Below are 55202 nucleotides of genomic sequence, written 5' to 3'. Positions count from 1 at the left end.
GTCGGAGACCACAGGCTCGGCGGCTTGAAGTCCGGTCCCACCGAACAGCCTGCCAGCAGCAGCGAGGCCATCAGGACCACCGACCGCTCGCTCAAACTGCGCGCCAGCCTTGCGCTCGCCCTGCTCCGCACCCGGACACCCCCCACCCATCGAAACCGCTCGCCGGCCTTCCAGTCCACCGCCTGCCGGTCACCGCCTGGCGAAGAGACTGACCGACCGGTTCGGTCAGCGTTGACAACCTATCGGCTTTGCCCGGATCGTCAAAGCGGGCGGATGTGTCGGATCAGCTTGAGCCCGGACGGCGTCGATCGCCAGGAGAACCAACCCGTGCACGCCCATCCCTTGCCGAAGTGCGAGCAACCCGCCGCCAAGCGACAGCAGATCATCGTGGGCGCCGAGACCGTGTTCACCGAGTCCGGCTACGAGGGAGCCAGCATGTCACGGATCGCCATGGAGGCGGGCGTCTCGAAGGGCACGCTATACAACTACTTCGCCAGCAAGTCCGCGCTGTTCGCGGCGTTCGTCGAGCATAAGGCTGCGATCTCGCTGGCCACGATCTTCCAGATCGCCCAGGACGAAAACGATCTCGCCATCACGCTGCATGGCATCGGCCTGCGCATGATGGAGATGATCCTCTCGGCGGGGAACCTGGTGCTGTATCGCATCATCATTTCCGAAGCCGGGAAATTCCCGCATCTGGCGGAGGTGTTCTATGACGCAGGTCCACGCCGCGCGATCCGTTTCATGGAGGCATGGTTGACCCGGCGCATCGAGGACGGCCTGCTCGTGGTTCCCGATCCGACGATCGCGGCCGAACAGTTCTTCGCGCTCTGCCAGACCCGCGTGACGATGCAGCGACGGCTGCAGCTCACCCACAGCACGTCGCCGGAAGAAATCGACCAGGTGGTCCGGGCGGCGGTGCACATGTTCCTCACTGCGTTCGCCACCGATCCTCTTGTGTCAGCGCCGTCGAAAAACTAGCGCCGCCGTTCCTGGCGAGGGGCGGCAGCGTCCAGATCGCTGGCGGACGTCCGCTTTCCCTGGCCGGCCTCAGATCCTGGCGATCACGCCCCCTGGCGCACAGGAAGTCTGCTATGCCTCCCTGCCGGCTGACCATGATTGGACGTGCCGGTCGTGCTCGCGCCTCGCGTCGCTGCCTGCTGGCCGTACGGGTTGTCTTTCCGGACGAAGGCCGTTAAACGGCGGCTCCAAGCCGGTTAAGCTGCTGTAGCTCAGTGGTAGAGCACTCCCTTGGTAAGGGAGAGGTCCAGGGTTCGAGTCCCTGCAGCAGCACCAGACGCCTGGCACCAGTCGGCGACCGCCTTCCCGCAGCGATCCCCACTACCCGGGGCCCGCCTCGCCAGTCTGCCCGCCGGTTGCCGTTTCCGGGAACGGATCCTTGATGTGGGTCGTCGCGTGAACCGCGGCGACCGCCACGCGGCGGATCCGAAGCAACGCCGCCTCGCTCGCCTCGCTGGTCAGGCAGTCATCGGCGATGAGGCGCAGAGCCTCGTGCAACGTGGCAACCCGGTCCTTGTCGGTCAGGGCATAGCCGCCGAGCATCCGAACCATCTCCCGGTGCATGTCCATCACGTTCGGCATGCCGTGCTCCTCCGTCACCGCACTATGACACGCAACCGCCTCGCCGTCAGGCACCGGCCGCGCCCGCCGGCCAGGAGGAGCGGATGCGTCCGGAGCGGACCGTCGTGCGTCAGGACTGCCTCGCCTCCATGATTGCCCGGCGGAGCCTTCCGGCCAGCACCCCGTAGGCTCGCCGCAGGCCGACGCTGCTGCGTGGCGAGCCGACGTCGCGTGCCAGCCGATCGACATGGCACAACATGGTTTCGGCCACCTCCAGCGGAACATCATGCGGTCCTATCGTGCCGGGTAAGACGTCGAACTCCTGGCAGGAGCCACCCAGGCGCCGCAACCGCAGGTCGGTGGTAATCGTCGGCGACAGGAAGAGCCTGACGGTCCGGATCTCGCTGCGCAGCTTCTGCCCGCCGCCCCCGATCTCACCCGCCATCAGCGCGGCCCCCCGCATTCGCGGCGCTGCGGAACGTCTGCCACCAAGGGCCGATGCGTTGCGCCAGGCGTCGCACCGGCAGCGCGGCGAGGCTTGGCCCCGGCGCCCGACGACGACCGGCATGGGCAGGCGTGATCGTTGCCAGCATGCCGGCGTAGCGCGCCGCGACCACCGGCCATGCATAAGCGGAGGCGGTTGCGCGGGCGCCGGCCTTCAGGCGCGCCATAGGTTCCCGGTTTGGCGAATGCCCCCTGCAGGCGGGCGGCGATGTCGTCGCCATTGCGCTCGATGGCAAATCCGGCCTCGCCATCCACCAGGTAATCCTCGATGCCGCCGACCCGGGTGGCAAAGATCGGGGTCCCGCAGGCCAGTGCCTCCATGCAGACCAGCGAGAAGGATTCGTAGCCGGTCGGGAACACGAAGGCGTCGGCAGCACGATAGAGCGCGGGCAGATCGCCGCGCGGTCCCAGGAAATACACCCGACCCGCCACCCCATGCGACGCGGCACTCGCGGCGAAACGCGCCGGATCGTCGGTGCCGACGACCAGCAGATGGAAATCCGGACCGAGCCGCGGCAGCGCATCGATGACGTGGGAGAGGCCCTTGCGGGTGAATTCATGCCCGACGAACAGCAGCAACCTGGCGACAGCCGGGATTGCAAGATCTGCGCGCAGATCGGCATCGGCGCCGGCGTCGCTGCAGAACCTGTCCAGATCGATGCCGTTCGGAATGACGACGATACGATCGCGCGGCACCGCGTGATGCCGGACGAGTTCCTCCTCGATCCGACGCGAGACCGCGACGTAACGCTGGAACCGGCGTTGACCGAGGACCCACCAGTCGCGCGCCTCGACCCAGGCATGCAGCGGATTGGCAAGCCAGCGATAGCTACCCTCCGCGCACTTCCGGTGCAGGCTTTCTCGATTGACCGCATGCACGACCAGCACGTCACCGGACAGCGTGTCTCCGTGGCTGACCACGACTGCGCCGGCCTCCCGGGCCCGCAGAAGCGCCGGCGCGATCATCAACGTGAAAGCGGGTACCGCCAGCAGCCGTCCCAGATGGCGCCAGCGTCCACGCGTCGGCAGCCTGCCCAGCATCGGCAGGACGGTCTGCACGTTCATCCCGTGCGCGGCACCGGCGCAGCACAGCGACGTGGCATCCACACCTGCCTGCTGCCGCGCCCGCTGCAATTCGTAAGCAACGGTCTCGACACCTCCGGCGGCGCTGAATTTCCGCAGGACCTGCACAATCTTTGGAGACGCCATCCGCACATCCGCTTTATTCGAACCCGGGCGTATGTCCATCGACGTGAATTGCCGGAACCGCACTGGTGGGTTCAGGGAGTGCCTCAACTTCTCCGCGACAACCAGAACTAAGAAGGATTGCCGCCTGCCAACCGAAAGAGGGTGGTGACCGCGGCAATCCTGGGGCAGCAACCAACGGGCCGGCGGTATGCTTGCCCCGGGGCGTGGAGGTCGCCTATGGCTGGCGCATGAGCACCAGTCGGATCGCGTTCGGCCAGCCGCTCCCGGCGCCCCGTCCAGGCCGGCCGGCCGGGACCCACGCCGCGCGCGCGCCGGCCGCATGACCGGACGCAGCGAGCCGCCTGGCCAGGGCGGCCATGCCCAGGTTGAGCGGGCCCGCCGCGAAGCACGGGAAGCGGCGGCGTTGCGCGAGAATCTGCGGCGCCGCAAGCAGCAGGCCCGCGCCCGGACCGCGAACGACGGCAGGGCGCCTGATCCCGAGGCTTCGAGGCCTCCGCCTGTTGCGGACGAGGCGGGGTGACCGGAGCCGGAGGTTGCGTGCCCGGCTGCGGCCCGTCTAGGCATGCGCGATCAGGGGCGGCACATGCGCCTCGCCGTGATGGAGAGGCAAGCAGATGCCGGTGATGCCCGATAGCTGGATCCGGCAGATGGCTACCGGGCACGCGATGATCGAGCCGTTCGTCGAGACCCAGCGCCGCGAGGGCGTCATCAGCTACGGCCTGTCCTCGTACGGCTACGATGCCCGCGTCGCCGACGAGTTCAAGATCTTCACCAACGTCGACAGCGCCATCATCGACCCGAAGGACTTCAGGCCGGAAAGCTTCGTGGACCGCACCACGCCCGTCTGCATCATCCCGCCGAACAGCTTTGCCCTCGCCCGCACGGTCGAATATTTCCGGGTCCCGCGCGACGTACTGGTGGTCTGCCTCGGCAAGTCCACCTATGCGCGCTGCGGCATCATCGTCAACGTGACCCCGCTGGAGCCGGAGTGGGAGGGCCAGGTCACCATCGAGATCAGCAACACCACCCCGCTGCCGGCGCGCATCTATGCCGGCGAAGGCATCTGCCAGTTTCTCTTCCTGCAGGGTGCCGGTCCGTGCGAGGTCAGCTATGCCGACCGGAACGGCAAGTACATGCGCCAGCGCGGCGTGGCGATTCCCCGACTCTGACACCTGACTACAGAGAGAGCCCGATGGACCGTTTCCTCATTCGCGGCGGCCGCCCGCTGCATGGCACGATCCGCATCGGGGGCGCCAAGAACGCCGCCCTGCCACTGATGGCTGCCGGCCTGCTGACCAGCGAGCGGCTGGTGCTCACCAACGTGCCGCGGATCGCCGACATCGCCACCATGGCCGAGCTGTTGCGCCAGCATGGCCTGGCGGTCGCCGATGCCGGGGGCGACAGCTTCAGCCTCTCGATCGGCGGCGAGATCACCTCGACCGAGGCGCCCTACGAGATCGTCTCCAAGATGCGCGCCTCGATCCTGGTGCTCGGCCCGGTGCTGGCACGCTGCGGCGAGGCGCGGGTGTCGCTGCCCGGCGGTTGCGCCATCGGCACCCGTCCTGTCGACCTGCATCTCAAGGGCCTGGAAGCGCTCGGCGCCGAGATCCGGCTCGAGGCCGGCTACGTCGACGCCCGCGCCCCGAACGGCCTCACCGGCGCCCGCATCGTGCTGCCGTTCGCTTCCGTGGGCGCGACCGAGAACCTGCTGATGGCGGCCAGCATCGCGAGCGGCCGCACCGAGATCGTCAACGCCGCCCGCGAGCCGGAGATCGGCGACCTGGTGGCCTGCCTGGTGGCAATGGGCGCGCGGATCGAGGGTGCCGGCACCGACAGGCTGACCATCGACGGCGTCCGCCAGCTGCACGGCGCGACCCACCCGATCCTGCCGGACCGCATCGAGTGCGGCACCTATGCCTGCGCGGTCGGCATCACCGGCGGCGACGTACGCCTGCAGGGCGGCCAGAGCGAGCATCTCGGCGCAGTCGTGCGTGTCCTCGAGGAGGCTGGCGTCGAGGTGACCCAGGAAGCCGGCGCGCTGCACATCCGACGCGGCGGCGGCCTGCGCGGCGTCGACGTCATGACCGAGCCCTATCCCGGCTTCCCGACCGACATGCAGGCGCAGTTCATGGCGCTGCTCTCGGTCGCCGAGGGCGCCTCGATGGTGACCGAGACGATCTTCGAGAACCGCTTCATGCATGTCCCGGAGCTCAACCGGATGGGCGCGCGCATCAACGTGCACGGAGCATCGGCGATCATCCGCGGGGTGCCGTCGCTTTCGGGCGCACCGGTGATGGCGACCGACCTGCGGGCCTCGTTCTCGCTCATCCTGGCTGCGCTGGCGGCGAAGGGGGAGACCGTGCTGAGCCGCATCTATCATCTGGATCGCGGCTACGAGGCGGTCGACCGCAAGCTCGGCGGCTGCGGCGCGCTGATCGAGCGCGTCGCCGAGTAGCGACCCGCCGGGCACGCCGGATCTGCGCCGGGCACCCTTCCGGTGCCGGGCCGGCGATGCTAGTGGCAGCCGCAGCGTCATCCATGCCGGCCCCGGCAGCAGCTCCGGAACCCTCATGACAGCCCTTACCACCGCCGCTGCCCTGGCGCCGACCGCCGCAGGCCCGGCGAACGCCACCTTCGACGAGGGCAAGCCGCTGGTGCTGGCGCTGCCGAAGGGTCGCATCCTCAAGGAGGCGGCGGTCCTGCTGGCCGCCGCCGGCATCGTCCCCGCCGCCGACTGCCTCGACGAGGACAGCCGCCGGCTTCGCTTCGAGACCGACGATGCGAAGCTCGACGTGATCCGGGTGCGTCCGTTCGACGTCGCCACCTTCGTCGCGTTCGGTGCCGCGCAGATCGGGATCTGCGGCGCCGACGTGCTGATGGAGTTCGACTATTCGGAGATCTACGCTCCGCTCGACCTGTGCATCGGCGGCTGCCGGGTCAGCGTCGCCGAGCCCGAGCAGCTGGCCACCGACGATCCGCAGCGCTGGTCCCAGGTCAGGGTCGCAACCAAGTATCCCAACATCGCCCGCAGGCACTTCGCCCGGCGCGGCATCCACGCCGACATCGTGCACCTGAACGGCGCGATGGAGCTGGCCCCCGGCCTCGGCATCTCCAGGCTGATCGTCGACCTGGTGCAGACCGGCTCCACCCTGAAGGCCAACGGGCTGCGCGAGACCGAGGTGATCGCCGACGTCACCAGCCGGCTGATCGTCAACCGCACTGCCCTGAAGACGCAGCCCGAGGCGATCGGCGCCCTGATCGCGCGGTTCCGCGCCGCGGTCGCCGGTTGCCAGAGCACCCGGCACCGCGAATGAGGCGCTACGACGCGGCCGATCCCGATTTCGAGGGCGCCTTCACGGCCCTGCTCGCCACGCGCCATGGCGGCGGCGAGCGGGTCGATGCCAAGGTCGCCGACATCATCGACGCCGTGCGCCACCAGGGCGACACCGCCCTCTGCGACTACACCGCGCGCTTCGACCGCCTCACGCTGGACGCGGACCGGCTGCGCGTCACCGAGGCGGAGATCGCGCAGGCCTGCGGCAGCGTCGAGCCAGCCCTGCTCGCGGCGCTCGACCTGGCGGCGACCCGGATAGAGGCCTTCCACCGGCTTCAGCTCCCGAGCGATCTGCGCCACCAGGACGCGGCGGGCCTCACGCTCGGCCTGCGCTGGACGCCGCTCGACCGGGTCGGGATCTACGTCCCGGGCGGCAAGGCGGCCTACCCCTCATCGGTGCTGATGAACGCGATCCCGGCCCGGGTGGCCGGGGTCACCGGCATCGCCATGTGCGTGCCGACCCCGGACGGCATCCTAAACCCGCTGGTGCTGGCCGCCGCCCGTCGCGCCGGGGTGTCCGAGATCTACCGGGTCGGCGGCGCACAGGCGATCGCCGCCCTCGCCTACGGCACTGCCACGATCGCCCCGGTCGACCGCATCGTCGGCCCGGGCAACGCCTATGTCGCCGAGGCCAAGCGCCAGGTGTTCGGCCATGTCGGCATCGACAGCGTCGCCGGCCCGTCCGAGGTGGTCATCGTCGCCGACGGCGCGAACACTCCGGACCACGTGGCGCTCGATCTGCTGGCCCAGGCCGAGCATGACGAGATGGCGCAGTCGATCCTGATCACCGACAGCACCGCCTTCGCCGATGCGGTGGCCGCCGCCGTGCAGCGCCTGCTGCCGAGCCTGCCGCGCGCCGCCATTGCCGGGGCGAGCTGGCGCGACTTCGGCGCCATCATCCTGGTCGGCGCTCTCCCCGAGGCGGCCGGGTTGGTCAACCGCTTGGCGCCCGAGCATCTGCAGCTCATGGTGGACGATCCTGCGCCGCTGTTCCGGTCGATCCGCCATGCCGGAGCGATCTTCGTCGGTCGCGACTGTCCGGAGGCGATCGGCGACTATGTCGGCGGTCCGAACCATGTGCTGCCGACCAGTGGCGCCGCCCGCTACGCCTCGGGCCTGTCGGTGCACGACTTCCTCAAGCGCACCACCTGGATCAAGGCCGGCGCCGCAGCGTTGAGGGTCGTCGGTCCGGCGGCGGTAACGCTGGCCACCGCCGAGGGCCTGCACGCTCATGCGCGCAGCGTGAGCGTGCGGCTGCCGCCCCCGGAGGCGTGAGCGGCAGCCCAGGAAGCTTGCGGGAAGCAGCCGACTTGATACCCGGGGGCGGCTGCGGCTTGACCGAACGTGCTGCAATCATCATGTTCCCGCCCCACACGAGCGCCGGGCTGACCGGGCGCGAACCCATGGCAAGCCGTCTGCATGTTCCAGTCCGGAACAAGCCCGGCCTGCCCGGACAGGAGGTCGTATTGATCGATGGACCGATAGAAGGACGCGATGTCTAAAGAAGACATGATCGAATTCAGCGGCACCGTCCTGGAGCTGCTGCCGAACGCGATGTTCAAGGTCAAGCTCGACAACGAGCATCAGATCCTGGCGCATACCAGCGGCAAGATGCGCAAGAACCGCATCCGGGTTCTGGCCGGCGACCGCGTCAACGTCGAGATGACCCCCTACGACCTCTCGAAGGGTCGCATCACCTTCCGCTTCAAGTAGGATCGTCCGATCCAGCCCGGACCCGTACGCGGGGAGCCGACAGAGGCGGTTGGCCATTTAGGCCGGACGCTGACCCTGGCCTCCTCGTCGCCGCGCCGACTCGCCCTGCTGGCACAGATCGGCATCGTGCCGGCCCGCGTCGTGGCACCCGAGGTGGACGAGACACCGCACCGCGACGAACTGCCGCGCCAGTATGCCGAGCGCATCGCCGCCGCCAAGGCGGCGGCGGCCTGGCCGTCCGCACACGACATCGATCCCCTAACGCTGGTCCTGACCGCCGATACCGTGGTGGCGGCCGGGCGGCGCGTCCTGCCGAAGGCGGCGACCGAGGCCGAGGCCCGGTCCTGCCTGGCGCTGCTGTCGGGCCGCCGCCACCGCGTCATCACCGCGGTGATGCTGCGCCATGCCGCCGGCACGTCCGAGCGCGTGGTGGAAAGCGTCGTCGCCTTCTCCCGTCTGACCAGCCAGCAGATCGACCATCTGATCGAGGCCGGCGACTGGCACGGCAAGGCGGGCGGCTATGCCGTGCAGGGTCACGCCGCCGCCAGTATCCGCTACCTCTCGGGCAGCTACTCCAACGTCGTCGGCCTGCCGCTGTTCGAGACCGCGCAGTTGCTGCGCGCCCACCGGGTGCTGCCCTGAAGCCCTGCCCGCCGGACGCGGCGCGTTGAAGGCGCGCATCCTGGCATCCTGCAGCCCGGGAGAGGTGCGTATCGCGGTGGTCGAGGAAACCGGCGCCGGCCACGCCGGGCTGCTCGACTACGACCTGCACCGGCCGGGCGCCCCGGACGGTGTCGGCGACCTGTACCAGGGCCACATCGAGGCGGTGGTGCCGGCGCTCGCCGGTGCGTTCGTCCGGATCGGTGACCTGTCGGGCTTCCTCCCGGATCGGGACGGCGCGAACGGTCCGGGTGATGGCGAAGGCGCGCGCATCGCCGTGCGCATCACCCGTGCCGCGCAAGGCGGCAAGGGTCCGCGGCTGTCTGGCCGGCTCGAGCCACCGGAGCGGGCCCTGGTCGCCCGGCATGGCGACGCCCCCGGCCTCGTCGCGCGTGGCCCTGGCGCCCTGCAGCGCCTGGCAATGCGCTATCCGGAAGCGCCGATTCTGGCCGACGCGGCCGGCATGGCGGCCGCCCTGCCGGCCGCGTTGCGCGAGCGGGTACGCCTCGTGCCGCGCGCCTTCGATGATGACGTCGAGGATCGCGCCGAGCAGCTTGCCCGGCCGGAGGTCGATCTGCCCGGCGGCATGCGCGCCAGCATCCAGCCCACCGCGGCGCTGGTGGCGATCGACATGGATCTGGCCGCCGGCACCGCCGAGCGACGCCCGAAGCAGACCGTGCAATTTGCCGCCAACCGCGCGGCGATCGCCCCGCTGCTGCATCAGCTCAGGCTGCGCAACCTGTCCGGCGCCATCCTGATCGACCTGGCCGGCCTTGCCGCGCGCAAGCGGTCCGCCCTGGCGCCGGAGATCACCGCGGCGCTGCAGCGCGATCCGCTGCAGCCCCGCCTGCTCGGCTTCACGGCCCTGGGCTTCGCGGAGCTCCTGCGACCGCGCGTGCACCCGCCGCTGCACGAATTGCTGCAAAGCCCGCATGGCGCCGGCCTCGCGGCATTGCGCCGCGTGGCGGGCCAGGTGCATCACCGGCCGGGACGCGCCATAAACCTGCGCGGCGGCATTCCCCTCATCGAGGCCCTGCATGCCGATCCGGTCGCGCTGCCGGCATTTGAACAGGCAACCGCCGTTACCATCTCGCTGCAGATGGATCCCGCCCTCCCCGCCACTGCCTGGATGCTTGCCGATGGCTGACCCGCTGCCCCCGGCTGGCGACGCCGCATGTCCCATCTGCGGGCGCCCAACGTCCGCCTCGACGCGCCCGTTCTGCTCCCGGCGCTGCGCCGAGGTGGATCTCGGCCGCTGGTTTTCCGGCACCTATCGCGTGCCGTCGACCCGGCTCGAGCCGGAGGATGAAGACGAGGACCGGCTGCCGGCGGAAGACCGCGACCCGGCTTGATCAAGCGCCGCGGCTGGGTTAAAGCCTCCGCCACCAAGCGGCGAGCCCCTCGCCCCACCCGTCCGTCGGGTCTGCCCAGGTAGCTCAGTTGGTAGAGCATGCGACTGAAAATCGCAGTGTCGGTGGTTCGAATCCGCCCCTGGGCACCATCCCCATCGATCCTGGCCGACCAGACGTCCCCACTCTGCCTCCGCCAAGGTTGTATGCCGGGGCAGGCTGCTCTATCGCCATCCTCACCATGATGACAGGCACGCCTTTGACGGCCTCCCCGACCCTAGGCGCGGCCGAGCCGATCCTCGACCTGCTGCCCGATGCGCCGGCCCGGCGCGCCGGCCAGGCGCTGAATGACCTGAACGCCAGCCTGCATCTCTGGCGCCTGTGCTGGAAGCTCGGCTGGCTCGACCTCAAGCTGCGCTATCGCGGCTCCATCCTCGGCCCATTCTGGCTGACCGCCTCCACCGGCGTGATGGTGGGGTCGATGGGGGTGATCTACGCCACCCTGTTCAAGATGAACGTGCGCGACTACCTGCCCTTCCTGACGCTGTCCCTGGTGATCTGGGGCTTCATCGGCGGGCTCGTCGGCGACGCCACCACCTGCTTCACACAGGCAGCCGGCATGATCCGCTCCATGCGCATGCCGTTCATCGTGCACGCCATCCGCGTGGTGCTGCGCAACCTGCTGGTGCTGGCGCATAACGTGGTGGTGATCCTGGCAGTGTTCGCCTTCTTCCGGGTCTGGCCCGGCATCAACGCGGTGGAAAGCCTTCCCGCCCTGCTGCTCTGGCTGGTCGACGGCATCGCCGCCTGCCTGCTGCTCGGCGCGCTGGGCGCGCGCTACCGCGATATCGGGCCGGTGGTCGCCAGCGTCATGCAGATCATCTTCTTCATCACGCCGATCATCTGGAAGCCCGACCTGATCACGCACGGGCGGCAATACCTGATGTTCAACCCGTTCTACGACCTGATCGAGATCGTGCGCCGTCCGTTGCTCGGGGGCACGCCGACGGTGATGCTCTGGAGCGCCGCCCTCGGGTTCAGCCTGCTGTTCTGCACCGCGGCATCGCTGCTGTTCATGCGCGTGCGAGCCCGCCTCGCCTACTGGGTCTGAGCATCATGGCCGGCGTCACCGTGCAGGACCTGCACATCGCATTCCCGCTCTACCATGCCTCCGCGCGCTCGCTGAAGCGGGCCGTCGCCGCCGCCACCTCGAACCGGTTGCGCGAGGATGCGCAGCACCGCGTCGTGGTCAACGCGCTGCGCGGCGTGAGCTTCACCCTGCAGCCTGGCGACCGGCTTGGCCTGGTCGGCGGCAACGGTGCCGGCAAGACTACGCTGCTGCGGGCGCTGGCCGGCATCTACGAGCCGATCGCAGGCCACGTCGTCATCAGGGGCGCGCTGCACACCCTGCTCGACACCGGCCTCGGCATGAACATGGACCTGACCGGGCGAGAGAATATCGGCCTGCGCGGCCTCTATGCCGGCCTGGAGCGTGCCGCCATCGCGCTGCTGGAGGATGACGTGCAGGCCTTCGCCGAACTCGGAGGCTTCCTGGACATGCCGGTCCGCACCTACAGCTCCGGCATGCTGGTGCGCCTCGGCTTCGCGCTTGCCACCGCCATCGACCCGCAGGTCCTGCTGATGGATGAGTGGTTCCTGGCCGGCGACAGCGGCTTCATGGCAAAGGCACGGCAACGTCTCGAAGCCCTGGTACGAAAGGCCGAGATCCTGGTGCTGTCGACGCATAATCCGGAGGTCATCGCCTCCTGGTGCAACCGGGTGTTGTGGCTCGAGCAGGGCACCGTCAGGATGGACGGTGCGCCGATCGAGGTCCTCGAGGCGTATCTCGGCCACCCGGTGGAAGCCACCGAGGATCTGCTGCTGAGCGCCTGACCAAGGCGAAGCAGCCCGATGGGCGGGGTCGAGGCGCCAGAAAGATGGTGAGCCGGGTGGGATTCGAACCCACGGCCATTCGATTAAAAGTCGAATGCTCTACCACTGAGCTACCGGCTCACACGCAACCCCCCGCTTCCCGAGGAAGCGGGGGCGTATCGAAGCTTCAGTCAGCCGGGCTCAGGCCGCGGCCGCCGGACGCATGCGGGCGATTTTGTCGGGGCCGGATACCATGCCGCTCGACCCGGCGCCACGCTTGATCTGGTCGACATGCTCCATGCCCTCGATCACGTCGCCGACAATGGTGTACTGGCCGTCCAGGCTCGGCGCCGGCGCGAACATGATGAAGAACTGGCTGTTGGCGCTGTGCGGATGCGCGGTGCGGGCCATGCCGACTGCGCCGCGCACGAACTTCGCCTTGTTGGTGAATTCCGACTTCAGGTCGGGCAGCTTGCTGCCGCCGCTTCCGCTGCCCGTCGGATCGCCGCCCTGCGCCATGAAGCCCTCGATGACGCGGTGGAACACGACACCGTCATAGAAGCCCTCGGCGCTCAGCGTGCGCAGCCGCTCGGCGGCGAGAGGGGCCAGGTCGGAGCGCAGCCGGATCACGATGCGGCCACCCTTCTCGAGCTCCATGATCAGGTCGTCGTTCTCGCCGGCGGTGGTGGCGCTAGTGGTCGTCTCGGACATGATGTCCCTTTCTTGTGGTTGCAGCGAAGCGACTGGATGGCTTCCGGCCGGTCTCAACCCAGCCGGGCCAGGATCTTTCCCAGTGTGAAGTGCGGCACGAAGGACGAGATATCGCCTCCGAGCTGCGCGATCTCCTTGACCAGTCGCGACGAGATGAACTGATGCCGTTCGGTCGCCATCAGGAACACCGTCTCAATGCCGGGATCGAGCCGATGGTTCATGCCGAACATCTGCACTTCATAGTCATAGTCGGTGACCACCCGCAGCCCGCGCAGGATTATGCCGGCGCCCTGCTCGCGCGCGCACTGCACCAGGAGGTTGTTGAACCCGATCACATCGACCTGCACACCCGAGCGGGCCGCGATCGGCGCCACTTCCGCACGCACGCACTCGATGCGCTCGGCGAGTTCCATCAGGGGCTGCTTGCCGGTGTTCTCCGCCACCGCCACCACCAGCCGCTCCACCAGCAGAACGGCGCGGCCGATGATGTCGAGATGGCCGTTGGTGATCGGGTCGAAGGTGCCGGGATACAGTCCGACATGGCTCCAGGGCCGGCCCGGCGTGCCGGACGGCGCCGGCTTACTCATCGGCCGGATCCGCCTCGGCGCCATCGTCGTCGACGACTCCCGGCTCGTCGACGATGCCAGGCACCTCGATCACCGCAACCGGCCCCGCCACATCGTCCGCGGCGACGCCGTCTTCCGCCGCCGGGTCCTCGACCACCGGGAATACGCTGGTGACCCGCTCGCCGTCCGCCATCCGGAACAGGGTGACCCCCATCGATTGTCGCGCGGTGACCCGGACCTGGTCCACCGGCACCCGGATCAGCCGGCCGGCGTCGGTGACCAGCATGACGTCGGTGCCGTGCAGCACCGGCAGGGTCGCCACCACCGCGGTGCCGTTGCGGGCCGACAGCACGACGTTGCGTATGCCCAGCCCGGCGCGTCCGCTCACCCGGTAGTCATACGCCGAGCTGCGCTTGCCGAAGCCGCCATTGGTCACCGTCAGCAGCACCTCCTCGGTGGCTTCCAGCTCGGCGAACCGCTCCGGCGTGATTGAGGCATCGGGCGGTGCGGCCTCCTCGGCGCTGTCCTCTGACAGCTCCGGCTCGGCCACCACCTCCTCGGCGGCACTCTCGAGGCGACGGCGCACGTTGGACATCCGGATGAAGGCGGAGCGCTCTGCCACGTCGGCCTCGACATGGTTCAGCACGCACAGGCTGTTCACCTCGTCGCCGCGGCCGAGCTTGATGCCACGCACGCCGGAGCTGTCCCGCCCGGCGAACACCCGCAGCGTGTCGTCGCTGATCTGGAACCGCACGCAGCGTCCCTTGCGGGTGGCCAGGAAAACGTCCTGGCCGTCGCGGCAGGTCGCCACCCCGATCAGGCGGTCGCCCTCGTCCAGCTTCATCGCGATCAGTCCGGAGGATCGCACGTTGCGGAAATCGCTCAGCCGGTTGCGCCGCACGTATCCGCTCAGCGTCGCGAACACCAGGTGCAGGCTCTCCCACATGTCCTCGTCCTGCGGCAACGGCAGGACGGTGGTGATATGGTCGGCGCCGAGTTCTGGCAGCAGGTTGACCAGCGCCCGGCCCTTCGAGGTCGGCGAGGCTTCCGGCAGCCGCCAGACCTTCTCCCGGTAGGCCTTGCCACCCGACGAGAAGAACAGCACCCACTGGTGGGTATGTGCATTGAAGGACCGGGTGACGATGTCGTCGCCACGCCGGCCCGCTGCCGTGCGTCCGCGGCCGCCACGGTTCTGCGCCCTGAAGATATCCAGCGGCGTGCGCTTGATGAAGCCGTCGCGGGTGATGGTCACCACCATCTGGCCCGGCTCGACCAGGCTCTCGTCGGTCTGGTCGCCGGCGATGTCGGAGATCTCGGTCATGCGCGGCACCGCGATCTCGGCGCGCACCGCGACCAGCTCGTCGCGCATCACCTCGAGCCGGCGCGGCCGGCTGGCGATGATCTCCAGCAGCTCGTTGATCCTGGTCGCCACCTCGTCGAGGTCGGCCTGGATCTTCTCGCGCTCCAGCCCAGTCAGGCGGGCCAGCCGCAGCTCGAGGATCGCACGCGCCTGCGCCTCGGTCAGCCGCACGAAGCCATCGACCACCACGTTGCCGTCGTCATGGATCAGCGCCAGCAGTGGCACCACCTCGCCGGCTTCCCAGGACCGCTCCATCAGCTGCGCCCGCGCGCTCGCGGCATCGGGGGCTGCCCGGATCAGGGCGATCACCGCGTCGATGTTGGCCACCGCGATCACCAGCCCGACCAGCACATGGCCGCGCTCGCGCGCCTTGTTGAGGTCGAACCGCGCCCGCCGCAGGATCACCTCCTCGCGGAAGGCGATGAAGGCGACCAGCATGTCGCGCAGGCCGAGCAGCTTCGGCTGGCCGCCGTCCAGCGCCACCATGTTGACGCCGAAGCTGGTCTGCAGCTGGGTGAACCGGTAGAGCTGGTTCAGCACCACCTCGGGTGTCGCGTCGCGCTTGATCTCGATGACGATGCGCATGCCGGAGCGGTCGCTCTCGTCGCGTATGTCCGAGATGCCCTCCACCGTCTTGGCCCGGACGAGGTCGGCGATGCGCTCCTGCAGGGTCGACTTGTTGACCTGGAACGGGATTTCGGTGACCACGATCGCGCGGCGGTCGCGGCGGATATCCTCGATCTCGGCACGCGCCCGGATCATCACCGAGCCGCGCCCGGTCTCGAATGCCGAGCGGATGCCGGAGCGGCCCAGGATGATGCCGCCGGTCGGGAAGTCCGGGCCCGGCACGATCTTAATCAGCTCGTCGAGGTCGATCGCGGGATTCGCGATCATCGCCAGCGTCGCGTCGATCACCTCGCCGGGATTGTGCGTGGGAATGTTGGTCGCCATGCCGACCGCGATGCCGGAGCCGCCATTGATCAGCAGGTTCGGGTAGGCCGCCGGCAGGACCTTCGGCTCGACCTCGCTCTCGTCGTAGTTCGGCTGGAAATCGACGGTGTCGCGGTCGATGTCGTCGAGCAGGAACATTGCCGGGCGCGACAACCGGGCCTCGGTGTAGCGCATCGCCGCCGGGCTATCGCCGTCCACCGAGCCGAAATTGCCCTGTCCGTCGATCAGCTTGACCCGCATCGACCAGGACTGCGCCATGCGCACCATGGCGTCGTAGATCGAGCTGTCGCCGTGCGGGTGGAACTTGCCCATGACGTCGCCGACCGCTCGGGCCGACTTGCGGTAGGCCTTGTCCGGGGTGAACCCGCTCTCGCGCATGCCGTAGAGGATGCGCCGGTGCACCGGCTTCAGCCCGTCGCGCACGTCCGGCAGCGCCCGGCTGACGATCACCGACATCGCATAGGCGAGGTAGGAGGTCTGCATCTCCTCCTCGATCGTCACCGGCTGCATGTCGGACGGCGCGGGCGGGATCGGAGGCGCCGGGGGATCGGGGATGTCGCTCAACTCGGGTCCGTCATGTCTAGGGCGCGTTGACCGCTCCTGCCCGGGATGGCGCCCGGACAGACTCGGTTTCGGATGGTCTCCAAGCCGTCATTCATAGCCCAGCCGGCCCCTGCTGCCCACCCGAGCCGTCCCAGCCGCCACGCGAACAGGTCCAGCAGCCCGTCGCGGTTGCGGGAACCGGGTGAAGCCGGCCACGTCGTTCAGGCGGCCGCCGCGCGGCATGATCTCGAGTGCGGCGCCGAGCTGGTCCGACACCTTCCGTGAGCGCGCCGGCGGCACAGACGGATCGTCGTCCCAGGCCAAGCAGCGGCCGATACGCCCCTACCGCGCGCCGATGCCGGCCCGGTCGAACGGGGTCGCGAAGAACGAGGGGTTGATCGGGTCGTAGTCCGGCGCCCCGAGCGCCAAGAAACTATGCCCGACCAGCGCCGTCGTCGCCAGAGGCGGACCGGCCGCACCCTGTCCTCGCCGTCGAGAACTGGAAGGGCTCACCATCGGTCCCGACGTGGGAGCGGTGTCGGACATCGCTCCATCAGCACGCCAGGCCGGAGCCCTCGATCAAATCCCTGCCCTGCCCCCCGCCCCCGAGCGACATCGTCGGCGCATCTGAACGAATGTTCGCGGCCTGGAGGCGGAAGTCCTGGGCGACCACGGCAGCGTTACAGTCCACACGACAGCAGATACCGTTCGGGCGAAGATCGCCCTTCAAGGCCGGCGGATGATCCGATGTGAGCAACTTCGCGGAAAAGGCGTCCAGCGTCTAAGGTCTGACACTAGAAACTTGCGATGCATGAACCAAGGCTCCTCCCCCTTGCCCTTCCACTCAAGTGTCTGCAGCCGACACGTTGGAAGGTGATATTCTTCGCAGAGGTGAAGTAATCGCCGACAGCTCCAGTCATGCCATCATCGTGAGCCTTGACGTAGACGTGGTTCGTTGAACATCAGGGGACCTTGAGCCAACCAACAGCGAAGCGATATCGAACGTTGTGGCTATGTCCGAAAGTCAGACGGTCATGAGGCTTGTCGAGCCTGTCTACATCCGCGATGGCGATGTCGCACTCTACCTACAATCGCAAGAAGAGATAATTCCGACCCGTCGACTCCAGAACGATCACTGACGGGGGAGGCGACAGATGCACCACATTCTTCGTAGCTTGGCGTTCATTCTACCGTTGGGTTCGATGATCACCGGTTGTGCGAGCGGTAATACAGCGACACTACATCGTCCGGAGTATATCACCGGCGACCTGGGAACGTTGACATACCATGCAGTCGATCTGGTGGTAGCCGCAACGCCGGCCATAACGAAAAACACGCCTCTGGTCGTGACGTCTCTTTCCGATATCCAGAACCTGGATCAGAGCTCGGCTCTCGGAAATCTAGTAGCGGACATGATCCGTAGTCGCCTCGTCCAGGACGGGTATTCCACCTCCGAGTTGCGGACGCGTACTACAATCGCCTTACGCAAGGATGGGGGCGAGTTCATGTTGGCTCGTGATTCTGATAAAATCCTACCTCCGAAGTCCGTCGCGGCGGTCCTGACAGGTAGCTTCACCGCAGCGGGAGAAAAGGTTTACATCAGCCTCAAATGTATTTCTGTTTCGGACGGGCATATCTTGGCAGGAGTTGACTATGTAGTGCCACACGCGAACGTCGTTGACCTGTTGTCACCGCGAGGCTCGTGATCGGGCCGTCCGCCTTCGTAAGCAACTTGGGATCGCGCACCGTAGCGGCGACCGACAGCTGAGCGAGATCGGGCGCTCGCATCGGTGCATGCCCCGGACTTCCAGAAGCGACGGAATGACAAGTTCCATACCAAGGTCGGGCCGCTCCCGCAGCCTTCCTTGGCAAAGCCGTCCTCTGATCGTGCCGGGGATCGATGCAAGCACACGTCAGTGGGGCGGCCACGGGAAGGGGCCGAAGCGGCAGCAAACGCAGTCCCCTGCGGCCTCCAGATACCCCAGAGAACATGCCCGAATGCGCCCTTGGCGGAGAGGGTGGGATTCGAACCCACGGTACGCTTGCACGCACAACGGTTTTCGAGACCGCCCCGATCGACCGCTCTGGCACCTCTCCAAGCACGCGGCGGGCGCCTTATAGGGGGCTCCCCGGCCGGACGCAATGCTGTTGACAGGTGAAATTGGCGCCCTATAACCCGACCTCCGCTCCGGTTCCGCCGGGGTGTCGCCATGTCCGCATGGCCCATGACAAGAAGCGACTGAGGCCAAGCCGGGCTCCTCCATCCGGCAGCCTAGAGATCGGAAAGCAGAGAGACAGATGTACGCAGTCATCCGCACTGGCGGAAAGCAGTATCGCGTGGCCCCCGAGACCGTGCTCAAGGTCGAGAAGCTCGATGTCGAGCCGGGCGCCACCGTCACCTTCTCCGAGGTCCTCGCCGTCGGCGGCGAAGCCGGCGCGCAGATCGGCGCCCCTTTCGTGCCCGGCGCCACCGTCACCGCTACGGTCGTCGCCCAGGACCGCCTGGACACCGTCATCATCTTCAAGAAGCGCCGCCGGCAGAACAGCCGCCGCCGCAACGGCCATCGTCAGCCGGTCACCGTGCTGCGCATCGCCAACATCACCACCGCCTGAGGCCTAGAGGCAAGGAGACTGATCCATGGCACATAAGAAGGCAGGCGGCTCGTCCCGTAACGGTCGCGATACCGCCGGGCGCCGCCTCGGCGTCAAGAAGTTCGGCGGCGAGACCGTCATCGCCGGCAACATCATCATCCGCCAGCGCGGCACCAAGGTGAAGCCGGGGCGCAATGTCGGCCTTGGCCGCGACCACACCATCTTCGCCCTGGTCGACGGCCACGTGAAGTTCGAGACCCGTGCCGAAGGCCGTGTGCAGGTGAGCGTGGAGCAGCTGCAGGCCGCTGCCGAGTAGCATCTCCCGCCTCTCCTCCTCACGCGCACCGGATGCAGGGTCGGCCGTCATGGGCCGGCCCTTTGTCGTTGCAGCCCTCCCGTCCCGACCGCCAGAAGTTCTCCAGTCCGCCATGAAATTCCTCGACCAGGCAAAGATCTACGTGAAGTCGGGAGACGGCGGCGACGGCGTGATCGCGTTCCGGCGCGAGAAATACATCGAGTTCGGTGGTCCCGACGGCGGAAATGGTGGCCGCGGCGGCGACATCGTGTTCGAGGCGGTGGCCAACCTCAACACCCTGATCGACTTTCGCTACACCCAGCATTTCCGCGCCCGCAAGGGTGGCAACGGCGCCGGCTCCGACCGCACCGGGGCGGGGGCCCCCACCGTCAGGATCCAGGTCCCGATCGGCACCCAGATCTTCGACGACGAGCGCGAGGTGATGCTCGCCGACCTCGACGCCCCCGGCAAGACGGTGCTGCTGTGCCGCGGCGGCGATGGCGGCTTCGGCAATGCGAGCTTCAAGACCAGCACCAACCGTGCCCCCCGCCGCGCCGACAAGGGCTGGCCGGGCGAGGAGCGCTGGGTCTGGCTGCGCCTGAAGCTGATCGCCGACGCCGGACTGATCGGGCTGCCAAACGCCGGCAAGTCGACTTTCCTGTCTGTCGCCTCCGCCGCGCGGCCGAAGATCGCCGACTACCCGTTCACCACCCTGCATCCGCAGCTCGGCGTGGTACGGCTGTCGATGTCGGAGGAATTCGTGCTCGCCGACATTCCGGGCCTGATCGAGGGCGCGCACGAGGGTGCCGGCCTCGGTGACCGCTTCCTGGGCCATGTCGAGCGCTGCGCCGTGCTGCTGCACCTGATCGACGGCGCCGCCGGCAACGTGGTGCAGGCCTGGCGTACCATTCGCACCGAGCTCTCATCCTACGGTGGCGGGCTCGCCGAGAAGCCCGAGCTGATCGCACTGAACAAGACCGACGCGATGAGCCCGCAGGAGATCTCGCAGCGCAAGCGGGCGCTGGAGAAGGCGACCGGCAATCCGGTCCTGCTGCTTTCGGCGGCGACCCAGGGCGGTGTCGCCGAGGTGCTGCGTGCCCTGCAGGACCGCATCACGGCGGAACGCGCCACCGCGTGACATCCACGCCTCCACCGCAGGACGATCGGCAGGCTCTCGCTCCGAACCTCACCCACGCGCGCCGGGTGGTCATCAAGATCGGCAGCGCGTTGCTGGTCGATCCGGATGCGGCAGCGCTCAGGCAGCCCTGGCTGGAAAGCGTCGCCGCCGATATCGCCGGTCTGCGCGGTCGTGGCACCGAGGTGATCGTGGTGTCCTCGGGCGCCATCGCCCTCGCCCGCCACGCACTGCGCCTGCCTTCGGGGCGCCTGCGCCTCGAGGAAAAGCAGGCGGCGGCGGCGGTCGGGCAGATCCGGCTCGCCCAGGCCTGGAGCACGGTGCTGGCTGCCCACGGCCTGACCGCAGCGCAGCTGCTGCTTACCCCCGACGATACCGAGGATCGCCGGCGCTACCTCAACGCCCGCGCCACGCTGGAGACCCTGGCGACTTTCGCCTGCGTCCCGGTGATCAACGAGAACGACACCGTCGCCACCGCCGAGATCCGCTTCGGCGACAATGACCGGCTCGCCGCCCGGGTCGCCGAGATGACCCAGGCGGACCAGCTGGTGCTGCTGTCGGACATCGACGGCCTCTACACCGCCGACCCGCGCCAGGATCCGGCAGCGGCGCATATCCCACTGGTGCCGGTACTGACGCCGGAGATCGAGGCGATGGGTGGCGCGCCGCCGCCCGGCTACTCGTCCGGCGGCATGCGCACCAAGCTGGTCGCCGCCCGCATCGCCACCGGCGCCGGCTGTGCCATGGCGATCGGGCTCGGCAGCCGCCTGCACCCGCTGCAGGCGCTCATGGGCGGGGCGCGCTGCACCTGGTTCCTGCCGGCGCCGGACGGCCGCTCCGCGCGCAAGCGCTGGATCGCCGGTGGCCTGCAGCCCTGCGGCCGGATCCGCATCGATGCCGGCGCCGCCCGGGCACTACGCGCCGGCAGCTCGCTGCTGCCGGCCGGCATCACCGGGATCGAGGGCGAGTTCGAGCGTGGCGACCTTATCGAGATCCTGGACGGTGGCGGACACGGGCTGGCGCGCGGCCTGTCGGCCTATGGCAGCGGCGATGCACGCCGGATCGCGGGCCACCGGTCAACTGCCATCGAGGCGCTGCTGGGCTGGCGCGGCCGTGACGAGATGATCCATCGCGACGATCTGGTCCTGCTCGACCCCACGGGGCGACGGGACCTAGATCAGCGATAATCGTTGCGCGGCGCTGGCGGTGGCTCGTCACGAGGCGGCCAGCGCAGCCTCGGCTCGCTGCGCTCCGGCGCTGGTGGCGGCATCGGCGGCGTCCGCACCTCAGAGACATCGCGCGGATCGATGCGTATGCCACGCCGGGTCGCTGCCGGCTCCCCATCGGTGAAGGCCGGATCCTCGAAGGCCGCAACCGCTCCCCGCCCGCCGGCGCGCAGCTCCGGGTCGACCGGCTGACGCGCCGCCTGCTGCGCCACCTGGACGTCAGGCAGCCGCATCGACAGCATGCGCAGCTCGGCATGGATGTCGTCGAGCTGCGCCTCGAGCAGGTCAAGCCTGCCCCTGAGCCCGAACACCGCGAACGGCATCATCAGGAAGGCGCAGGCGAACAGCACGAACAGCACGACAAGGACGAGCTGCACCCACCATGGCACCCATTCGGGCAGGACCGGCGGCAGCGTCATCCGGGCTGCGGCCTACATGCCGAGGGCACGGCGGTAGATGTCGAGCAAGGTCTCCTGCTCCTCCACATCCGCCGGCTCCTGCTTGCGGATGCGGATGATCTGGCGGATCACCTTGACGTCGAAGCCCGCCGACTTGGCCTCGGCGAAGATGTCCTTGATATCGCTCGAGAGCGCCTTGCGCTCTTCCTCGAGTCGCTCGACCCGCTCGATGATGCTGCGCAGCCGGTCGGCGGCGATGCCACCGGTGGCCGCCCCGTCATCCGTGGGGCCGTCCGCATCCTGAGCCCGCGTCTTCGGGCGTTCGGCCGTATCCAGCGTCATGTCCTTCGGCCCCATCCATCCGCCCCAATTCCGATCCCGGGGAGGGGCGGCTTACCAAGACCCGCCGGCCAGGGTCAATCGCCATGTCCGGCAGCTGCCGGCTCCCTGGGGGACATTGCAACCGGACGGCGCTTGCTAGACCTGCCGCAAAGCACAATTCTCCCACGAGGCGCGTCCGACCCGGCGCCCAGCGGTTTCCGATGGAGCACTTCCGCCATGCCAAGCGTCACCGGCCCGGTCGACCCCTTCGACTACATCGTCTTCGGCGCCACCGGCGACCTCACCATGCGCAAGCTGCTGCCGGCACTGTACTACCGGTTCCGCGACGGCCAGATGCCTGCCGATGCCCGCATCATCGGCGCCGCGCGGTCCAAGCTTTCCGACGACGATTTCCGCGGCCGCGCCGAGAAGGCGCTGGCCCGCTTCGTCAAGGCGCCGGACCTCGACGAGGCGGTGGCGCGGCGCTTCATCGGCCAGATCTATTTCGCCAGCGTCAACGGCGCCGAGGCCGACAGCACCTGGGAGAACCTGCTGCGGCTGTTCGACGACGGGGTCGCGTCGCGCACCCGGGTGTTCTACCTGGCCACTTCGCCGAGCCTGTATGGCGACATCTGCCGCAACCTCTCTGAGCACGGGCTGGTCACGCCGCAGTCGCGCGTGGTGCTGGAAAAACCGATCGGCACCGATCTCGGCTCCGCGGAGCGCATCAACGACGAGGTCGGACAAGTCTTCGAGGAAAAGAAGATCTTCCGCATCGACCACTATCTCGGCAAGGAGACGGTGCAGAACCTGATCGCGCTGCGCTTCGCAAATCCGGTCTTCGAGCGTCTGTGGTCGTCGGACGCGATCGACCACGTGCAGATCACCGCCGCCGAGACGGTCGGTGTCGAGGGTCGCGGCGACTACTACGACAGCTCCGGCGCGCTGCGCGACATGATCCAGAACCATCTGCTGCAGGTGATGTGCCTGGTCGCGATGGAACCACCCGGCGCGCTCGATGCCGACAGCCTGCGCAACGAGAAGCTCAAGGTGCTGCGCGCGCTCAAGCCGATCGCCCCCGACGACGTCGCGCATGTCGCCATACGCGGCCAGTACGGACGCGGCAAGATCGGCGATACGGTGGTCCCGGGCTACATGGAGGAGCTGGGCGAAGGCCGCCAGAGCCGCACCGAAACCTTCGTGGCGCTGAAAGCCGAGATCCATAACTGGCGCTGGGGCAAGGTGCCGTTCTACCTGCGCTCCGGCAAGCGGCTGCCGAACAAGTCGAGCGAGATCGTGGTGCAGTTCAAGGAGACGCCCTGGTCGATCTTCAAGTCGAAGCTGCAGTCGAACCGCCTGATCATCCGGCTGCAGCCGCAGGAGGGCATCCAGCTTTCCATCATGAGCAAGGATCCGGGCCCGGACGGGATGGTGCTGCGTCCGGCCAACATCGACATCTCGTTCGAGAAGGCATTCTCCACCCGCTATCCGGATGCCTATGAACGCCTGCTGATGGACACCGTGCGCGGCGATCCGGTGCTGTTCATGCGACGCGACGAGGTCGAGGCCGCCTGGACCTGGGTCGAGCCGGTGCTCGACGGCTGGGCCAGGCATCCGGATACGCTGCACTACTACAGCGCCGGCTCCTGGGGACCGGACGCCGCCCGCACCCTGCTCTCGCGTGACGGCCGTTGCTGGCACGAGGACGTGGAGTAGCGGCTTGGCGGACCGCATCCCGACGACACGACAGCCGCGTTCCGGTCCGCGGCCTGCCGCACCCGGCGCCACGGTTCCGCGCACCACGCGCCGGCAGCTTGGCACCCGCATCGCCGCGATCGTGCTGGCCGGCGCGCTGGTCGTGGTTCTGCATTTCACCGGCGTGCTGCCACGACTGCAGAGCCGCTTCTTTCCGGATCCGGTGAACTGGCACAACGACTACAGCACGGTGGAGCATCTGCGCAGCCAGGTGGTGTCCGACGGCCTTACCCACGACCGCAAGGACTGCCTGCTGTTCATCATCAACGGCAACGACGCGCCATCCTCGCAGCGCTTCCAGGTGATGGAGAAGCATAGCGGCACCTGCCCCGGCCAGCGCGGGCAGCTGCCGCTGCTGTTCACGCTGCGCGTCGATCGCGACCATGGCGTGGTGGAGACGGACCAGGGCAGCCCGGGCCGGTTCCACCCGATGCCGGGCGCCTGAACGATCCGGATCCTCAGCGCCAGTGCGCGGGGATCCAGCGGCCTAAGCGCCCCCAGTGGCCGGGGACCCACTGGTGGTAGCCGGCATGCCGGACGACGTAGGCGCCGGGAACCCAGACATAGCCGCGCCCGTCCCAGCGCCAGCCGCCGGCGCGCCAGGCATAGGCCGGCCCAGGGGCGACCGGCACCACCTCGTAGCGCGGCGCCGGTATGGGCGGATAAGGTTGGGCGCTGGCCCGCAGCGGCGCGGCAAGCGTCGCCGCGCCCACGAGGGTTGCCAGGGTGAGGCTGGCGATCGTTCTCATGACTTGTTCCTCAAATAGACTGCAAGCTTGACGATGGCGGTTCAGCGGCAGCGATAAGGGTGCCAGTAGCACCAGCCGCCGCCATGGCCCGGCGCGATGATGCAGCCGGACACCGACATGCCGCACCCTGTCACCAGGATGGCAGCGCAAAGCTGCCTGATCAGACGAGCCCGCATCGAAAGTCTCCGTTCAATGAAAAGAGCCGGTCCATCCCCTGCCCTTGCCGGTTGAACGGAGCGCCGCGCCAGATCCGTCGCGATGCACCCTTAAAGAAACGTAATGATCGAGCTATCAGTGCGTCGCCGGTGCCGGATACCTGGGATGGCGCAGTGGACCGCCGCGCTCGAGGCCACGTGCGAGAGACACACGCTCCTCGACCGGAAGGCTGGCCGCGACCTGCACCGCAGTCGTCTCCAGGCGGCGACGCAGCTCGAGATCGGCGATCCGCGCACGTTCCAGTGCTGCCAGCACGCCGGCCTGGTCGAAGACCGGCTGCACGAACAGGTCCGCCGCCGCCGCCCTGCCGAGCCGCGCCGTCACCACCAGATCGCGGCTGTCCTGCATCACGGTCCGGATGGCGAGGCGGAAACGCGCACGGTCCGGCGCCGGTAGTCCATCGCCGGCGGCACGCAACGCCGGATGCATGGCCGGATGCGCCCGCAGGCCGCCGCTTCGCGACAGCATGAACAGGCCGCCGCCGATGGCGCCGACTGCGAACACGTTGACCAGAAGCGACACCGCCAGCAGCATGCGGAGGCGCGGCATCATGGCGACACCCCCTTGCCGGGTGGTTCGTCCGCATCGACTGGTGCACCGAGCACGCTCACCTCGTAGAGAGGCTCGCCGACCTGCTCCGGCGCCGGTTGCGACAGCATGACGATCGCTGCCCCTGCCGCCAGCCCGCCCGCCAGCACCCCGGCGGCACCGAAGCCGGAGAACCACAGCCGCAGCCGACGAGTGCGCCGCTGCGGCGCGACCTGCATCAGGGTACGGGCGGCAAGCGCCGCCCCGGGACCCGGCACCGACCAGCTTCCCAGCGCCGCGTCCAGCCGCGCGGCCTCGTCCAGGACCAGGCTGGCCTCTGGATGCAGCAGCAGATGCGCCCGGCCGGCGTCGCGCAGGTCCGCAGGCCAGCGTTCGATGGCGCCGCCATGCGCGTCGGCAAGTGCGGCAAAACGATCGGGCGTCATGGTCATCCCCCTGCAAGCAGGTCGCGCAACATGCGCCTGCCCCGCGACAACAGGCTTTCGAGCGCTTCGACGCTGATTTCCAGGACCGCGGCGATCTCGACGTTGGACAGGTCCTGGTAGGTCTGCAGCACGATCGCCTCGCGCTGCCGGGGCGGCAGCCTGGCCAGCGCCTGCCGCACCCGCCGCGCGGTCTCCTCGCTCTGCATCGCCTGGTCGGCGAGCGGGGCGGGATCGGCGCGATCGGGCGGCTCCGCCATCACCACCTCGCGGCGCTTGCGCTGGATGTCGGTGCAGAGATTGAGCGCCACCCGGTGCAGCCAGGTGTCGAACCGCGCCGCGCCCGGCTGCCAGCGGGGCGCCTGCCGCCAGGCGCGCAGCAGCGCCTCCTGGGCGACATCGTCGGCCTCGCCGGCGCCGCCGAGCAGCCGCTGCGCCAGCGCATGCAGACGCGGCAGCTTGCGGTCGATCAGCAGCCGGAACGCCGCCTCGTCGCCCTGCCCCATGCGTGCGACCAGCTCCGCGTCCGGATCCTCGACGAATGCCGCCGCCGCCGACGGCCCGGCCGGCTTGCGGAACCGGATCAACCGGCCGGCCGCACGCCGCGATCCGGCCAGCACCGGCCTCGTCGCCGCCATGAGAAGCCCGGCTTCACCCATCCGCATCCTTCGGACTGACCTGTATGAAGCTTGCACGCGACAGCCGGGCAGATCCGTCGCGACATTCGACGTCGCGGTCGGGGCATGGCCGGTGGTCAGGCGCCGAAGGCTGACAGCCCGGTCTGCGCCCGCCCGAGGATCAGCGCATGGACGTCGTGGGTGCCCTCGTAGGTGTTCACCGCCTCGAGGTTCATCATGTGCCGGATCACGTGGTACTCGTCCGCGATGCCGTTGCCGCCGTGCATGTCGCGAGCCTCGCGGGCGATGGCGAGCGCCTTGCCGCAGCTGTTGCGCTTGCACAGGCTGATCATCTCCGGCGCCGCGCGGTGCTCCTCCATCAGCCGGCCGAGGCGCAGCACCGCCTGCAGCCCGATGGCGATCTCGGTCTGCATGTCGGCGAGCTTCTTCTGGATCAGCTGGGTGGCGGCGAGCGGGCGGCCGAACATCATGCGCTGCATCGTGTAGTCGCGGGCGGCGTGCCAGCAGAACTCGGCGGCCCCCAGCGCGCCCCAGGCGATGCCGTAGCGGGCATTGTTCAGGCACGAGAACGGACCGCGCAGGCCCTGCACGCCGGGCAGCATGTTCTCCGCGGGCACGAAGACGTCGTCCATCATGATCATGCCGGTCTTCGACGCACGCAGGCTGAACTTGCCCTCGATCGCCGGCGCACTGAGACCCTTCATGCCGCGCTCCAGGATGAAGCCGCGTATGGCGCCCTCGTCGTCGCGTGCCCAGACCATGAAGACATCGGCCAGCGGCGAATTGGTGATCCAGGTCTTGCTGCCGCTGACAAGATAGCCGCCGTCCACACTCCTGGCGCGGGTGCGCATGCTGCCCGGATCGGAGCCGGCGTCCGGCTCCGTCAGGCCGAAGCAGCCGACCAGGGCGCCGCTCCGCAGCCCGGGCAGGTACCGCTGCCGCTGCTGCTCGGAGCCGAATGCCCGGATCGGATACATCACCAGCGAGGACTGCACCGAGAAGGCGGAGCGGTAGCCGCTATCCACCCGCTCCACCTCGCGGGCGATCAGTCCATACGCCACGTAGCCGACCCCGGCGCAGCCATACCCATCGAGCGTGGCGCCGAGGAAGCCCATCTCGCCCATCTCGTTCATGATCTCGCGGTCGAAGCTCTCGTGGCGGTTGGCCATCAGCACGCGGGGCATCAGCCGGTCCTGGCAGTAGGCGCGGGCGGCGTCTCGCATGGCGCGCTCGTCCCCGGTCAGCTGGTCGTCGAGCAGCAGCGCGTCTTCCCAGGCAAACCGCCCCATGGGTCGCGCCCGGGGCGCGCCGCCCGGTGGCAGGTCCTGCTGCGGCTCGGCCTCGGCGGCCTCGGCTACGGGAATCGGGGTGCTGACATCCATGCCGGGATCTCCTCGTTCCGGCGCTTCCGAGCCGGCGCCGATCACCAAGGATATCAGCCGGAAGCGCGGCCCGTCATCGCAGCCCGCCAGCACGCCTGCGAGAGATCGCGCCCGGCGTCAGCGCACGCCCTGCGTCGACAGGCTGCCGGCGAACATGCCGCTGCGCCGGAAATCACGCGGCGTCATGCCGTAGTAGCGGCGGAACAGCTTGGTGAAGTAGTTGGCGTCGGCGAAGCCGCAGCGCTGCGCGATGATCTTGATCGGATCCGGCTCGGTCTGCAGCCGTCGCGCCGCCTCCTCCATGCGCACGCGCAACCGGTAGCGCGCCGGCGGCACGCCTTCCACGGCGCTGAACAGCCGGCTGAAATGGTACCGGCTGTAGCCGCTGGCCTCCGCCATCCGCCCGACATCCACCGGAGCGCCGGCAGCCCCGTGCACCAGCGACACCGCGCGCTCGATCGCCGCCGGCCGCTTCGAGCTGGTCCGCACCTCGCCCCACGCCAGCAGCTCGTCGGCAAGATGCATTGCGATCGAATACGCCATCTGCGAGCTGCGTGCCGGCGACGTCACCTCGCCATCCAGCACCGCCCGGCAGTACGCCGCCATCCGGTCGATGCCGGCCGCGCCGAGCCGCACCAGCGGCCCCGCCTCCAGCAGCTGCCGCCACAGCCGCAGCACCTCCGAGCCGTTCAGGCAGATCCAGAAGAACTCCCAGCCATCGCCGGGCGCCAGCCAGTAGCGATGGTCGTGCGGGAACGACAGCAGCATGGTCTGGCCGGGCAGCACCTCGTGCATGCTGCGGCCGTGGCGCAGCCGGCCGCGGCCGGACAGCGTGTGCTGCAGCAGCACGAACGGCGCATCGCCGCGCCTGAGGCCATTCCAGTCATAGGGACGGTGCGGATCGTGGCGGCGCTGGTCGTAGCCGGCGCTGGTGACCATGGCATGCAGCCGGTAGCGCTGCTTCGGAAACGCCAGCGACACCGCGCGGGAGCCGGCGTCCGCAACATCGGTCAGCACGAAAATGCTGGTTTAGGCACAGCTTTCCTCTTTCCCCTGCATCTAGCCCCGCTATGGGTAGCAAGAACTTACCTTTCGCAAAAGGATGGCGTCATGAAGGTCGCGGTGATTGGAGCCGGCAGCGTCGGCTTCACGCGCAAGCTGGTGCGGGACATCCTCAAGGTCGAGGCGCTGCAGGACACCGAGTTCGCGCTGCACGACATCAACGCCGGCAATCTCGACATGGTCGCCCAGATCGTTCGCAAGGATATCGAGGCCAACCGGCTCCCCGCCCGTGTCAGCACCTCGACGGAGCGCCGCGCGGCACTCACCGGCGCGCGCTACGTGATCTGCTGCGTGCGCATCGGCGGTCTTGATGCCTTCCACCACGACATCGAGATCCCGCTGCGCTACGGCGTCGACCAGTGCGTCGGCGACACCATCTGCGCCGGCGGCCTGATGTACGGCATGCGCACGGTGCCGGAGATCCTGGCGTTCTGCCGCGACATCCGCGAGGTCGCCGAGCCGGGGGCCTGGTTCCTCAACTATGCCAACCCGATGGCGATGAACACCTGGGCCGCGATCGAGCATGGCGGCGTCGCCAACACCGTCGGCCTGTGCCACGGCGTGCAGCATGGCTGGCGGCAGATCGCCGAGGTGCTGGGGGCGAAGGATGCTAACGAAGTCGAGTACATCTGCGCCGGCATCAACCACCAGACCTGGTATGTCGACCTGCGCTGGAACGGCCGGCGCATCGGGCGCGACGAACTGCTGGCAGCGTTCGAGCGGCATCCGCAATACAGCCAGGAGGAGAAGGTCCGCATCGACGTGCTGCGCCGCTTCGGCGTCTATTCCACCGAGAGCAACGGCCATCTCAGCGAATACCTGCCCTGGTATCGCAAGCGGCCCGACGAGATCCCGGGCTGGATCGACCTCACCAACTGGATCAACGGCGAGACCGGCGGCTACCTGCGCTACTGCACCGAGCAGCGCAACTGGTTCGAGACAGACTTCCCGCGCTGGCTCGGCGAGGCCGGCGCACCGCTCGCGGACTACACGCGCTCGGACGAACATTGCAGCCACATCATCGAGGCGCTGGAAACCGGCAAGCCTTATCGCGGCCATTTCAACGTCCGCAACCAGGGCCTGATCACCAACCTCGCATCGGACTGCATCGTCGAGACGCCCGGCACCGTCGACCGCTTCGGGCTCAACATGACTGCCGGCATCACCCTGCCGATGGCCTGCGCCGCCACCTGCAGCGTCACGGTGAACGTGCAGCGCATGGCGCTCAAGGCGGCGGTCGAGGGCGATCTCGAGATGCTGCGCCTCGCGATGCTGCACGACCCGCTGGTCGGCGCCGTGTGCAACCCCGAGGAGGTCTGGCAGATGGTCGACGAGCTGCTGGTGGCGCAGGCGCAGTGGCTGCCGCAGTTCGCCGATGCGATCCCCGGGGCGCGGGAGCGCATGGGCCGGGCCCGTCCCTCCGCCAAGGCCTCGACGGGTGCGGCGCGGCTGTCGGTGCGCAGCGTCGAGGAACTGCGCGAGGCCAGGGCGCCACGCGATGCCGCCCACTCGCCTTCGGAACTGGCAGGCTAGATACTGAACAGGCCCGCAAGAGGCCTGGAGGAACAGGACATGTCCGAGAGCAAAGCTCCCAACACGATCACCCGGCGCCAGGCTGGCGCAGCCATGTTGTCCGCTGGCGCAGCCATGTTGTCCGCCGGTGCCCTGGTGGCTGCCGGCGCACCGTCCGCGCGTGCGGCCGATCCCGTCACGCTGAAGTTCTGGGTCGCCTGGGATCCTGCGCTGCCCGACAGCAAGATCGCACAGGCCAAGATCGCGCAGTACGAGGCGGCGCATCCCGGCGTCACCATCGAGCTGCAGAACATGTCGTTCGAGGCGATGCACGACAAGCTGGTGACCGCCATCGCCGGCGGCCAGGGCCCGGACATCAGCTGGGGGCTGGCCGAATGGCTCGGCGAACTCGACCGCATGGGCGCGCTCGCCGACCTCACCGACGCGGTGGATGGCTGGCCGGACAAGGCCGCGATCTATCCGAACGTCTGGACCGGGCTTGCGGTCAACGGCCGCATCAAGGCGGTGCCGCATTACCTCGGGATACGCGCCCTGCTCAGCCATCAGGCGCTGCTTGCCAAGGCGGGCATCACGGCGCCACCGCAGAGCTGGCCGGAGCTGCTGGACCAGGCAGCGACGATCCGTGCGAAGACCGGCAAGTATGCCTTCGCGGTGGCCAACGACACCGTCCGCGCGCCGCAGGAGTTCTTCATGTTGCTGGTGCAGAACGATGCGCCGCTGGCGGAACTGGTGCCGGGGTCCGGTCCAGCCCGCTACCGCAACAACTGGGACCGCGACCCGGCTCAGCTCAGGCGCGGCACCGAGGTGATGGCGCTGTATCGCGACCTGCTCGCCCGCGGCGCGATCGCGCCGAACTCGACCAGCTGGGGATGGGAGGAGGAGGACAACAACTTCGCCCTCGGCCAGTATGCGATGGTGATGGACGGCTCCTGGATGCACCTGCACGAAAGCCAGTATCCGGATAGCATGCGCGACGTGCAGATCACGCCGCCACCCGGCCTGCGCAACCGCCGCACCTATTTCGAGATCAATCCGTTCTATGTCTACAAGGCGTCGGCACACCTGCAGCAGGCCACCGACTTCGCGCATTTCCTGATCACCCGGGACTACCAGGCCGCCGCCCGTCCCGCCGACAGTCCGCGCACCGATGTGGTCGGCACCGGCAAATGGGGCACCTCGTTCAGCAGCCTCGCCGCCAGCGGCGTGCCGTTTCCTCCGGTGGCGCTCGGCCAGATCACCCGCGCCATGCAGGATGCGATCGGTCGCGTGCTGCTGCGACAGGAGGAGCCGCAGGCGGTGGCCGCGCGCTTCGGCAAGGCGGTCAACCACGCACTGCGCCAGTCGGGCGAGCTTGCCGCCGGCTGAGCCGATGCGCCACTCCGCCATCCTGAAGCGGCAGGACCGGATCGCCACGCGCTCCGGCGCCCGCCACGAGCCCGGCCGGCAGGCGCAGCTCCGACGCCTCGCGGTACTCTACACCGCCCCGGTGGTGCTGCTGCTGCTGGTGCTGATCGCCTATCCGCTGCTGCGCGTGGTCTGGGAGTGCGTGCGCTACGTGAACCTGGTGAACCCGACGGTGCGGGGTTTCGCCGGGCTCGACAACTTCCGCACCGTCCTGCAGGACGACGATTTCCTGCCGGCGCTGCGGAACACCATGATCTGGACCGCGCTTTCGGTCGCAGGCGAATACGTCCTCGGGCTGGCATCGGCCCTGGCGCTGGCCCGCAACGTGCCTGGCCGCGGCATCTTCCGGGCGCTGATCATCGTGCCCTGGGTCATCCCGATCGTCGTCGCCGGCCTGACCTGGAGCTGGATGCTGACCCCCGAATACGGCATCCTCAACCACTGGCTGGTGCAGCTCGGCATCATACGCCAGCCGATCGCCTGGCTCGGCCAGCCCTCGACGGCGCTGTTTACCGTCACACTGGTCAATATCTGGCGGTCGTTCCCGTTCTACACCATCAGCCTGCTGGCCGCCCTGCAGGCGGTGCCGCGCGAACTGCACGAGGCCGCCGCTGTCGATGGCGCCGGCACGCTGATGCGGTTCCGCGTCATCACCATGCCGCACATCAGGACCGTCTCGCTGACGCTGATCCTGATCCACGTGATCTGGACGGCGATAAACTTCGACTTCATCTGGGTGATGACCCAGGGCGGACCGCTCGACGCCTCCGAGACGTTGCCGATCATGATCTATCGCTACGCCATGCAGCAGTTCGACGTCGGCGCCGCCTGCGCGCTGGCGAGCATGATGATGGGCTTCATGGCCAGCATCGTATTCGTCCAATATTATGCGGCCCGGGCCAGGAGGCCGGCATGATCGTCGCCGGCCGGGCTGAGCAGCGCCTGCACGACCGGCTCACCTATATCGTGCTCGTAGCCTTGTCGCTGTTCTGCCTGTTCCCGTTCGTCTGGATGCTGGACACGGCGCTCAAGCCGATCGTCGAGGTGCAGAGCCTGAGCCCCTCGCTGCTGATCCGCCATCCGACGCTGGCCAGCTTCCGGCACGTGCTGCTCGAGACCGAGTTCGGGATCTACTTCCGCAACAGCCTGATCGTCGCCGGCACCGCCACGCTGCTCGCCATGATCGTCTCGATCTTCGCCGCCTACGTGCTGAGCCGCTGGCCGCGCATGACGCTGACCCGGGCGGTCGGCGGCGCATTGCTGCTCTCGCAGATGATCCCCGGCGTGCTGCTGCTGATCCCGCTCTACATGCTGATCCGCCAGATGGGCCTGCTGAGTTCCTATCTCGGCCTGGTGCTGGTGTATTGCAGCTTCACCATCCCGCTCTGCAGCTTCATGCTGAAGGGCTTCTTCGACGCCATCCCGCGTGAACTCGAGGACGCCGCCGAGCTCGATGGCTGCAGCCGCACCGGCATAATCCGGCGCATCCTGCTGCCGCTCTCCGCCCCCGGGCTGCTGGCCGCCGCCGCGTTCGCCTTCATCAATGCGTGGAACGAATTCATGTTCGGCTACGTGCTGATCAACGACGACGCGCATCGCACGCTGACCCCCGGCATCATGCTGTTCCGCAGCGCGCACGTCACCGACTGGGGCAGCCTGATGGCCGCCTCGGTGCTGGCGGTGGTGCCGGTCGCCGGCTGCTTCCTCTACCTGCAGCGCTATCTCATCGAGGGTCTGGCCGCGGGTGCGGTAAAGGGCTGAGGACCGCGCACGCCTCGACCCTTGTCCGGGGGCAGGCAACGGGGCAAACATGTCGGCCTCGCGCTGGAGACGACATGGCTGTTCAGACGGATCCCCAGACGGCCGGCCCCGCTCCCTCCGGCCCCGACTTCTCCGGCCCCGACTTCTCCGGCCACGACTCCCATGGCCATCACCCGGAGTCCGGACCGCGCCGGGACTTCCTGACCCTGCTCACCGGGGCGGCGGCGGTGATCGGTGCCGGCGCCTTCGCCTTCCCGTTCCTCGACAGCCTGGCGCCGGTCGGCGGCCCGGATGCGGCCGACGCCACGGTGGATGTCGATCTGAGCAAGATCGCGCCCGGACAGCAGATCGTCGTGGTCTGGCGCGGCAAGCCGGTGTTCGTGGTGCACCGCACGCCGAAGGCGCTGCTCGGCCTGCAGGACACCAACCTCACCGACCGGTTGCGCGACTGGGCGTCGCGCGAACGCCAGCAGCCCGACTACGTGGTCAACTGGCACCGCTCGATCGCGCCGGAATACGGCGTCATGGTCGGCATCTGCACGCATCTCGGCTGCGTACCCGGCTACGTGCCGAACCCGTCCGCCACCGATCCGGTCGCGAACTGGCCGGGCGGCTATGCCTGCCCCTGCCACGGCTCCAAGTTCGACCTCGCCGGCCGGGTGTTCCAGGGTGCACCCGCGCAGTACAACCTGCCGGTGCCGCCGTACTCGATGCCGACCAGGAGCAGCCTGCGCATTGGCCTGAGCCCGGACGATCTCGACTTCGACTTCAGCACCATCCGCCAGCTCTAGCCGGACATCCTCCGATGTCCCCCGCCTACGCCGCAGCGAGGCCCGGGACACCACCATGATCGCCGCCGTCGAAGGCTGGCGGGCCGGGCTGTTCGCGCGACGGCAGTGGCTGCCGAACATCGTCTCCGGCCTGATCGTCGGCGTCGTCGCACTCCCGCTCGGCCTGGCCTTCGCGATCGCCTCCGGGGTGCGGCCGGAACAGGGTCTGTACACCTCCATAATCGGCGGCCTGGTGGTGTCGCTGTTCGGCGGCAGCCGCATCCAGATCGCCGGGCCGACCGGCGCCTTCATCGTCATCCTGGCCGGCGTGGTGGCGCGGCATGGCGCGGACGGGTTGCTGGTGGCCACCGTGATGGCCGGCGTGATGCTGCTGGCGATGGGGCTCGCCCGCTTCGGCGCCGCCATCCGTTTCATCCCCGACCCGGTGATCAGCGGCTTCACCGCCGGCATCGCGGTGATCATCTGGGTCGGCCAGTGGCACGACTTCCTCGGCCTGCCGCGGACCGGCGGCGAGCATTTCCACGAGAAGCTGGTCCAGCTGGTGCGCGCGCTGCCGCAACTGCATCCCGCGACCACCGGCCTCGCGCTCGCCAGCATCGCGCTGGTGCTGCTCGGTCCGCGCATCCCCGGTCTGCGGCGGGTGCCGGGGCCGCTGATCGCCCTGGTGGTGGCGACCACCCTGCAGGCGACGCTGCACCTGCCCGGCGTCGCCACCATCGGCAGTGCGTTCGGCGGCATCCCGCGCGGGCTGCCGCACCTGACCCTGCCGCGGCTCGGCTTCGACCAGGCGCTGTCGCTGCTGCCGTCGGCCTTCACCATCGCCATGCTCGGCGCCATCGAGAGCCTGCTGTCGGCGGTGGTAGCCGATGGCCTGGCCGGCACCCGGCACAACTCCAACCAGGAGCTGATCGGACAGGGTATCGCCAACATCCTGAGCCCGCTCTGCGGCGGCATCGCGGCCACCGGCGCGATCGCCCGCACCGCGACTAACTTCCGCAACGGCGGCACCGGGCCGCTGGCCGGTATCGTGCACGCCCTCACCCTGGTCGCGGTATTGCTGGTGGCGGCGCCGCTGGCCGGCATGATCCCGCTCTGCGCACTGGCCGCGATCCTGTTCGTGGTGGCCTGGAACATGAGCGGGGCGGCGCACTGCCTGCGCATGGTGCGCACCGCGCCGGTGGCGGACGTGGTGATCCTGCTGATCACCTTCGCGCTTACGGTACTGACCGATCTGGTGATCGCAGTGAATATCGGCGTGATCCTGGCGATGCTGCAGTTCCTGCGCCGCATGGCGTCCAGCGTCGAGGTGGTGGCGCAGGACGCGACGGCGCTGTCCGTATCCCTGCCGGCCGGCGTGGTCGTCTATAGTATAGAAGGCCCGTTGTTCTTCGGCGCGGTGTATACGCTGGAGCGCGCCCTCGGCCACACCGGCACCGACCCGCGCTGCCTGATCGTGCGGCTGGGGCATGTGCCGTTCATGGACATCACCGGCATCCAGGCGCTGCAGGAGGCGACCGCCAACCTGGAGCGCCGCGGCGTGAAGGTGATGTTCTGCGAGGCCAACATGCGTGTGCTGCGCAAGCTGCTGCGCGCCGGCCTGTTCCCGCGCGATGGGCCGCGCCGCTACCGCTCGACGCTGGTGGCGGCCCTGGAACGCGCCGGATGAAGACGGGCCGCATGTAATGGCATGGGTTTTGATTGCTTTTTGCAACAAAAACCCGCACAACGAAGGTGTCTTGCGCCGTGTTTCGCCTGATGCCCGACCTGGTCCGGTTGTGGGCGCTTGTTTCTACTAGGCAACGGTATCGGGCGCGACATGGCAACCTTCAACGAGACCTCCAAGTCGACCTCCGGGATCTATTCCGGCGACTACCTGTTCTCGAACCTCGGGAACTGGTCAGGTGGCGCGCTCCCGACCGGCACCGTGGCGATTACCCTCACCCTCGGCGCGAACACCACCATTGCGGTGGACGATAGCGTGAGTGTCGGCACCCTGACCTATGGCGGTGTGCTCAACGGCAGCACATTCCTGGTCGGCGGTTCGCTCTCCGCAACGACGCTGGGCACGCTCGCTGCTGGCGTCACGACCACCGTCGCCAATGGCGGCAGCCTCGGCTTCTCTGCTGCAACCGTGTTCGGAACCAACAATACGCTCAACGTCAACGGCAACATGACCGTCGCGGCGGGGCTCAGCTTCGGCACGGCGACCAACGCCTCGACGATGACCGTCGGCAACGGCGGCGTCCTGACCGTTGCGGGTTTAAACCTGACCGGTGTCGGCGGCGGCACCACCATCCAGGCTGGCGGCACTCTCAACGTGACCGGCATCCTTGCCGTCGGGGTCAACGCGAATTCCCCCAACCCCGCCCTGGCCGACTCCCTCAGCATCTCAGGCACCGCGAACATCAACATCTTCGAGCTCGTGAACGGCACCGTTGCGATTGCCGGGAAGACCACTATCACGTCGAGCGGAACCAACACCTACGCCGTCAACAAGGGCGGCAGCCTGGAGATCACAAGCTCGATCAGCAGCTTCCTCTCCAATTTTGGGCCAACCATCTTCAACATCAATGGCGGCGCGGTAAAGCTCGATGCTCCCGTGACGTTTGGAAACGTGTCCGGGGCCTCCATAAACTTCGGCTCCAGCGTCACCTACGGAGGTGGATCGTTCTCTCTTGGCAACGCTGTCATCACCGGCACCGGTACTGGCAGCACCTTCGCCTACGGCGTCACCGGCGTCATGGTTGGCGACAGTTTCGAGATCGGCACGCAGAAATACACCTCCGCCGCCTACACCCTCGGCACCCACACTTTGGTTCTCAGCGGCACCGGCCAGACGCTGACTCTGAACAACGTCACCGGCACCGGCCTTACGAGCAGCTCGTTCAACGTGAGCGCCGCAGCGGACGGCGGTACGACCATCAACGTCAGCTGCTTCCTCGCCGGCTCCCAAATCGAGACGACCCGGGGCGAGGTCGCGATAGAGACCCTGCGCGAAGGCGACGAGGTGGTGACGCTTGAGGACGGTCGGCCAGGCGTCTCGAAGATCCGCTGGCTCGGACGCAGCGTCGTCGACGCCGGCGGCGGCAGCAACTCCTTGCTCCCGATCCGCATCCGCGCCCATGCCTTTGCCCCCGGCCAGCCGCGCCGCGACCTGCTGGTCACGCCGGAGCATTGCATCCTGGTCGATGGCGGCCTGATCCCGGCGCGCATGCTGGTGAACGGCGTCAGCATCGTCGAGGAGCAGGGCCTCAAAAGCTATACGGTGCACCATGTCGAGTGCGAGCGGCACGTGATCCTGTTCGCCGAGGGATTGACCACCGAGAGCTATCTGGATACCGGCACCAGCGGCAATTTCGGCATCCAGGACCGCAAGGCAGCCGACTGGACCTCTGACGCCGCCGCACCGCTCACCACCTCGCGGGCCATCGTCGAGCCGATCTGGCGGCGGCTGCTGGAGCGCGCCGGCGCCCGGATGCCGGGGCAGGAGGAAATCGGCTCCAACGATCCCGACCTCCGCCTGCGTCTTCAGGATGGCAGCGTGCTGCGCGCCCGCACCCGGCGCGGCAAGCGGCACTTCTTCGTGCTGCCCGCCGGCGCCGGCGCCACCATGCTGCTGTCGCGCTCGGCGATCCCGGCCGAGATCGAGGGACCGTTCGTCGATGACCGGCGCCGGCTCGGCGTGCAGGTCAGCCGAGTGCTGCTGTGGAACGGGCTCGAGAGTGAGCCGCTGCCGGTTGCGGACGGCAGGCGGCCCGGCTGGCATGCCCCGGATGCCAGCGATGCGGCCTGCTGGACCAACGGCCAGGCCGAGCTCTGCCTGCCGCCGATCGCGTGCAACGTCGTGCTCGAGATCGAGCTCGCCGGCACCGCATGCTATCTCCGGCGACCCGCATGGGCTTCTCTCGCGGCTTGACGCCGGGCCGCCCCGGCCCCAGGTTCCGCCCCGCCAGACGGCCGGACGGTCGCTGCCGCGCCTGAGCTGCCCGCAAGGGTCGCGCCAGGCAAGGTGGAGGAAAGTCCGGGCTCCACGAAGGAACGGTGCCGGTTAACGACCGGCGGGGGCGACCCCAGGGAAAGTGCCACAGAAAACAAACCGCCTGCACGCCCGGGCAACCGGACCCGCCTGCAGGCAAGGGTGAAACGGTGCGGCAAGAGCGCACCGCGCTTCCGGCAACGGCGGCGGCAGGGCAAACCCCACCGGGAGCAAGACCGAATAGGGGCGGCAGGGCGGGTTCGCGACCTTCGGGAAGCGGGCCACGTCCGGAGGTCTTTCGCCTCGCCGCCCGGGTTGGTCGCGCGAGGCACGCAGCGATGCGTGTCCCAGAGGAATGACCGTCTCGTGCCGCAAGGCACGGACAGAACCCGGCTTACAGGCCGTCTGGCACCTTCTTCTATATTCTTACGGCGTCGAATCGACACCAATCCGCCTGCCGCGCCGCCGGTCCGGTGGGCAGCGTGCCGACATCGACGCTCCAAGTCGCCCGGGAGGGAGAACATTACAAGAACAGTCATCTAGTTTTAGAGCGATGCCGCAACTGTTGGACAACCAACCCACTGAACTTGCGCGCCCCCTGTGAAACCGCACAAGTCGTGGAAACAACATGCTTTCTGGTTTGACCACCCATGTTGGCCCATGATATCCCAAGGATGCCCACGATACAGAGCGCTACATGTTTGCCGCGCGGACCGGACATCCGGATCGGCCCCGCGGCAGATCGGGAGCGTAGCGGAAGTGGGCGGCGGTCGCGCTGCATGACGCGCGCGGACCATGAGGGGGGCGTCGCACAGCATGAGCGTGTTCCTCGGGACCCACCAGAACCGCCTCGACGCCAAGGGCCGCGTCTCGGTCCCCGCCGGCTTTCGCACCGCGCTGCGTGAGCGCACGGCACGCGAGCAGGGCGTCGCCGTCGACGAGATGCAGGGCCCTGTGCAGATCGTGCTGCGCCCCTCGCACAAGCATCCCTGCATCGAGGCCTGGCCGCCTGCGGCGTTCGCAGCGCTCGCCAGCCCGCTCGACAAGCTCGACATGTTCTCGGAGGACCATGACGACCTCGCGGCTGCGATTTATGCCGACGCCTATCCCATCGATGCGGACAAGGAGGGGCGAATCATGCTTCCAGAGATCCTGTCCGCGCATGCGGGATTGATCGATTCGGTCGCATTCATGGGGCTGGGCCACATCTTCCAGATCTGGGAACCGAAGGCTGCAGAGCAGCGCCGCACCGAAGCACGCGCAAGGGCGCGCGCCGTTAGCCTTCCGGGCGCGCGCGCCGGGAGCCCGTCATGAACGCGCGCCGTATCCGCGACACGTCCACGACATCCGAGACCGGCGCTGCAGGAACCGCAATCGGCCATGCGCCGGTGATGCTGCCGGAAGTTCTCGACATGCTGTCTCCGCGCGACGGCGGCGTCTATCTCGACGGCACCTTTGGCGGCGGCGGCTATGCGCGCGGCATCCTGGCTTCTGCGCGCTGCACTCTCTGGGCGATCGATCGCGACCCGCAGGCGATCGAGCGCGGCGCCAGCCTGATGCAGGAGCTCACCGGGGGCGACGAGCACGACAGCCGGCTGCATCTCATCGAGGGCAGCTTCGGCAGCATGATGGCGCTGCTCGCCGAGCGTGGCGTGCAGCGGCTCGACGGGGTGGTGCTCGATCTCGGCGTGTCCTCCTTCCAGCTCGACGATCCCGCGCGCGGCTTCTCGTTCCGCGCCGATGGCCCGCTCGACATGCGCATGAGCCGGCACGGCCAGAGCGCCGCCGACCTGGTGCGTACGCTGCCGGAAGCCGAACTTGCCGACACCCTCTACACGCTCGGCGAGGAGCGGCTGTCCCGGCGGGTGGCGCGCGCCATCGTCGCCGCCCGCGCGCAGGCGCCGATCGAGACCACGCTGCAGCTCGCCACCATCATCCGCTCGGTGGTGCCGCCCGATCGCAAGGGTCGCATCGATCCCGCCACCCGGTCGTTCCAGGCGCTGCGTCTGCGCGTCAACGACGAACTCGGCGAAATCGAGCGCGGGCTGGCCCAGGCCGCCGAACTGCTCGCGCCCGGCGGCCGGCTGGTGGTGGTCGCGTTCCATTCCCTCGAGGATCGCATCGTCAAGCGCTTCATGGTCGAGGCGGCCGGACGCCTGCCCTCGCCGTCGCGCCACGATCCGCGCGGCCTCGACGCGAAAATCACCCCGCCGCGCTACCGGCTGCTCTCCAGGGGCGCCGCGCGTCCCGGCGAGGGCGAGGAGAGCACGAACCGGCGCGCCCGCAGTGCCAGGCTACGCGGCCTCGAGCGTCTCGACGGCACTGGACCCACAAGCACTGCGCCCGCAGCACCGACCACGTCCGAAGCTCCGACCCTGTCGGCAGGAAGCCACCCATGATCCGACCCCTTACCTTTTTCTGCGTCGTGCTTGCCGGAACCTCCGGCCTGTACCTGTACACCGAGAAGCACCAGACCACGGTGCTCGACCAGAAGATCTCCAAGGTCGTGCAGGAGACCCAGCAGATACGCGAGCGCACCGCGATGCTGCGCGCCGAGTGGGCGCTGCTGAACCAGCCCGACCGGCTGCAGTCGCTGGCGACGCGCTTCCTGCCGCAGCTGCATCCGCTCGATCCTGGCCAGTTCGTGCAGCTCGCCTCGATCGAGCAGCGCCTGCCGCCGGTTGTGCAGCCGGCAGTACCTGCGCTGGCGCAGCCGACCGAACTTGCGCCGGTGCAGGTCATGGCGCGCGCGATGGCGCCCTCCGAGCCGGTCACCCTGTCCGACACGCCGTCCGCCCCTGAGCTACAGACCGCCCCTGAGCTGCAGACCGCCACGGCCGAGCCCGCCCCGGAGGAGCACGTGCGGCATGAGGGCGCCGCCGTGCAGACGCCGCATCGCATCGCCGCGCCCCGCACCGCGCATGCCCTGATGGTGGCAGCCGCGCAGCATCCGGCACACGCGGTGGCGCGCGCCGCGCCGCGCTCGATGCGGACCGCGTCGATGGTGCAGATGGCATCCTACTCGGCGCCACCGCTGCGCCGCCTGATCCCGATCGCCGGACCGTCGCATCCGGCGCCGCTGCCGATCGCCGCCTGGCGCCCGGCGCAGCGTTTCGCCTCGGTGCAGCGCTACCAGGCGTCCTCCTACCAGGCTGGCGGCTCGTCGCTGGGCTTCTCGCACGCGGCACTGCCGCCGCCGGTGCCGGTGCAGGACGGCAACTAGGCGTGTCGTTGACCCGAGCCCTATGCCGGACGAGACGGTGACGTGAGAGAGAACTCGCCGCGCGACCCAGACGGCCAGGACCCCGGCCGACAGGGTCACGAGACCGTTGTTCGCGTCACCCGGGGCGATCTCGCGCAGCGTGCCCTTATGGAGCGCATGCGGGTGCGCCTGCTCAGCGTGGCAGGCGGCTTCGGCGTGCTGTTCGGCGCTGTCGGCCTCAAGCTCACGCTCGCCACCGTGCTGCATCCGATGGCGCCGGCGCCGCGCCAGATCGCCCCGCAGGTACCCAGGCTGCCGACCAACCCCGCCGATCCCAAGGGGCTGATGGCGGACGATCTCAGCCTGTCGCATGTCAGGCGCGCCACCGTCACCGACCGCAACGGCCAGATCCTGGCGATCTCGCTGCCGATGGCGGCCGTGTTCGCCAACCCGCTCGAGCTGATGGACCCGAAGGATGCCGCGCAGAAGCTGAAGGCGATCCTGCCGACGCTGGATGTCGACGATGTGGTCAGGCGGCTGTCCGGCAAGAAGCAGTTCGTCTACATCGCCCGCGAGATCCCGCCGGAGAAGGAGCTCGCGATCAACGACCTCGGCATTCCCGGCATCTATTTCGAGCCGGGCGAGAAGCGCCGCTATCCGCTCGGCCGCACCGCGGCGCAGATCATGGGCGCGGTCGATGTCGACGATCATGGCGTCGCCGGCGTGGAGCGCTATTTCGACCATCGCCTGACCAGCGACAGCAAGCCGCTGCGGCTCTCGCTCGATGTGCGCGTGCAGGCGGTGGTGCGCGACGAGCTGGCCGCCGCAAAGACCGAGTTCCAGGCGATCGGCGCCTGCGCCATCGTGATGGACGTGCGCACCGGCGAAGTCGTCGCCATGGTCAGCCTTCCCGACTACGACGCCAACCTGTTCAACCACGCCACCGACGACCAGCGCTTCAACCGCGCCGTCACCGGCATGTACGAGCCCGGCTCGACCTTCAAGCTGCAGACCGCCGCGATGGCGCTGCAGGACAACGTCGCCCACGTCTGGGACAGGTTCTCCACCATCCCGATCCATGTCGGCCGCTACACCATCTCCGACATGAAGACCGATCATTTCGCGCCCTGGCTGTCGATGCCGGAGGTGATGGCCTACTCCTCCAACCCGGCGGCGGCGCATATCGCCCTCGATGTCGGCGCGAAAAGGCAGCAGGACTGGCTGCGCGCCATGGGCTTCTTCGCGCGCGTGCCGATCGAGCTGCCCGAGGCCGGCCACCCGATCATTCCAAGCGTCGCGCGCTGGGGCCAGTCCACGGTGATGACGGTGGGCTTCGGCCATGGCGTCGCCGAGCCGCCGCTGGCCATCGTGCGCGGCACCGCGGCGGCGGCCAACGGCGGCGTGCTGGTGAAGCCGACGCTGATCGCCCGGCCGGAGCCCGCGGAGACCCAGGACGATCGCCAGGCCAGCACCCTGTTCAGCCCGGCCGGGGCGGCGACCCCCGCCGGCGGCTACCAGGACGTGTCGGCGCACCTTCCGCTGAGCGACGGTCCGGCCAGCCGCGACAATTCCGATGTCGTCGGTGGCGAGGCCGAGATCGTGCCGGAGGGTCCCAAGCTGCTCTCGGACGCCAACTCGCTGCTGCTGCGCAAGATGCTGCGCCTGGTGGTCACCAAGGGCATCGGCAAGAGCGCCGAGGTGCCCGGCTACTTCGTCGGCGGCAAGACCGGCACGGCGGAAAAGGTCGGCGCACGCGGCGGCTACCTGAAGCACGTCAACATCTCAGCCTTCACCGGCATCTTTCCGATGAACACCCCGCGCTATGCGGTCTACGTCATGCTCGACAGCCCGATGGCGACCAAGGCGACCCACGGCTGGACGACGGCCGCCTGGAATGCGGCGCCGACCGTGGCCAAGATCGTTGCCCGCATCGGACCGATGCTGAGCCTGTTCCCGGCCGCCGATACGGCGGCGATCGATGCCGCGCTCGACATTCCGATGCAGCCCGCCACCCCGTCCGGTGCCCGCGAACTCGGCCCGGGCAACGATCCCGGCGATCCGCACGACGAGGCCCGGTCGCGCCAGCACGTCGCCACGCGCCACGACGCCAAGCCCGACCTGGAGCGGCTGCGCCAGACCATCTCCTGGCGCGATGCGCATCCGGCGAGGCGCGATGCGTCGGATGGTTCGCTGAAGACGAGCCGCGATGCGTCGGGTTCGCTGAAGACGAGCCGCGATGCGTCGGATGGTTCGCTGAAGACGAGCCGCGATGCGTCTCGATGACCTGGCCGGCGGCGAGATCGGGCTGACGGTCCCGGCCGGCGCCGGCGACACCGAGATCACCGCACTCACCCTGGACAGCCGGCAGGTTCGCCCTGGCACCCTGTTCGTCGCGGTGCCCGGGCGCAGCAGCGACGGACGCCGCTTCGTTGCGGACGCCGTCGCCGCCGGCGCCGCCGCGGTGCTCGCCCCGACCGGCACGTCCTGGCCGGAAGGGGTGCCGCCGCGACCGCTGCTGCTGGACAGCGAGCCGCGCTACACCGTGGCGCTGCTGGCGGCGCGCCTTGCCGGACCACAGCCGGAGCGCATCGCCGCCATCACCGGCACCAACGGAAAGACCAGCACGGCGGAGTTCCTGCGCCAGCTCTGGACCCTGGACGGATCCTCCGCCGCCAGCCTCGGCACCCTCGGCCTGATCGCGCCGAAGGCAGCACCCGCCGGCGGCACCTCGATGACCACGCCGGACAGCATCGCGCTCGCCGGCATCCTGTCCAGGCTGCGCCGGGACGGTGTCGAAGCGGTGGCGCTCGAGGCGAGTTCGCATGGCCTCGACCAGTACCGGCTCGACGGCGTCGCGATCACCGCCGCCGGCTTCTCCAACCTGACCCGCGATCATCTCGACTATCACGGCACCCTGTCGGAATACCGCCGCGCCAAGCTCCGGCTGTTCGACACCCTGCTGCCGGAGGGTGGCCTTGCCGCGGTGAACGCCGACATGGATGCGCAGACGCTGGAGCGCGTCACCAGCATCGCCAGGACCCGGCGCCACCAGCTGCGACTGGTCGGCGAGCGCGGCACCACGATGCGCCTGCTGCGCACCACGCCGCAGGCCGGCGGGCAGAGGCTGGAGCTGGAGATCGGGGGGCGCCGGCACGAGGTCGCGTTGCCGCTGCCAGGCCGCACCCAGGCTGACAACGTGCTGCTCGCCACCGCCCTCGCCGATCCCGACGATGCCTCGCTGGAGCGCCTGCTGCAGCATCTGCCCGCCCTCGCCGGCGTGCGCGGCCGCATGGAGCTGGCCGCCACGCTGCCGAACGGGGCCGCGGCCTATGTCGACTACGCGCACACCCCGGACGCACTCGAGCGGCTGCTGCACGGCCTGCGTCCGCATGCCGCCGGCGGCCGTCTGGTGGTGGTGTTCGGCGCCGGTGGCGACCGCGACCGGGGCAAGCGGCCGATGATGGGCGAAGTGGCGCAGCGCCTGGCCGACGTCGCCATCGTCACCGACGACAATCCGCGCAGCGAGACGCCGGCCGCCATCCGGTCCGAGATCATGGCCGCCTGCGGCAACGGGGTGGAGGTCGGCGGACGCGAGCGGGCCATCTCGGCGGCGCTGCAGGTGCTGCGTCCCGGCGACGTGCTGGTGGTCGCCGGCAAGGGACACGAGCAGGGGCAGACCATCGGCGACGAGACGCTGCCGTTCGACGATCGCGAGGTCATCCGCCGGCTCGCGGGAACGCCCGGTCACGGCCCCAGGGCCGCACCATGATCGCGCTCTGGACCCGCGACACGCTGCAGCAGGCGACCGGCGGCGCGGCCCGCGGCCCGATCGAGGCCACGGGCGTCTCGATCGACACCCGCAGCCTGCAGCCGGGCGACCTGTTCGTGGCCCTGGTCGGAGACAGTTCAGATGGCCACGCGCATGTCGCCCAGGCGCTGCAGCGCGGCGCGGCGGGTGCGGTGGTGCACGGCAAAAGCGGCCTCCGCGACGATCCGCGCCTGCTTCATGTGGCAGACACCAGGATGGCGCTCACCGACCTTGGCCGCTACGCCCGCGCCCGCTTCCGGGGCGAGGTGGTGGCGATCACCGGCAGCGTCGGCAAGACCACCACCAAGGAGATGCTGCGGACGGCGCTCTCGGCTCTCGGACCGACCCATGCGGCGAGCGGGTCGCACAACAACCACTGGGGCGTGCCGCTGACCCTGGCGCGGCTCGATCCGTCGGCATCGTTCTGCATCGCCGAGATCGGGATGAACCACCCGGGCGAGATCGCGCCGCTGGCCGCCCTGGTGCGCCCGGACGTCGCGGTCATCACCACCATCGCCGCCAGCCATATCGGTCACATGGGCAGCCTGGACGCCATCGCCGTCGAGAAGGGCGCGCTGGTCGAGGCGCTGCGTCCTGGCGGGGTCGCGGTGCTGCCGGCCGGCGCCACCGGGATCGAGCGTATCGCCAGCCGTGCCGAGGCGGCCGGCATCCGCGTGCTGCGTTTCGGCGAGGGTGCCGCGATCGGCCTGCACGACCTGCTACTTCAAGCGAACGACACCGACTATGTTGCTGATCTTGAGGGACAACGACTGTCCGTTCACCTGGCGGCACCGGGCCGGCACATGGCGATGAACGCACTCGCCTGCCTGGCCGCCGTGCATGCGCTGGGTGGCGACGTGGCGCGGGCCGCCGAAGCCCTGTCCGGCTTCAGGCCCGGCGACGGCCGCGGTGCCGTGCGGGCCCTGCCGGTGGGTGCGTCGTTGCTTGACGAAAGCTACAACGCTTCAGGCGCGTCGGTCCGGGCGGCGCTGGAAGTATTGTCGCGGTTTCCCACAGGTCGACGCGTGGCAGTCCTCGGCGACATGCTCGAACTCGGTGATTTTGCTACTTCCGAGCATCTGTCGTTGCTGCCGCACGTACGCGAATCGGCCGACATCGTCTATTGCTGCGGCGAGATGATGAGCAGGCTCTTCAACCAGTTGCCGCCCGCACTACGGGGCGCTTCGGCGGCGGATGCCGCCGCGCTGGCGCCGCTCGTAGCCGGCGCGATCCGGCCCGGCGACGTCGTCCTGGTCAAGGGCAGCTACGGCAGCCGCATGCGCGAAATCGTCGCCGCCCTCCTCGCGGCATCACCCGTCTCCGATAGCCCCACTTCCAGAAGCAGGGGCGATGCGCGCTGATGCTGTACAACCTGGCCCGCCCGTTCGCCGAGCAGTTCGCGCTGTTCAACCTGTTCCGCTACATCACCTTCCGCTCGGGCGCCGCCTGCCTGACCGCCTTGTTCCTGGCCCTCTGGCTCGGCCCTCGCGTGATTGCCCGGCTGCGCCAGGTGCAGCGCGGCGGCCAGCCGATCCGCGCCCTCGGGCCGGAGCGGCACATCCTGGAAAAGGCCGGCACCCCCACCATGGGCGGGGTGCTGATCCTGCTGTCGCTGTTCGTGTCCACCCTGCTGTGGGCGGATCTCTCCAACCGCTTCGTCTGGGCGGTGCTGGCAATCACCGGGGCGTTCGGCGCGGTCGGCTTCGCGGACGACTACCTCAAGCTGTCGCGGCGCAACACCAAGGGCGTGTCCAAGCGGGTGCGGCTCGGCTGCGAGTTCGCCGCCTCGCTAATTGGCGGCTGGTGGCTGAACAGCCTGATGCCGGCGCCGCTGGAAGGCACCGTGGCGTTCCCGTTCGTCAAGGAGCTGCTGCTGCCGCTCGGCTATGCCTTTCCGATCTTCGCGATGCTGGTGATCACCGGTTTCGGCAACGCGGTGAACTTCACCGACGGGCTGGACGGGCTGGCCATCGTGCCGGTGGTGATCGCCGCCCTGGTGTTCGCGCTGATCTCCTACCTGGTCGGCAACCGCATCTTCGCCGACTACCTGCAGCTCCATCCGGTGCCGGGCGCAGGAGAACTCGGCGTGTTCTGCGCCGCTCTGATCGGCGCCGGGCTCGGCTTCCTGTGGTTCAATGCGCCGCCGGCGGAAGTCTTCATGGGCGACACCGGCTCGCTGGCGCTGGGCGCGGCGCTGGGAGCCGTGGCGGTCGCGGTGAAACACGAGCTCGTCCTGTGCATCGTCGGCGGCCTGTTCGTGGTCGAGACGCTCTCGGTCATCATCCAGGTGTTCTGGTACAAGCGCACCAAGCGGCGCGTGTTCCTGATGGCGCCGCTGCACCATCATTTCGAGAAGAAGGGCTGGCAGGAGCCGAAGATCGTCATCCGCTTCTGGATCGTGTCCATCATGCTCGGCCTTGCCGGGCTGGCGACGCTGAAGATCCGATGAGCGGCATCGATCCGCGGACGCGCGCCTTCCCGGGGGACCTGTTCGCCGGCCGCCGGTATGCGGTACTCGGCCTCGGCCGCAACGGCGCCGCCGCCGCCCACGCGCTTGCCGGCATGGGCGCCGGGGTGATCGCCTGGGACGACCGCGAGGCCGCGCGCGACGCGTTGGCCGATGCGCCCACCACCGTGCGCCTGGCGCCGATCGACAGCCTGGACGGCATCGACGCGCTGGTGCTCTCCCCGGGCATTCCCCACCGACTGCCGGTGCCGCATCCGGTCGCGGCGAGGGCGCTGCTCGAAGGCATTCCGGTGCTGTCCGACGCCGAACTGCTGTTCGAGGCGGTGCGGGCGACCGGCAGCCGCGCCCGCTTCGCCGGCATCACCGGCACCAACGGCAAGTCCACCACCACCGCCCTGCTCGCCCACCTCCTCGCCGAGGCCGGCATTCCGGTCGCCGCCGGAGGCAATCTCGGCCCGGCCGCGCTCTCCCTGCCGCTGCTGCCGGATCGTGGCGTCTACGTGCTCGAGATGTCGAGCTACATGCTGGAGCGGCTCGCAACCCTGCGCTTCGATGCGGCGGCCTTGCTCAACCTTGCGCCGGACCATCTCGACCGGCATGGCGACCTTGCGGCCTACGGTGCGGTCAAGCTCGGCATCTTCGACCGCCAGGAGGAGGGCGACCTCGCCGTGCTCGGCCTCGACGACACCTGGTCGGCAGGACAGCAGGAGCATCTGCAGGACGGTCCGGCGGTGCTGGTCACCATCTCCGGCGAGGACGGCCTGCCGGCGCCCGCCCCCGCGCTGCCCGGCGCACACAATGCCCAGAACGCCCGCGCTGCCGTCGCCATGGCGCGACATCTCGGCGTGCCGGAAGCCGCGATCGCGCCGGCGCTGGCCAGCTTCCCCGGCCTCGCGCACCGCCAGCGCTTCGTGGCCGCCATCGACGCCATCGATTTCATCGACGACAGCAAGGCGACCAATGCCGACGCCGCCGCGCGGGCGCTCGCCTGCTACGACCGGCTGGTCTGGATTGCCGGCGGTGTTGCCAAGGCCGGTGGCATCGACGAGCTGGCGCCGTACTTCCCGCGCATCGCCGAGGCACTGCTGATCGGACGCGACGCACCGATGCTGGCGGCCACGCTGTCCGCGCACGGCGTGCGCCACCGCATCGTTGGCACCCTGGACAATGCCGTGCCGGCTGCCCTGGACGCCGCCCGGACGCACGCAGCACCGGTGGTGCTGCTATCGCCGGCCTGCGCCAGCTTCGACCAGTTCCCGGATTTCGAGGCACGCGGGCGGCAGTTCGCGTCCCTCGTGCAGGGCGCCTCCACCCTGGCGACGCCCGGTCCCGAGACGCCCGGTCCCGCGGCAGGTCCCGGGACGCCGGCCATCAGGATGGGGAGTGCCGCCTGATGCGCAGCCTGTCGCGGATCGACAACTCCTTGTTCGGGCGCTGGTGGCTGACCGTGGATCGCTGGACGCTTGGCTGCGTCGGCCTGCTGATCGGCTTCGGCTACGTGCTGATGCTGGCGGCGAGCCCGGCGGTCGCCGCCCGCATCGGCGCATCGCGCGACATGTTCATCCTCAAGCAGGTGATCTTCCTGGCCATTGCCGGCGGCGTCGTGATGGCGGTGTCGATGCTGCCGCCGAAGGGTGTGCGCCGGTTGTCGCTGCTGGGTTGCCTGATCGCCATCGCCGCCACCGCGCTCACCCTGGTGCACGGCATCGAGATCAAGGGCGCGCGCCGCTGGATCGCGCTGCCGATGATGTCGGTGCAGCCCAGCGAATTCCTCAAGCCCTGCTTCGCGGTGGTGACCGCCTGGCTGCTCACCGAGCGCCGCCGGCTGCGGCATTTCCCCGGCATGCTGGTCGCCTTCGGGGTGTTCGGCGTCATCCTGTTCCTGCTGAAGTCGCAGCCGGACATCGGCATGCTCACCGTCATCACCACGGTGTTCATGGCGCAGCTGTTCATCGACGGGCTGAACATGTTCTTCGTCGGCGTTGGCGTGAGTTCGATGGTGGCCGCCTTCGTCGGCGCCTACTTCGTGTTCCCGCACGTCCGCTCGCGGGTCGAGCGCTTCCTGCATCCCAATGTCGGCGACCACTACCAGATCGACACCGCGCTGCAGGCATTCGGCAACGGCGGCCTGCTCGGTCGCGGCCCTGGCGAGGGTCGCGTCAAGGATCTGCTGCCCGACGCGCACGCCGACTTTGTGTTCGCCGTCGCCGGCGAGGAGTTCGGGCTGCTGGTCTGCCTGTTCATCATAGGCGTGTTCTGCTTCATGGTGATCCGCACGCTGCTCAAGCTGCTGTCCGAGGACGACCCGTTCATCGTGCTGGCCTCCTGCGGGCTGGTCACCGGCTTCGGGCTGCAGGCCTTCGTCAACATGGGCTCGACGCTGCACCTGATCCCGACCAAGGGCATGACGTTGCCGTTCATCTCCTATGGCGGCTCGTCGGCGCTGTCGGTGGCGCTCACCATCGGCATGGTGCTGGCGCTGACCCGCCGGCGACCCCGTGTGCGGGTCCTGCAAGGCAACGGCCGCCGCGCGACGGTTCCGCAAGGCCGCACCACGTGACCGGCGCGATCGTCATCGCCGCCGGCGGCACCGGCGGACACTTCTTCCCAGCCGAGGCGCTGGGCGCCGAGCTGCTGTCGCGCGGCCACCGCCTGGTCCTGATGACCGACCGGCGCGGCGGCCAGCGCGAGACCGGCGTGTTCGCGCGCGGTCCGCAGCATGTGCTGCCGGGGGCGGGCATCGCCGGGCGCGGCATCGCCGCCCGTGCCCGCAACCTTGCCGCGATAGGCACCGGCGTGCTGGAAGCGCGCCGCCTGCTGTCACGCATCGACGCCGCTGCGGTAGTCGGCTTCGGCGGCTACCCGTCGGTGCCGCCGCTGGTGGCCGCGCGCTCGCTCGGCCGGCGGCGTCCGGCGGTGGTGCTGCACGAGGGCAACGCGGTGCTCGGCCTTGCCAACGCGCAGCTCGCCCGCTTCGCCGATGCGGTGGCGACCAGCTATCCGGACACCGCCCGGCTGCCGATGGGCGCCGAGGTGACCGTCACCGGCATGCCGGTGCGCCCCGACATCGCCGCCCTCGCCGGCCGGCCCTACGAGGCGCCCGGCGAGATCATCAACCTGCTGATCTGGGGTGGCTCGCTCGGCGCCAAAGTGTTCTCCGACATCATGCCGGACGTGCTGCAGCGCTTCGAACCAGGCCTGCGGGCGCGGCTGCGCATCACCCAGCAGGCGCGCGCCGAGGATGTCGAACGTGTGCGCGCCGCCTACGCGCAGGCCGGCATCCCGGCCGAGGTGGCGCCGTTCCTGTACGACATCCCGCGTCGGCTGGCGGAGGCGCACCTGGTGATCGGCCGCGCCGGCGGCTCCAGCGTCGCCGAGATCACCGTGGCCGGCCGCCCCGCCCTGCTGGTGCCGCTGCCGATCGCGGCCAGCGACGAGCAGACCGCGAACGCCACCGCCCTGGTCGCGGCAGGCGGCGGCTGGCTGGTGACGCAGCCGCATTTCAACAGCGTCGGGCTTTCAGCCCTGCTGCCGACGCTGCTGACCGACCCGCTGGCGCTGCCCAGCGCCGCCGCCGCGAGCGCCAGGCTGGGACGCCCGGATGCGGCGCGCCTGCTCGCGGATCTGGTCGAGAGCCGCTTGCGCCGGAAGGCGACCTCGGCCATCCCGCCCTCATCGGCACCGGAGACAAGAGCATGAGGGCGCTTCCGCTCAACATCGGCATGATCCACTTCGTGGGCATCGGCGGCATCGGCATGTCGGGCATCGCCGAGGTGCTGCACACGCTCGGCTATGCGGTGCAGGGCAGCGACATCGCCGAGAGCGCCAACGTGCTGCGCCTGCGCGCGTCCGGCATCCCGGTGCTGATCGGCCATGACGCCGCCAATCTCGGCAGCGCCCAGGTGGTGGTGATCTCGACCGCGGTGAAGCGCGACAATCCCGAGGTCGCCGCCGCCCGCGCGCGGCTGATCCCGGTGGTGCGCCGCGCCGAGATGCTGGCCGAGCTGATGCGGCTGCGCTGGTCGATCGCGGTCGGCGGCACCCACGGCAAGACCACCACCACCAGCCTGATCGCCGCCGTGCTGGAAGCCGCACGCCTCGATCCAACGGTGATCAACGGCGGCATCATCGAGGCGTATGGCACCAACACCCGCATGGGCGCCGGCGACTGGATGGTGGTCGAGGCCGACGAGAGCGACGGCTCGTTCCTGCGCCTGCCGGCGACCATCGCGGTGGTCACCAACATGGATCCCGAGCACCTGGACCACTGGGGCACCGCGGAGGCGATGCAGGCGGCGTACGACCAGTTCGTCTCCAACATTCCCTTCTACGGCTTCGCGGTGCTGTGCGTGGACCATCCGGCGGTGCAGCAGATGATCCCGCGGCTGTCCGACCACCGCATCATCACCTACGGCTTCAGCCCGCAGGCCGACGTGCGCGCGGAAAAGCTGGTGGCCGACAAGCGCGGCGCCACCTTCGAGGTCGCCGTCACCGACCGAGCCCGCCGTCGCAGCCGCCGGCTGGGGCCGTTCCGTCTGCCGATGCTGGGCAGCCACAACGTGTCGAACGCGCTTGCGGCCATCGCCGTCGCGGTCGAGATGGAGATCGACGACGGCACGTTGCGGTCCGCGTTCGCCGGCTTCAAGGGCGTCAAGCGCCGCTTCACCCGCACCGGGGAGGCCGGCGGCATCAGCATCGTCGACGACTACGGCCATCATCCGGTGGAGATCGCCGCGGTGCTGAAGGCGGCGCGCCAGGCCGGCGCCCGCGACGTGGTCGCCGTGGTGCAGCCGCATCGCTACTCGCGGCTGAGCGCGCTGTTCGAGGAGTTCTGCACCTGCATGAACGACGCCGGCACGGTGATCATCGCCGACGTCTATGCCGCCGGCGAGGCACCCCTCGAAGGCTACGACCGCGACGCGCTGGTCGACGGCCTGCGTGCGCGCGGCCATCGCAGCGTGGTGCCGCTGCCGGGTCCGGAGCATCTCGCCGAGATGGTGCACGCGATCGCGCGCCCCGGCGACTTCGTGATCTGCCTGGGAGCCGGCAACATCACCGCCTGGGCGCAGACCCTGCCCGCACAGCTGGCGGAGCTGCAGAAGCAGCGCGGCGGCCACGCCGCATGAACGCCGTGCGCCCCCAGGATCGCGGGTTCGACGCGCTGCTGCCGCCGTTGCGCGGCCGCGTCACGCCGAACGCGCCGCTCGGGGCGCAAAGCTGGTTCCGCGTCGGCGGACCGGCCGACGTCCTGGTGCGTCCCGACGACGCCGAGGACCTCGCGTCGTTCATGGCGGCGCTGCCACCCGAGCTGCCGGTGATGACCATCGGCGCGGCGTCGAACCTGATCATCCGCGACGGCGGCCTGCGCGGCATCGTGGTGAAGCTCGCGCGCGGCTTTTCCGACATCGTGGTCGAGGCGGACGGCATCGTCGCCGGAAGCGCCTGCCTCGACATGACGATCGCCGAACATGCCGCCTCGGCCGGTCTGCGCGGCCTCGAGTTCCTGGCCGGCATCCCGGGCTCGGTCGGCGGCGCGGTGGCGATGAATGCCGGCGCGTACGGCAGCGAGATCACCGACGTGCTCGACTGGGCCGAGATCGTCACCCATTCCGGCGAGTTGCTGCGCCTGCCGGTGCAGCAGCTCGGCTTCTCGTACCGGCACTCGGCGCTGCCGGACGGCGCCATCGTGGTGCGCGCCCGTTTCCGCGCCGAGGCCGCCGATCGCGCCCTGGTTGCCGCCCGCATCGCAGAGATCCGCGCCGCCCGGGAGGCGACCCAGCCGATCCGCGCGCGCACCGGAGGCTCGACCTTCCGCAATCCGGATCCCGGTGAAAGCGATCGCAAGGCCTGGGAGCTGATCGACCTCGCCGGCTGTCGCGGGCTGGCCCTGGGTGGCGCGCAGGTCAGCGAGAAGCACTGCAACTTCCTGCTCAACACCGGCAACGCCGCCGCCGCCGATCTCGAGGCGCTCGGCGAGCAGGTGCGCGAGCGGGTCCGCGCGACGTCCGGCGTGGAGCTCGCCTGGGAGATCAAGCGCATCGGGGTGCCGGCATGAGCGGGCTCCGTCGTCGCAAGGTTTGCGTGCTGATGGGCGGCCTGTCCGCCGAGCGCGCGGTCAGCCTGTCGAGCGGCGCGCAGGTGCTGCGGGCGCTGAACGAGAGCGGCTACGACGCCCGCGGCATCGATGCCGGCCCCGACCTGCGCGCCCTGCTCGCTGACCTCGATGCCGACCGCCCGGACGTGGTGTTCAATGCGCTGCACGGCCGCTTCGGCGAGGACGGCGCGATCCAGGGGGTGCTCGACTGGATCGGCATTCCCTATACCCATTCCGGCATACGCGCCTCGGCGGTCGCGATGGACAAGCATGCCGCGCGCGCGGCGTTCGTCGCTGCCGGGCTGCCGGTGGCCGCCGGCGGCCTGGTCCCGGTCGCGGACCTCGCAGGCGCCGACCCGCTGCCGCTGCCCTACGTCATCAAGCCGGTGAACGAGGGCTCCTCGGTCGGCGTCGAGATCATCCGCGCCGGCTCGAACACCCGCGCCGCCATCGCCGCCGCCTGGAGCTACGGGCCGAACGCGCTGGTCGAGGAATTCATCCCCGGCCGCGAATTGACGGTGGCGGTGGTCGGCGACCGCGCCCTCACCGTGACCGACATCACCCCCAACCCGTCGATGAGCCACGGCTTCTACGACTACGACGCGAAATATGCGGCCGGCGGCTCGCAGCACCAGCTGCCGGCGTCGATCCATCCGGAAGCCTTCGCGCAGGCGCTCGGGATCGCGCTCGCCGCCCATCGCGCGCTGGGCTGCAGCGGCGCCTCGCGCACCGACTTCCGCTACGACGACACCCGGTCCGGCGACACGGCACCCGGCCGGCTGGTGATCCTCGAGGTCAACACCCAGCCCGGCCTGACGCCGACCTCGCTGCTGCCCGAACAGGCGGCATTCTGCGGCATGGATTTCGGCGCCCTATGCGCCTGGATGGTGGAGCACGCCGCATGCCGGGCGTGAGGCGGATCCGCACGAGCGGCTACGGTGGCGCGAGCGCCATGGACCGGCCGTCGCGCCTGCTGATCTTCGCGCGCCGCCAGCGTCGGCTGGTGAAGCCGGCGCTGGCCGGCATCGTGCTGATGGCTGCCGGCGGGTTCGCGCTGCATGTCGACCACGCCA

At 69.2% G+C, this 55202-nt stretch carries 57 protein-coding genes, 4 tRNA genes and 1 other RNA gene (2 of these 62 running past the window's edge); 42 read left to right on the top strand and 20 right to left on the bottom strand.

Annotated features, from left to right (window positions below; translation table 11 throughout):
- Window positions 1-95, bottom strand: partial view of an efflux transporter outer membrane subunit gene (locus FE263_RS09305; RefSeq protein ID WP_240759253.1) — the 5' portion only. The gene continues 1513 nt to the left of window position 1, outside the view; only the first 95 of its 1608 coding nucleotides appear in the window; it begins with the start codon at window positions 93-95; its stop codon lies beyond the left edge, outside the window.
- A 193-nt stretch (window positions 96-288) separates the two neighbouring features.
- Here FE263_RS09305 and FE263_RS09300 point away from each other — a divergent pair, with 193 nt between their 5' ends.
- Together FE263_RS09300 and FE263_RS09295 are read left to right on the top strand one after the other, a co-directional pair.
- On the top strand, window positions 289-981 hold the full coding sequence (locus FE263_RS09300) for a TetR/AcrR family transcriptional regulator (protein WP_171034015.1): 693 nt from the start codon (window positions 289-291) through the stop codon (window positions 979-981).
- Window positions 982-1221: 240 nt separating this feature from the next.
- A tRNA-Thr gene (locus FE263_RS09295) sits at window positions 1222-1296 on the top strand.
- Window positions 1297-1341: 45 nt separating this feature from the next.
- Here the strand turns inward: FE263_RS09295 and FE263_RS09290 are convergent.
- The 3 genes from FE263_RS09290 to FE263_RS09280 all read right to left on the bottom strand — a co-directional run bounded on the left by FE263_RS09290 (window position 1342) and on the right by FE263_RS09280 (window position 3465).
- On the bottom strand, window positions 1342-1602 hold the full coding sequence (locus FE263_RS09290; protein ID WP_138325632.1) for a hypothetical protein: 261 nt from the start codon (window positions 1600-1602) through the stop codon (window positions 1342-1344).
- 109 nt (window positions 1603-1711) lie between these two features.
- Window positions 1712-2026, bottom strand: a complete 315-nt coding sequence (locus FE263_RS09285) for a hypothetical protein (RefSeq protein WP_138325631.1) — start codon at window positions 2024-2026, stop codon at window positions 1712-1714.
- Complete coding sequence (locus FE263_RS09280) at window positions 2026-3465, bottom strand: glycosyltransferase family 4 protein (protein WP_205880315.1); 1440 nt, start codon at window positions 3463-3465, stop codon at window positions 2026-2028. Before FE263_RS09280 ends, FE263_RS09285 begins: the two co-directional genes overlap by 1 nt.
- Before the next feature lie 443 nt (window positions 3466-3908).
- Here FE263_RS09280 and dcd point away from each other — a divergent pair, with 443 nt between their 5' ends.
- The 11 genes from dcd (at window position 3909) to FE263_RS09220 (ending at window position 12243) form a co-directional block, all read left to right on the top strand.
- Complete coding sequence (gene dcd, locus FE263_RS09270; protein ID WP_138325628.1) at window positions 3909-4463, top strand: dCTP deaminase; 555 nt, start codon at window positions 3909-3911, stop codon at window positions 4461-4463.
- A gap of 23 nt (window positions 4464-4486) precedes the next feature.
- Window positions 4487-5749 (top strand): UDP-N-acetylglucosamine 1-carboxyvinyltransferase, encoded by a 1263-nt coding sequence (gene murA, locus FE263_RS09265; protein ID WP_138325627.1) that lies wholly within the window; start codon window positions 4487-4489, stop codon window positions 5747-5749.
- Between the two features lie 115 nt (window positions 5750-5864).
- Window positions 5865-6608 (top strand): ATP phosphoribosyltransferase, encoded by a 744-nt coding sequence (hisG, locus tag FE263_RS09260; RefSeq protein WP_138325626.1) that lies wholly within the window; start codon window positions 5865-5867, stop codon window positions 6606-6608.
- Window positions 6605-7903 carry a histidinol dehydrogenase gene (gene hisD / locus FE263_RS09255; RefSeq protein ID WP_138325625.1) on the top strand — a complete coding sequence of 433 codons (1299 nt, stop codon included), beginning with the start codon at window positions 6605-6607 and terminating at the stop codon, window positions 7901-7903. The genes hisG and hisD overlap by 4 nt, the downstream gene beginning before the upstream one ends.
- A gap of 219 nt (window positions 7904-8122) precedes the next feature.
- Window positions 8123-8341 carry a translation initiation factor IF-1 gene (gene infA, locus FE263_RS09250; protein ID WP_138325624.1) on the top strand — a complete coding sequence of 73 codons (219 nt, stop codon included), beginning with the start codon at window positions 8123-8125 and terminating at the stop codon, window positions 8339-8341.
- Window positions 8342-8410: 69 nt separating this feature from the next.
- Window positions 8411-8983 carry a Maf family protein gene (locus tag FE263_RS09245; RefSeq protein ID WP_138325623.1) on the top strand — a complete coding sequence of 191 codons (573 nt, stop codon included), beginning with the start codon at window positions 8411-8413 and terminating at the stop codon, window positions 8981-8983.
- Between the two features lie 25 nt (window positions 8984-9008).
- A complete protein-coding gene (locus tag FE263_RS09240; RefSeq protein ID WP_171033964.1) occupies window positions 9009-10148 on the top strand; it encodes a ribonuclease E/G in 1140 nt (379 codons plus the stop codon).
- Complete coding sequence (locus FE263_RS09235) at window positions 10141-10353, top strand: DNA gyrase inhibitor YacG (protein WP_138325621.1); 213 nt, start codon at window positions 10141-10143, stop codon at window positions 10351-10353. Before FE263_RS09240 ends, FE263_RS09235 begins: the two co-directional genes overlap by 8 nt.
- Before the next feature lie 73 nt (window positions 10354-10426).
- A tRNA-Phe gene (locus FE263_RS09230) sits at window positions 10427-10502 on the top strand.
- Window positions 10503-10609: 107 nt separating this feature from the next.
- Window positions 10610-11461, top strand: a complete 852-nt coding sequence (locus FE263_RS09225) for an ABC transporter permease (protein ID WP_171034013.1) — start codon at window positions 10610-10612, stop codon at window positions 11459-11461.
- Window positions 11462-11466: 5 nt separating this feature from the next.
- Entirely contained in the window at window positions 11467-12243 is a 777-nt protein-coding gene (locus tag FE263_RS09220; protein WP_138325619.1) for an ABC transporter ATP-binding protein, read from the top strand.
- A 45-nt stretch (window positions 12244-12288) separates the two neighbouring features.
- Here FE263_RS09220 and FE263_RS09215 read toward each other — a convergent pair.
- The 6 genes from FE263_RS09215 to FE263_RS22060 all read right to left on the bottom strand — a co-directional run bounded on the left by FE263_RS09215 (window position 12289) and on the right by FE263_RS22060 (window position 16899).
- Window positions 12289-12363, bottom strand: a tRNA-Lys gene (locus tag FE263_RS09215).
- A 60-nt stretch (window positions 12364-12423) separates the two neighbouring features.
- Complete coding sequence (locus tag FE263_RS09210) at window positions 12424-12879, bottom strand: peptidylprolyl isomerase (RefSeq protein ID WP_408886177.1); 456 nt, start codon at window positions 12877-12879, stop codon at window positions 12424-12426.
- Window positions 12880-12986: 107 nt separating this feature from the next.
- A complete protein-coding gene (gene coaD / locus FE263_RS09205; RefSeq protein ID WP_138325617.1) occupies window positions 12987-13520 on the bottom strand; it encodes a pantetheine-phosphate adenylyltransferase in 534 nt (177 codons plus the stop codon).
- Window positions 13513-16320 (bottom strand): DNA gyrase subunit A, encoded by a 2808-nt coding sequence (gene gyrA, locus FE263_RS09200; RefSeq protein ID WP_171034022.1) that lies wholly within the window; start codon window positions 16318-16320, stop codon window positions 13513-13515. Before gyrA ends, coaD begins: the two co-directional genes overlap by 8 nt.
- 141 nt (window positions 16321-16461) lie before the next feature.
- Window positions 16462-16677: a hypothetical protein gene (locus FE263_RS22915; RefSeq protein WP_408886171.1), complete on the bottom strand. Its 216-nt coding sequence runs from the start codon at window positions 16675-16677 to the stop codon at window positions 16462-16464.
- An 18-nt stretch (window positions 16678-16695) separates the two neighbouring features.
- The gene (locus FE263_RS22060; protein ID WP_171034012.1) at window positions 16696-16899 is read right to left on the bottom strand and encodes a hypothetical protein; all 204 of its coding nucleotides are present in this window, start codon (window positions 16897-16899) and stop codon (window positions 16696-16698) included.
- Between the two features lie 608 nt (window positions 16900-17507).
- Here FE263_RS22060 and FE263_RS09190 point away from each other — a divergent pair.
- Window positions 17508-18059: a FlgO family outer membrane protein gene (locus FE263_RS09190; protein ID WP_138325614.1), complete on the top strand. Its 552-nt coding sequence runs from the start codon at window positions 17508-17510 to the stop codon at window positions 18057-18059.
- Between the two features lie 301 nt (window positions 18060-18360).
- On the opposite strand, the gene FE263_RS09185 is transcribed toward FE263_RS09190, so the two are convergent.
- Window positions 18361-18450, bottom strand: a tRNA-Ser gene (locus FE263_RS09185).
- A 201-nt stretch (window positions 18451-18651) separates the two neighbouring features.
- Between FE263_RS09185 and rplU the strand changes: the two genes are divergently transcribed.
- The 4 genes from rplU (at window position 18652) to proB (ending at window position 21562) form a co-directional block, all read left to right on the top strand.
- The gene (gene rplU / locus FE263_RS09180) at window positions 18652-18966 is read left to right on the top strand and encodes a 50S ribosomal protein L21 (protein WP_138325613.1); all 315 of its coding nucleotides are present in this window, start codon (window positions 18652-18654) and stop codon (window positions 18964-18966) included.
- A 25-nt stretch (window positions 18967-18991) separates the two neighbouring features.
- The gene (rpmA, locus tag FE263_RS09175) at window positions 18992-19261 is read left to right on the top strand and encodes a 50S ribosomal protein L27 (protein WP_138325612.1); all 270 of its coding nucleotides are present in this window, start codon (window positions 18992-18994) and stop codon (window positions 19259-19261) included.
- A 112-nt stretch (window positions 19262-19373) separates the two neighbouring features.
- Window positions 19374-20378, top strand: a complete 1005-nt coding sequence (gene obgE, locus FE263_RS09170) for a GTPase ObgE (protein WP_138325611.1) — start codon at window positions 19374-19376, stop codon at window positions 20376-20378.
- Window positions 20375-21562, top strand: coding sequence for a glutamate 5-kinase (proB, locus tag FE263_RS09165; protein WP_138325610.1), 1188 nt, complete (start codon window positions 20375-20377; stop codon window positions 21560-21562). The genes obgE and proB overlap by 4 nt, the downstream gene beginning before the upstream one ends.
- Here proB and FE263_RS09160 read toward each other — a convergent pair.
- Both FE263_RS09160 and FE263_RS09155 read right to left on the bottom strand, forming a co-directional pair.
- Window positions 21553-22020, bottom strand: a complete 468-nt coding sequence (locus tag FE263_RS09160) for a hypothetical protein (RefSeq protein ID WP_138325609.1) — start codon at window positions 22018-22020, stop codon at window positions 21553-21555. The genes proB and FE263_RS09160 overlap by 10 nt on opposite strands.
- 12 nt (window positions 22021-22032) lie before the next feature.
- Window positions 22033-22341 carry a DUF2312 domain-containing protein gene (locus tag FE263_RS09155; RefSeq protein ID WP_240759305.1) on the bottom strand — a complete coding sequence of 103 codons (309 nt, stop codon included), beginning with the start codon at window positions 22339-22341 and terminating at the stop codon, window positions 22033-22035.
- Between the two features lie 216 nt (window positions 22342-22557).
- Here FE263_RS09155 and zwf point away from each other — a divergent pair, with 216 nt between their 5' ends.
- Entirely contained in the window at window positions 22558-24036 is a 1479-nt protein-coding gene (gene zwf, locus FE263_RS09150; RefSeq protein WP_138325608.1) for a glucose-6-phosphate dehydrogenase, read from the top strand.
- Window positions 24037-24040: 4 nt separating this feature from the next.
- A complete protein-coding gene (locus tag FE263_RS09145; protein ID WP_240759251.1) occupies window positions 24041-24520 on the top strand; it encodes a hypothetical protein in 480 nt (159 codons plus the stop codon).
- Window positions 24521-24533: 13 nt separating this feature from the next.
- Here FE263_RS09145 and FE263_RS09140 read toward each other — a convergent pair whose 3' ends face one another.
- The 7 genes from FE263_RS09140 to FE263_RS09115 form a co-directional block, all read right to left on the bottom strand.
- On the bottom strand, window positions 24534-24824 hold the full coding sequence (locus FE263_RS09140) for a YXWGXW repeat-containing protein (protein WP_138325607.1): 291 nt from the start codon (window positions 24822-24824) through the stop codon (window positions 24534-24536).
- Between the two features lie 41 nt (window positions 24825-24865).
- The gene (locus tag FE263_RS22800; protein WP_276611178.1) at window positions 24866-25000 is read right to left on the bottom strand and encodes a hypothetical protein; all 135 of its coding nucleotides are present in this window, start codon (window positions 24998-25000) and stop codon (window positions 24866-24868) included.
- Window positions 25001-25115: 115 nt separating this feature from the next.
- Complete coding sequence (locus FE263_RS09135; RefSeq protein WP_138325606.1) at window positions 25116-25592, bottom strand: periplasmic heavy metal sensor; 477 nt, start codon at window positions 25590-25592, stop codon at window positions 25116-25118.
- Entirely contained in the window at window positions 25589-26014 is a 426-nt protein-coding gene (locus tag FE263_RS09130) for a hypothetical protein (RefSeq protein ID WP_138325605.1), read from the bottom strand. The genes FE263_RS09135 and FE263_RS09130 overlap by 4 nt, the downstream gene beginning before the upstream one ends.
- A 2-nt stretch (window positions 26015-26016) precedes the next feature.
- The gene (locus FE263_RS09125; RefSeq protein ID WP_240759249.1) at window positions 26017-26670 is read right to left on the bottom strand and encodes an RNA polymerase sigma factor; all 654 of its coding nucleotides are present in this window, start codon (window positions 26668-26670) and stop codon (window positions 26017-26019) included.
- A gap of 95 nt (window positions 26671-26765) precedes the next feature.
- Entirely contained in the window at window positions 26766-27938 is a 1173-nt protein-coding gene (locus FE263_RS09120; RefSeq protein ID WP_138325743.1) for an acyl-CoA dehydrogenase, read from the bottom strand.
- Between the two features lie 210 nt (window positions 27939-28148).
- On the bottom strand, window positions 28149-29048 hold the full coding sequence (locus FE263_RS09115) for a helix-turn-helix transcriptional regulator (protein WP_138325604.1): 900 nt from the start codon (window positions 29046-29048) through the stop codon (window positions 28149-28151).
- A gap of 93 nt (window positions 29049-29141) precedes the next feature.
- Here FE263_RS09115 and melA point away from each other — a divergent pair, with 93 nt between their 5' ends.
- The 22 genes from melA to FE263_RS09005 form a co-directional block, all read left to right on the top strand.
- Window positions 29142-30626, top strand: coding sequence for an alpha-glucosidase/alpha-galactosidase (gene melA, locus FE263_RS09110; RefSeq protein WP_138325603.1), 1485 nt, complete (start codon window positions 29142-29144; stop codon window positions 30624-30626).
- A gap of 39 nt (window positions 30627-30665) precedes the next feature.
- Window positions 30666-31991: an ABC transporter substrate-binding protein gene (locus FE263_RS09105; RefSeq protein WP_138325602.1), complete on the top strand. Its 1326-nt coding sequence runs from the start codon at window positions 30666-30668 to the stop codon at window positions 31989-31991.
- A gap of 4 nt (window positions 31992-31995) precedes the next feature.
- Window positions 31996-32946, top strand: a complete 951-nt coding sequence (locus tag FE263_RS09100) for a carbohydrate ABC transporter permease (RefSeq protein ID WP_138325601.1) — start codon at window positions 31996-31998, stop codon at window positions 32944-32946.
- On the top strand, window positions 32943-33791 hold the full coding sequence (locus FE263_RS09095; protein ID WP_138325600.1) for a carbohydrate ABC transporter permease: 849 nt from the start codon (window positions 32943-32945) through the stop codon (window positions 33789-33791). Before FE263_RS09100 ends, FE263_RS09095 begins: the two co-directional genes overlap by 4 nt.
- Before the next feature lie 74 nt (window positions 33792-33865).
- Complete coding sequence (petA, locus tag FE263_RS09090; protein ID WP_138325599.1) at window positions 33866-34582, top strand: ubiquinol-cytochrome c reductase iron-sulfur subunit; 717 nt, start codon at window positions 33866-33868, stop codon at window positions 34580-34582.
- A gap of 55 nt (window positions 34583-34637) precedes the next feature.
- A complete protein-coding gene (locus FE263_RS09085) occupies window positions 34638-36248 on the top strand; it encodes a SulP family inorganic anion transporter (RefSeq protein ID WP_138325598.1) in 1611 nt (536 codons plus the stop codon).
- 150 nt (window positions 36249-36398) lie between these two features.
- Window positions 36399-38498 carry a Hint domain-containing protein gene (locus FE263_RS09080; RefSeq protein WP_138325597.1) on the top strand — a complete coding sequence of 700 codons (2100 nt, stop codon included), beginning with the start codon at window positions 36399-36401 and terminating at the stop codon, window positions 38496-38498.
- A 33-nt stretch (window positions 38499-38531) separates the two neighbouring features.
- Window positions 38532-38971: RNase P RNA component class A (gene rnpB, locus FE263_RS09075), an RNA gene on the top strand.
- A gap of 403 nt (window positions 38972-39374) precedes the next feature.
- A complete protein-coding gene (gene mraZ / locus FE263_RS09070) occupies window positions 39375-39872 on the top strand; it encodes a division/cell wall cluster transcriptional repressor MraZ (protein WP_138325596.1) in 498 nt (165 codons plus the stop codon).
- Window positions 39869-40957 (top strand): 16S rRNA (cytosine(1402)-N(4))-methyltransferase RsmH, encoded by a 1089-nt coding sequence (gene rsmH / locus FE263_RS09065; RefSeq protein ID WP_138325595.1) that lies wholly within the window; start codon window positions 39869-39871, stop codon window positions 40955-40957. Before mraZ ends, rsmH begins: the two co-directional genes overlap by 4 nt.
- Complete coding sequence (gene ftsL / locus FE263_RS09060) at window positions 40954-41781, top strand: cell division protein FtsL (RefSeq protein ID WP_138325594.1); 828 nt, start codon at window positions 40954-40956, stop codon at window positions 41779-41781. Before rsmH ends, ftsL begins: the two co-directional genes overlap by 4 nt.
- Before the next feature lie 156 nt (window positions 41782-41937).
- A complete protein-coding gene (locus FE263_RS09055) occupies window positions 41938-44043 on the top strand; it encodes a peptidoglycan D,D-transpeptidase FtsI family protein (protein ID WP_408886176.1) in 2106 nt (701 codons plus the stop codon).
- Window positions 44030-45529: a UDP-N-acetylmuramoyl-L-alanyl-D-glutamate--2,6-diaminopimelate ligase gene (locus FE263_RS09050; RefSeq protein WP_138325593.1), complete on the top strand. Its 1500-nt coding sequence runs from the start codon at window positions 44030-44032 to the stop codon at window positions 45527-45529. Before FE263_RS09055 ends, FE263_RS09050 begins: the two co-directional genes overlap by 14 nt.
- Complete coding sequence (locus FE263_RS09045; protein WP_138325592.1) at window positions 45526-46929, top strand: UDP-N-acetylmuramoyl-tripeptide--D-alanyl-D-alanine ligase; 1404 nt, start codon at window positions 45526-45528, stop codon at window positions 46927-46929. Before FE263_RS09050 ends, FE263_RS09045 begins: the two co-directional genes overlap by 4 nt.
- Entirely contained in the window at window positions 46929-48017 is a 1089-nt protein-coding gene (gene mraY, locus FE263_RS09040) for a phospho-N-acetylmuramoyl-pentapeptide-transferase (RefSeq protein ID WP_138325591.1), read from the top strand. The genes FE263_RS09045 and mraY overlap by 1 nt, the downstream gene beginning before the upstream one ends.
- The gene (gene murD, locus FE263_RS09035) at window positions 48014-49429 is read left to right on the top strand and encodes a UDP-N-acetylmuramoyl-L-alanine--D-glutamate ligase (RefSeq protein WP_138325590.1); all 1416 of its coding nucleotides are present in this window, start codon (window positions 48014-48016) and stop codon (window positions 49427-49429) included. Before mraY ends, murD begins: the two co-directional genes overlap by 4 nt.
- Window positions 49429-50595 carry an FtsW/RodA/SpoVE family cell cycle protein gene (locus tag FE263_RS09030; RefSeq protein WP_138325589.1) on the top strand — a complete coding sequence of 389 codons (1167 nt, stop codon included), beginning with the start codon at window positions 49429-49431 and terminating at the stop codon, window positions 50593-50595. Before murD ends, FE263_RS09030 begins: the two co-directional genes overlap by 1 nt.
- Window positions 50592-51734 carry a UDP-N-acetylglucosamine--N-acetylmuramyl-(pentapeptide) pyrophosphoryl-undecaprenol N-acetylglucosamine transferase gene (locus tag FE263_RS09025; protein WP_138325588.1) on the top strand — a complete coding sequence of 381 codons (1143 nt, stop codon included), beginning with the start codon at window positions 50592-50594 and terminating at the stop codon, window positions 51732-51734. Before FE263_RS09030 ends, FE263_RS09025 begins: the two co-directional genes overlap by 4 nt.
- Entirely contained in the window at window positions 51731-53161 is a 1431-nt protein-coding gene (gene murC / locus FE263_RS09020) for a UDP-N-acetylmuramate--L-alanine ligase (RefSeq protein ID WP_138325587.1), read from the top strand. Before FE263_RS09025 ends, murC begins: the two co-directional genes overlap by 4 nt.
- Window positions 53158-54090, top strand: coding sequence for a UDP-N-acetylmuramate dehydrogenase (gene murB / locus FE263_RS09015; protein WP_138325586.1), 933 nt, complete (start codon window positions 53158-53160; stop codon window positions 54088-54090). Before murC ends, murB begins: the two co-directional genes overlap by 4 nt.
- A complete protein-coding gene (locus FE263_RS09010) occupies window positions 54087-55043 on the top strand; it encodes a D-alanine--D-alanine ligase (RefSeq protein ID WP_138325585.1) in 957 nt (318 codons plus the stop codon). The genes murB and FE263_RS09010 overlap by 4 nt, the downstream gene beginning before the upstream one ends.
- Window positions 55031-55202, top strand: the 5' portion of a protein-coding gene (locus FE263_RS09005) for a cell division protein FtsQ/DivIB (RefSeq protein ID WP_240759247.1). Its footprint extends 797 nt past the window's final position; 172 of the gene's 969 nt are visible here — the first part of the coding sequence; its start codon is at window positions 55031-55033; its stop codon lies off the right edge, out of view. Before FE263_RS09010 ends, FE263_RS09005 begins: the two co-directional genes overlap by 13 nt.

Origin of the sequence: Lichenicoccus roseus, from assembly GCF_005844085.1 — a bacterium.
Taxonomy (GTDB): domain Bacteria; phylum Pseudomonadota; class Alphaproteobacteria; order Acetobacterales; family Acetobacteraceae; genus Lichenicoccus; species Lichenicoccus roseus.
Note: the sequence above shows the minus strand (reverse complement) of the source record. Positions and strands in the feature narration are given on the sequence as shown.

What these genes read in the sequence shown, in the direction of transcription:
- FE263_RS09290 (WP_138325632.1), bottom strand. Translation starts at nt 1,602, where the DNA reads ATGCCGAACGTGATGGACATGCACCGGGAGATGGTTCGGATGCTCGGC.
- FE263_RS09285 (WP_138325631.1), bottom strand. Translation starts at nt 2,026, where the DNA reads ATGGCGGGTGAGATCGGGGGCGGCGGGCAGAAGCTGCGCAGCGAGATC.
- dcd (WP_138325628.1), top strand. Translation starts at nt 3,909, where the DNA reads ATGCCGGTGATGCCCGATAGCTGGATCCGGCAGATGGCTACCGGGCAC.
- murA (WP_138325627.1), top strand. Translation starts at nt 4,487, where the DNA reads ATGGACCGTTTCCTCATTCGCGGCGGCCGCCCGCTGCATGGCACGATC.
- hisG (WP_138325626.1), top strand. Translation starts at nt 5,865, where the DNA reads ATGACAGCCCTTACCACCGCCGCTGCCCTGGCGCCGACCGCCGCAGGC.
- hisD (WP_138325625.1), top strand. Translation starts at nt 6,605, where the DNA reads ATGAGGCGCTACGACGCGGCCGATCCCGATTTCGAGGGCGCCTTCACG.
- infA (WP_138325624.1), top strand. Translation starts at nt 8,123, where the DNA reads ATGTCTAAAGAAGACATGATCGAATTCAGCGGCACCGTCCTGGAGCTG.
- FE263_RS09235 (WP_138325621.1), top strand. Translation starts at nt 10,141, where the DNA reads ATGGCTGACCCGCTGCCCCCGGCTGGCGACGCCGCATGTCCCATCTGC.
- FE263_RS09220 (WP_138325619.1), top strand. Translation starts at nt 11,467, where the DNA reads ATGGCCGGCGTCACCGTGCAGGACCTGCACATCGCATTCCCGCTCTAC.
- FE263_RS09210 (WP_408886177.1), bottom strand. Translation starts at nt 12,879, where the DNA reads ATGGAGCTCGAGAAGGGTGGCCGCATCGTGATCCGGCTGCGCTCCGAC.
- coaD (WP_138325617.1), bottom strand. Translation starts at nt 13,520, where the DNA reads ATGAGTAAGCCGGCGCCGTCCGGCACGCCGGGCCGGCCCTGGAGCCAT.
- gyrA (WP_171034022.1), bottom strand. Translation starts at nt 16,320, where the DNA reads ATGCAGCCGGTGACGATCGAGGAGGAGATGCAGACCTCCTACCTCGCC.
- FE263_RS22060 (WP_171034012.1), bottom strand. Translation starts at nt 16,899, where the DNA reads ATGTCCGACACCGCTCCCACGTCGGGACCGATGGTGAGCCCTTCCAGT.
- FE263_RS09190 (WP_138325614.1), top strand. Translation starts at nt 17,508, where the DNA reads ATGCACCACATTCTTCGTAGCTTGGCGTTCATTCTACCGTTGGGTTCG.
- rplU (WP_138325613.1), top strand. Translation starts at nt 18,652, where the DNA reads ATGTACGCAGTCATCCGCACTGGCGGAAAGCAGTATCGCGTGGCCCCC.
- rpmA (WP_138325612.1), top strand. Translation starts at nt 18,992, where the DNA reads ATGGCACATAAGAAGGCAGGCGGCTCGTCCCGTAACGGTCGCGATACC.
- obgE (WP_138325611.1), top strand. Translation starts at nt 19,374, where the DNA reads ATGAAATTCCTCGACCAGGCAAAGATCTACGTGAAGTCGGGAGACGGC.
- FE263_RS09160 (WP_138325609.1), bottom strand. Translation starts at nt 22,020, where the DNA reads ATGACGCTGCCGCCGGTCCTGCCCGAATGGGTGCCATGGTGGGTGCAG.
- FE263_RS09155 (WP_240759305.1), bottom strand. Translation starts at nt 22,341, where the DNA reads ATGACGCTGGATACGGCCGAACGCCCGAAGACGCGGGCTCAGGATGCG.
- zwf (WP_138325608.1), top strand. Translation starts at nt 22,558, where the DNA reads ATGCCAAGCGTCACCGGCCCGGTCGACCCCTTCGACTACATCGTCTTC.
- FE263_RS09140 (WP_138325607.1), bottom strand. Translation starts at nt 24,824, where the DNA reads ATGAGAACGATCGCCAGCCTCACCCTGGCAACCCTCGTGGGCGCGGCG.
- FE263_RS22800 (WP_276611178.1), bottom strand. Translation starts at nt 25,000, where the DNA reads ATGCGGGCTCGTCTGATCAGGCAGCTTTGCGCTGCCATCCTGGTGACA.
- FE263_RS09135 (WP_138325606.1), bottom strand. Translation starts at nt 25,592, where the DNA reads ATGATGCCGCGCCTCCGCATGCTGCTGGCGGTGTCGCTTCTGGTCAAC.
- FE263_RS09130 (WP_138325605.1), bottom strand. Translation starts at nt 26,014, where the DNA reads ATGACGCCCGATCGTTTTGCCGCACTTGCCGACGCGCATGGCGGCGCC.
- FE263_RS09125 (WP_240759249.1), bottom strand. Translation starts at nt 26,670, where the DNA reads ATGGGTGAAGCCGGGCTTCTCATGGCGGCGACGAGGCCGGTGCTGGCC.
- FE263_RS09120 (WP_138325743.1), bottom strand. Translation starts at nt 27,938, where the DNA reads ATGGGGCGGTTTGCCTGGGAAGACGCGCTGCTGCTCGACGACCAGCTG.
- melA (WP_138325603.1), top strand. Translation starts at nt 29,142, where the DNA reads ATGAAGGTCGCGGTGATTGGAGCCGGCAGCGTCGGCTTCACGCGCAAG.
- FE263_RS09105 (WP_138325602.1), top strand. Translation starts at nt 30,666, where the DNA reads ATGTCCGAGAGCAAAGCTCCCAACACGATCACCCGGCGCCAGGCTGGC.
- FE263_RS09100 (WP_138325601.1), top strand. Translation starts at nt 31,996, where the DNA reads ATGCGCCACTCCGCCATCCTGAAGCGGCAGGACCGGATCGCCACGCGC.
- FE263_RS09095 (WP_138325600.1), top strand. Translation starts at nt 32,943, where the DNA reads ATGATCGTCGCCGGCCGGGCTGAGCAGCGCCTGCACGACCGGCTCACC.
- petA (WP_138325599.1), top strand. Translation starts at nt 33,866, where the DNA reads ATGGCTGTTCAGACGGATCCCCAGACGGCCGGCCCCGCTCCCTCCGGC.
- FE263_RS09085 (WP_138325598.1), top strand. Translation starts at nt 34,638, where the DNA reads ATGATCGCCGCCGTCGAAGGCTGGCGGGCCGGGCTGTTCGCGCGACGG.
- FE263_RS09080 (WP_138325597.1), top strand. Translation starts at nt 36,399, where the DNA reads ATGGCAACCTTCAACGAGACCTCCAAGTCGACCTCCGGGATCTATTCC.
- mraZ (WP_138325596.1), top strand. Translation starts at nt 39,375, where the DNA reads ATGAGCGTGTTCCTCGGGACCCACCAGAACCGCCTCGACGCCAAGGGC.
- rsmH (WP_138325595.1), top strand. Translation starts at nt 39,869, where the DNA reads ATGAACGCGCGCCGTATCCGCGACACGTCCACGACATCCGAGACCGGC.
- ftsL (WP_138325594.1), top strand. Translation starts at nt 40,954, where the DNA reads ATGATCCGACCCCTTACCTTTTTCTGCGTCGTGCTTGCCGGAACCTCC.
- FE263_RS09055 (WP_408886176.1), top strand. Translation starts at nt 41,938, where the DNA reads ATGCGGGTGCGCCTGCTCAGCGTGGCAGGCGGCTTCGGCGTGCTGTTC.
- FE263_RS09050 (WP_138325593.1), top strand. Translation starts at nt 44,030, where the DNA reads ATGCGTCTCGATGACCTGGCCGGCGGCGAGATCGGGCTGACGGTCCCG.
- FE263_RS09045 (WP_138325592.1), top strand. Translation starts at nt 45,526, where the DNA reads ATGATCGCGCTCTGGACCCGCGACACGCTGCAGCAGGCGACCGGCGGC.
- mraY (WP_138325591.1), top strand. Translation starts at nt 46,929, where the DNA reads ATGCTGTACAACCTGGCCCGCCCGTTCGCCGAGCAGTTCGCGCTGTTC.
- murD (WP_138325590.1), top strand. Translation starts at nt 48,014, where the DNA reads ATGAGCGGCATCGATCCGCGGACGCGCGCCTTCCCGGGGGACCTGTTC.
- FE263_RS09030 (WP_138325589.1), top strand. Translation starts at nt 49,429, where the DNA reads ATGCGCAGCCTGTCGCGGATCGACAACTCCTTGTTCGGGCGCTGGTGG.
- murC (WP_138325587.1), top strand. Translation starts at nt 51,731, where the DNA reads ATGAGGGCGCTTCCGCTCAACATCGGCATGATCCACTTCGTGGGCATC.
- murB (WP_138325586.1), top strand. Translation starts at nt 53,158, where the DNA reads ATGAACGCCGTGCGCCCCCAGGATCGCGGGTTCGACGCGCTGCTGCCG.
- FE263_RS09010 (WP_138325585.1), top strand. Translation starts at nt 54,087, where the DNA reads ATGAGCGGGCTCCGTCGTCGCAAGGTTTGCGTGCTGATGGGCGGCCTG.